A 57,671-nucleotide genomic window follows, 5' to 3' on the forward strand; every position below is an offset into this window, starting at 1 on the left:
CTGCAAATTCAGTAATGAGAGGACGTGTAAACGCAATAAGGACGTTCAAGGGCTTAGTTGCGGATTTGAGGGTTATAGAAAAGCAAGTAAAAAGGTTGAATAGTTTTCAATAGGTATTTTTCCAAATAAAATGAATAATATTAAAGCATTTATATACAAAGACATGAAAAGAAACGCCACGTTTAAAGTCCTACTGATGTTCATTGTGGGATTATTCTTGTCCGTCAACACATTTGCCCAACAAATAGTTGTCAAAGGAATTGTCAAAGATACTACAGGTGAACCAATCATCGGGGCTAATGTTATAGTAAAAGGAACGACTAATGGTACCATCACCGATTTTGATGGCAACTTCCTGTTAAACGCCAATAAAGGTGACATTATCATCATTTCGTTTATCGGATATCGGTCTCAAGAAGCACAGGCAGCCGCTTCTATGAATATTATATTAAAAGATGATACAGAACTTCTGGATGAAGTGGTTGTCATTGGATACGGTTCTGTGAAAAAAGATGACCTGAGCGGTTCTGTGGTAGCTATCAAAGCAGAAGAGATGAACAAAGGTGCTGTTACTTCTCCTCAAGAACTGATTATGGGAAAAGTTCCGGGACTTTCTGTTAGTCAAGGTGACGGTGCCCCTGGTGCCGGTTCGACAATTCGTATCCGTGGCGGTGCATCACTAAATGCCAGCAATGATCCACTTATTGTTATCGATGGAGTTCCTGTTTCAAATGATGCCGCTCCAGGCACTCCCAATGCACTTGCCACCATTAATCCCAATGATATTGAAACTTTCACTGTTTTGAAAGATGCTTCGGCGACAGCCATTTACGGTTCACGCGCTTCGAATGGAGTTATTATCATCCAAACTAAAAAAGGGACACAAGACAAAATAAAAGTTAGCTACTCAGGAACTTTCACGGCAAAAGACCCTTATAAACGTATAGAGACATTGGACGCACAATCATTCCGCGAAGTAATGCAGGCTCAATATCCGGAAGGAACCGCACAGTCGGCGGACATCCAACGGATTCTGAACGTATACCCTAACCAAAGCACCGATTGGCAAGATGCTATTTACCAGACAGGATTAAGTACAGACCAAAACATCGGAATTGCAGGAAAAGCAGGATTTATGCCTTTCCGTATCTCTTTAGGTTATAATACAGAAAAAGGTACACTAAAGACTTCTAAATATGAACGTTATACCGGTGCTGTCAATCTAAGTCCTAAATTTTTCGACAACCACCTGAGTGTAGACATCAATGTAAAAGGCACCATCAATAAAAACCGATTTGCAGATTCCGGTGCTGTAGGTGCCGCTGCTTTCTTTGACCCCACCAAACCCATTTACGATGAAGAAAATCGATATAATGGCTATTGGAACTGGGGAATAGTACAAGGAGCACAAGCCGATCTGGCGACTCAGAATCCATTGTCTTTATTATACGATAGAAACAATCACGGTACAACCAAACGTAGTTTGGGTAATATTCAATTGGACTATAAAATACATGGTCTGGAAGACTTACATGCCAACTTGAATTTAGGCTATGACGTGGCAAAAACAACCGGTCGTAATTTTGTAAATTCCAATTCGGTTCAAAGCTCACTAGATAAAACATTCACCGGTTTAGGACAAGGCAATACTTGGAACAATCTGCGTCGTAACCACCTGCTGGACTTCTACATGAACTATGCAAAAAACATAGAATCCATCAAAAGTAATTTCGATATAATGGCAGGTTATTCCTGGCAACATTTCTATTATGCCAATCATGATATCACCTATTCAAACCCTACAGAGGACTTAGGTGCAAAAGAAGGATATACCTATGACGAAAACGAACGGCATTACATCCGTGATGACCACCGTCGCATTCCGTATGAAAACTATCTTATTTCATTCTTCGGGCGTTTAAATTACAATTTCATGGACCGCTATTTGCTGACTGCCACTTTACGTCGTGACGGTTCTTCACGATTCAGTGAAAACAATCGTTGGGGACTTTTCCCTTCAGCCGCCTTAGCTTGGACCATCAGTAATGAACCCTTTATGAAAGCTACAGAAAATGTGCTTTCCAAATTAAAATTACGCTTAGGATATGGTGTGACCGGACAACAGGAAATTGGAGATTATCAATATATCACATCCTATTCATTCAGCACTAATCCTAATACAACCTATTTAGGAACTACGCTTTTGAAGCCAAACGGTTACAGTCCTGATTTAAAATGGGAACAAACAACTACATACAATGTAGCCATCGACTTCGGATTCTTAAATAACCGTATCAACGGTAGTATTGAATATTATCAGAAACATACAAAAGACTTGTTAAACACCATCAGTGCCGCAGCGGGAACGAATTTTATCAACTTGATTACCGCTAATGTAGGTAAAATGAAAAATAAAGGTGTGGAAGCCAATGTAAATGCCATAGCTATCCAAAGCAAAGACTTCACATGGGAGGTAGGCTATAATATCACTTGGAATGATAGCAAGATTACCAAGCTGACTACCACTTTCAATCCCGACTACCAAGGTATTGATGCCGGCACAAACCAAAAACACCAAGTAGGTGAAATGCCTGGAACATTCTATTTATACCAACAAGTATACGATGAAAACGGCAAGCCTATCCAAAATGCATTTGTAGACCGAAACAATGACGGACAAATTACCGAAGCCGACCGTTATCTAACCCACAAAAGTCCGATGGCTAAAGTATATATGGGTTTCAGTTCTCAGTTCAGCTACAAAAAATGGGATCTGGGCTTTAATCTCCGTGCTAACTTTGGCAATTATGTATACAATGGCGTGGCATCAGGCAATAGCACTTCCAACAATTATGGTGGAAAAGGATTTATTACAAATCTTTATAACGGTTTTCAAGATACAAGCTTTACCTTGCTGAATACCAGCGAACAAATGGCCAGCGACTATTTTCTGGAAAATGCTTCATTCTTGAAGATGGACAACCTTACATTAGGCTATTCTTTCCAAAATCTGTTTGCAGCCAAACTATCAGGACGTATCAGCGCATCTGTCCAAAATGTATTTACTATCTCAAAATATAGCGGATTAGACCCGGAATGTGGAGCGATAGATTCTAACATCTGGCCACGTCCCCGCACATACACTATAGGTTTGAATCTTAACTTTTAATGAGAATTACGTATGAAAACAAGAAAATATATCTATACAACTCTGGCAACTTGCCTGTTTGTTTTTTCAAGTTGTCTCAATGATTTGGATGTCTTACCTTTGGATCCCACAGTGGAAACAGCAGACAAAGCTTATACCGATGCGGAAAGCTACACTAAAGGACTTCATAAAATATACTCAGTTTGGGCGTTATCCGGACAAGACGGCAGCAGCAGTTCAGATATTTCAGGCCTTGATGCAGGAAATACTGCACTATTACGCTGTTGGTGGACTTTACAAGAACAGCCAACCGATGAAATGAAGAACGCATGGAATGATGCATGGTGCACAGAAGTAAACTATATGACATGGACTACCAATAAAGTGGAACCCATTGAAGGGGTTTATCAACGCTGCATGTATATAGTGGCACTGGTAAATGAGTTCTTAAAGAACATTCCCAACGCGCCCGAAAGCATTGACAAAGAAAGTTATATTGCACAAGCCCGCTTTAACCGTGCTTTTGCCTATTATATCTTGATGGATATGTTTGCATTGCCTCCATTCATCACTGAAAAGAATTATTCCATAGAACCTGCCCCGCTGTCTAGAGAAGACCTGTTCAATTGGATAGAAGCAGAACTAAACGAAATCAAACCCAATCTGCCCTCTCCACGCTCCGAATACGGAGTAGCAGATCAAGCTGTTGCCAGTTCTTTACTAGCACGCATGTATCTTAATGCAGAAGTTTACACCGGTAAGGCACGATATAGCGAATGTATTAATGCATGCAACGAAGTGATCAAAGCAGGGTATCAACTGGCAGACAACTATGCTGATTTATTCAAAGCAGACAATGGCGAGAATCCGGATACCAAAAAAGAAATAATCTATCCTATCATCTTTGATGGGGACAAGACCCAATCATGGGGTATGGCTGCCATTATCATCGGAGCCAGAGGAGCTGAAGACAAAGATGTTTTACTAGCACACAGTGGGGTAGACCAAGGCTGGGCAGGATTCCGCGCAACAAGCAATCTGGTTCATCTCTTTGATTTTCAAAATGATGAAGAACCCAAAGCTTCTGAGATTCAAGATAAACGTGGTATTTTTTATGATAAAGGACGCTCTATCGACATTACTTCCAGTGTATCCGGAACTTTTGAAACTGAAGGATGGAGTGTATTCAAATTCAGCAATTTAGACAGCAACGGACAACCGGGAAAAAATACATTATGGGTAGATACTGATTTTCCGATGTTCCGTTTGGGAGATATTTACCTGATGTATGCAGAAGCCGTAGCACGCGGTGGAGAAGGAAGTAAGGCTAGTGCTGTTGAATATATCAACGCCCTTCGCAAGCGTGCCTATGGAGATGAAAAACACAACATTTCCGAAAATTGGTTAGAGGAAAATAATTTCCGTAATTTGTTAGATGAACGCGGGCGTGAATTATATTGGGAAGGTATCCGCCGTACAGATTTAGTACGTTTCGATCTGCTTACTTCCGGCTCCTATACATGGGATTTCAAAGGAGGAATCAATACCGGAGTAGGAGTGAACAAGAGATATAACGTGTATCCTATACCTGTTACCGACCTGACCGTAAACGGTAACTTACAACAAAATGAAGGTTATTAATCAATAAGTACATCATCATGAAATTCATAAAAAGCATATCAACTTCTATTTTTACCCTATTACTTTGTACTGCTTGTGAAAGTGATTTGGAACAAGTGACATATAGTTCGGAAAATGCCATCCCGTCTACCCTGTCATCCTTGAATGACAGTTATATACTGGAATCAAAAAATGCTTCCCAAGAGGCATTCACCCTTACCTGGAGCTATCCGGATTTAGGCTATCAAGCAAGCGTTATCAATGCGTTGGAAATGGATGTTAAAGACAAAAATTTTGCCAATAAAGTAATTCTAGCCTCATCCAAAACAGATTTATCACATACTATCACTGTCAGTGACCTGAACAGCAAAATCATGACCCTGCTGAAAGTCTATGAAATGGAGACAGCGCCGATAGGAATCGAATTTCGGATATCGTCTTCTATCTCAGCAGCTGCCGATACATTGTATTCCAACATTGTCTCAACCACCATCACTCCATATGAAGGTGAGCCGGAATATCCGGCAATCACACTCCGTGGAAGTTATAATGGTTGGGATTTCACCAAAAGCCAAAAAGTATATTCGGTAAATTCTGATAATATATACACCGCTATGGTGTACTTCGACGGCAAAGCAGCCGATGGTTGGAAATTCTGCGGTACGGAAGACTGGGGTACGGACAATTGGGGAGCTCCGGAAAGTATGACACCCGAACAATCCCTCGTTACTTTAGTATCCGGTAATGGAGGGGACATTAAAGCATACAGCAAAAACAGTTATTATTTAGTCTGATTATCCGTTTATGCACCTGTTATATTCGCAATTACTAGTCTGTCAAAGAGTTTGTCTCCAAAATACCGTCTGTTTAATTTGTAAATAAACTCGTTGAGATACAACTGTAAGTATTTCCTTTTGATTTTATGGTAGTTGCCCAGCAATGTCCGTTTTGCATTACTGATTGCGATATGCACCCATTTGAGTGTTTCCTTGGTGGTTTTGGCGTCTGATTTCTCGGTGACGTGCAATTCCACCAGATCGGAGATGTCAACGTAAGAAGTGCTTTTGTCCGAAAATACGATGGCATCATCCTCCATGCAGTCCCTGACCACGCCGTTGATTCCTTCACTTTGATGGCTATCCAGTACCCTGGCCTTGAAATAACGCACATGCTTCTCCTTTTTGCCCGTTTCGATATCTTCCAACGGGGTGCTTTCGGCCATCACCGCAACGTTCTGCTTTCCCTCGGCTCCCCGGCCACGTGTACCCTTGCCTCGCTCGATTTCCTTACTGGCCACCGAAAAGTAACCCTCATCCAGTTCTATCATCCCTTCCAGTGTATACCTTGCATCCCGGTTGCCCATCGCCCTGCGGAGTTTGTGTACCATCGCCCATACCGGTTCGTAACGCTTCAATCCTAATTGCTTCTGGAGTTCGTTGGTGGAGAATCCCTTTTTTGTGCAACTCATCAGGAACATCGTTTTGTACCACACCAGAAACGGCAGCTTGGAGCTCTCCATGATCGTACCGCTGCGCAACGAGGTGCGGAAACGGCAACCTTTGCATTCATAACTCCATTTACCCTGTAACCAATAATGGGAAGTGCCCCCGCATCGCTTGCAGACAACCCCTTCCTTATCACGCTGCTCCTTGAAATGCAAACGACAATCTTCCTCCGAACCGAAATGAGCCGTAAAACTGAATATGTTCATAATCCCTGCTTTTTGAGCGCTAATATACTAAAAATATTAGGTGTGTTTGCGGAGAATCAGATTATTTAGAATTCAATAATACCACAGGAGAATTGAAAGTTTCCAAACCTCACAACTCATGGGGAATTGTAGGAGACCACAATAGCTGGGGAAGCGGTGACACAATGATGACACTGGAAACTGAAACGGATGAAAACAACAAATTTCAATATTATTTAAAAGCTACCCTAGATATGTCCGCCGGTAATAAATGGAAAATACGCCCTGAAGAGAAATGGGAAGACGATATAGCTCCCGGAGCTGTAGAAGGAGAGTTTGAAGATGCCGGTGATGGTAATTTTAAAGTTTCAGAAGCTGGTAACTATACCATCAAGTGGTATTTCAACAAGGTAACTCCCAAAATCATTGTTGTAAAAAACAAATAAAACTACTTTTAAGTTTATTCCTTTATATTGCATCGGTTAAAAGTTTTTTATAGAAAACTCTTAGCTGATGCAATATAAACTAAAGTTTTGACAAAGAATTAATATAAAAGAACCATAAATCATTCTTGTCCAAACACGAAACAGTTCACAATCATTTATATTTTTTCAGATGCAAAAAAGACACATCATTCTATAAATCAAACACTTATAAAATACAATTGATTTAAATCATTTATATTTTTATTCTTAGATAAAGAATCAATTTACAAGAAAGCTACATTTGCAACATCCAAAACAAAATAAAGTGAGGATAACCGTTAACCTAAAACTAAATACCATTAAATCATGAAAACCAAAAAGAATTTTTCCCCTATTGTATCTCATTACAAATCATTTTTTGCAGATACTTTTTTGAAATTTATTTCAATAAACAGAAATATAGAGAACTCATTCTATCTCAATAAATCTAAAAAACAAATACATGTTTCAACTCTCTCAATATCCAGTTGAACAGATCTCACAAAATTTTCAGAAAAAATTCAATGGTTTTAAAGAAAGATCAATTCCATTAGAAATATAAGGATTAAAGGAGCCATAAATAATCTGATTGTTTGGGAAAACAGTTTTCAATAGGTGTTTTTAGCTGAGAATATAAACTTGAAATAATTATTTAACTTTAAATTTAAAGACATGAAAAGAAACTTGATGTTCAAGATCCTACTCACACTGATAGTAGGATGCTTCTTGTCCATAGACGCATTTGCCCAACAAATGACTGTCAAAGGACTTGTAAAGGACACAACAGGCGAACCAATTATCGGTGCCAATGTTGTGGTAAAAGGAACAACCAATGGTACTATCACTGATTTTGACGGTAACTTCCTGTTAAACGCCAATAAAGGTGATATAATTGTTATTTCGTTTATCGGATACCTGACCCAGGAACTTCCGGCTGCTACTTCACTAAATGTGATACTGAAAGATGATACGGAAACTTTGGAAGAAGTAGTCGTTATCGGTTATGGTGTGGCTAAAAAGAATGACCTGACCGGTTCGGTAACAGCCATGAAACCGGATGGAAAGAACAAAGGCTTAGTAATAAACGCACAGGATATGATTTCTGGGAAAATAGCCGGTGTCAATGTAACAAGTAATGATGGTGCCCCAGGCAGTGGCGCCCAGATTCGTATACGTGGCGGTTCTTCACTGAACGCATCTAATGACCCTCTAATTGTTATTGATGGTATGGCTATGGACAATGAGGGAGTAAAAGGCCTCTCTAACAAACTAGCCATGATTAATCCGCAGGATATCGAATCATTCAACGTATTAAAAGACGCTTCAGCCACTGCTATCTACGGTTCACGCGGCTCAAACGGTGTTATCATCATCACTACTAAAAAGGGACGCAAAGGGCAAAAGCCTTCAGTTTCCTATTCAGGTAGTGTCACATTGAGTCAGAAAAAAGGAACAGTTGATGTACTTGACAGCAACCAATACCGTCAACTTATCACCGATTTATACGGAGAAAACAGCGATGCTTATCGTGCCATGGGTACAGCCAACACCGACTGGCAAGATCTTATTTACCGTACCGCTCTCAGTCATGACCACAATATAACCGTATCGGGTGCAGTAAAAGACCTTCCTTATCGTGTATCTGTAGGTTTCACCAATCAAGAAGGTATCTTGAAAAATTCTGATTTCAAACGTGTCACAGCTGCATTGAATCTTAATCCGTCTTTTTTTGACGATCATTTGACTATGAACCTCAATGCGAAAGGAATGTACGCACGTTCTGCATATGCCGACGGTGGAGCCGTAGGTGCTGCTGTAAAGATGGACCCTACCCAAGATCCTTATAATTTCACATCCGAATATCACAAAGCCCAATTCGGCAATGCATTGGATCAGACATTACAAAATTATGGGGGATTTTTCCAATGGTCATCGGCCGCATCATTAGGCGACTCCACATGGCCGTTCATCTATAACAGCACGGCAGAATGTGCCAACCCATTAGCCATGCTTGCTTTTAACACAGAAGTTGCCCACAGCCGCGCCTTTGTGGGAAGTGCCGATATCGACTATAAAGTACATGGTCTTGAAGACCTTCGCCTTCATTTATCTCTAGGTGCCGATGTTTCCAAAGGACGCCAAGCACAGAATAAATCTACTGCTTCCCCTAGTGCCATGTATTATGGTTCTGTTGGAGGTGAAAGTATCCTAAAACGCAACCTTTCATTGAATGCATACGCCCAATATTATAAAGACTTTAATGATAACCACCATTTTGATATTATGGGAGGTTACGAATGGCAACATTTTTGGAAAAGCACAAACAGTGACTACGTAGGTCGTTATCCGATGACGAACGATGACCCCACATTAGCCGGCACAGAGCGTCCTCACACTCCGTATCAATACAAGACCGACAGTTATTTGGTTTCCTTCTTCGGACGTGCCAACTACATACTTATGAACCGTTACTATCTTACAGCTACCGTTCGCGATGATGGAACTTCACGCTTCAAAGACCATTGGGCGTGGTTCCCGTCTGTAGCCTTAGCTTGGAAAGCAAAAGAAGAAAACTTCCTAAAAGACATATCTTGGATATCTGACTTGAAACTTCGCTTAGGCTGGGGCATGACAGGTCAACAGGCAGGAGAAAAAATTAACAATTATAACTGGATTCCCACATACTCAGTAAGCACAGGTACTAACGGTTTTTATCCACTGATAGGTAACGGAACCCTATACCGCCCGGACAACTATACTCCTGATTTAAAATGGGAAACCACTACTACCTATAATATTGGGGTTGATTTTGGTATTATGGATCAACGGCTGACAGCCAGTATTGATGCTTATTACCGTAAAACCGAAGATTTACTGAACTATGCACCATTAGCGTCCATGGCCGGCTATAGAAATCAAGCATGGCAAAATATCGGTTCGTTGGAAAATAAAGGCATCGAATTTGCCTTAGACTGGAAACCCATTGTAAACAATGACTTAATATGGACTATTAATTATAACCTTACTTATAATAAGAATGAGATTACCGATCTAAGTGGTGTATCCGATAGTGGTGCTCCTGTAGCCAATACCGATATCAAAGTAGGTCAAGGTTCGGGTTTTTATCTGCAATACAATCAAGTAGGGTATCCAGCTAATTCATTCTATGTATACCAACAAGTATATGACCCACAAGGCAACCCGATAGAAAATGCAGTAGTAGACCGGGACGGTGACGGTAAGATTACCGAAAATGACAAATACCTTTATAAAAATGCTGCTCCCGACGTAACTATGGGGCTTTCCTCCCGCCTGGAATACAAAAATTGGGACTTCGGATTCTCACTGCGTGCCAGTCTAGGTAACTATGTTTATGATGGAATCAACGCCGGATGGAGCAACATGAATCCTGGTGAAGTATGGTCCAACTCTTTGAATTACCTGTCTAACCGTCCGGTAGACGCTGTAGCCAGAAATTGGCAAACTTACGAAATTACCGCCAAAGCTTCGGACTACTGGGTGCGTAACGCCTCATTCTTGAAGTGTGACAACATCACTTTAGGATACAGCTTTTCCAATCTCTTCAAGAACGGAAGCTATCGCGGTTTGAATGGACGCGTATATGGAACCGTATCGAATGTTTTCACCATTTCAAACTATGATGGCATCGACCCCGAAATCAATAACGGATTCGATAACAATCTCTATCCGCGTCCTATCTCATTTATTATTGGTCTTAACCTGAATTTCTAATTCGCAAAATTATGCAGTATATGAAAAAATACATAAAGAATATCGTTCCTGCCACATTCATGATGTTGGCTTTGGGGGCAACCTCATGTATCGGAGACTTAGATGTAGATCCTATCGATCCGAACATCGATACCAATGTTGATTTAAACGGATTGTTCAACAAGTGCTACGCCAATATGGCATTAGCCGGAAACGGTGGTGCTAACGGTGACTGTGATATTGACGGTTTGGATGGTGGTACGACAGGCTTTATCCGCCAATTGTTCAATTCCAACGAACTGACCACTGATGAAGCTATCTGCGGCTGGGGAGATGAAGGTGTAGCCAGTTTCTGCTACAATACTTACAATGCTTCCCATCCTATGTTAAACGGGTTCTATGCCCGTCTGACTACCGGCATCACCTATTGTAACCAATATCTGGCTATGGCTGGAGATACAGATGCCACCATGTCTGCCGAAATCCGCTTTGTACGTGCCCTACACTACTTCTTACTGATGGATGGTTGGGGAAACATACCCTTTACATTGGAACCAATGACCAAACCTGAACAAAGATCCAGAGCTCAAATGTATGAATGGCTTGAACAGGAACTGATCGGAATAGAACCGGCCCTTTCCGAAGCAAAAGCAAAAAAATCGACAGATGCCGGTTATGGTCGTGTAGACAAAGCTGCCTGCTGGCTGTTGCTCTCACGCCTGTACTTGAATTCGGAAATTTATACAGGAACGGCCCAATGGCAAAAAGCAAAAGAATATGCCGACAAAGTAATAAAATCCTCCTACCGGCTCAATACTGTGGGAAAAGGCGGATGGACTGCCTATCAAATGTTATTCATGGGTGACAACGGGGAAACTGATGCTGCTTACGAAGCTCTTCTACCCTTACTTCAAGACGGTCTGACAACCACCAGTTGGGGTACTTCCCTGTTCTTGATAGCTGGTTGCTTTGATGGTGAGATGCATGCAAACCCTAATGACCTGACAGCCACCAACGGTGTTTCTGCACAAAACTGGGGCGGTAACCGCGCACGTCCTGACCTCATCCGCAAATTCTTCCCTCAGAATGATGCCCCCGAACTGCCAAGCTACGACATGTATGTAGCAGCCAAAGACGACCGTGCTTTATTCGACGGTGTGGGACGTACCTTAAACAATGAAGATGTATCTACCTTTAAAAGCGGTTATGCTATTGCAAAATTCACCAACTTCAAAACAGACGGTTCAGCCGGACATGATGCCACCTTCGCCGATACCGACTACTTCTTGCTACGTGTTGCAGAAGCCTATCTGACTTTTGCAGAAGCCGATGCTCGCTTGAATGGAGGAAACACTACATCTGAAGGTACACAAGCAGTTAACTCCATCCGAAGTCGTGCACATGCTTCTACCCGTACAAATGCATATAGCCTGGATGATATTTGCGATGAATGGAGCCGAGAATTCTATTTTGAAGGCCGCCGCCGTATGGACTTAATTAGATTCAACCGCTATGGAGGCAACAACAATTACACTTGGCAATGGAAAGGCGGATCTTATGAAGGACGTAGTTTTGATGCACATCTTAATATTTTTGCCATCCCGACCAATGAGTTGACTGCCAACTCCAATTTGACTCAGAACCCGGGATACTGAAAACTTTTTGTTTTATAAATATTAAATGAAAATACAATGAATAAAATACTTAAATCATTTTTGATTATCGGATTGGGACTGGGTATATTCACCGCATGTGATGATGATCGCGACTCCAACCCAACGCTAATCTCACCCACCGAATTTGTCCTAAACACTCCAGCTATCAGCGGTACAGTAATCGATTTGGCCAATTCTTCCTCTATCGAAATATCCTGTTCACAACCCGACTACGGCTTCCCCGCCAACGTTGGATACTATGTGCAAGTGGCATTCGATGAATCCATGACCGATTTTACAGAAATAGGTAATGTCAATGCAGGAACAAAAATCAGTATAGACGCACCTCTTTTAGCTAGTACACTTACAGATATGAAAGTAAACAAAGGTGCAACCGATGTTGATTTTCCGATGGATATAGCGGTCTATATCCGCTTGAGAGCAGTTATGATGACCAGTGATAACAAAGCAATAGAAGGAACCGAAATACTTTCCAATGTAGTGTCATTGAATAAAGTACATTTACTTTTCTCGCTTCCTCCGGTCAATACCCCCGAAAACTTATATATCGTAGGCGGATTTAACGAATGGAACTGGGATTCGGCAACCAAGATGATTCCCGTAAACGGTGCAACTCATGTATTCTGGTCTATGGTATGGATAGACGATGCCGGCATCAAATTCAATCAGAGCAAAGCTTGGGATGGAAATGAAACAGGATTTTCTGGTATAAACAGTATAAACGGCGATTTGGCAGGCAATATCAAAGACAACGGAGACAATATCGCTACTGATACTCCGGGATGGTACTTAATGGTAATCACCTCTTCCGTTTCGGGACGCAACCTCGTCTATGATATACAGTTTAACAAACCTGAAATATGGTTGATGGGACCTGTTGTAGGCAACAGCGACTGGAAAGAGCAGGCTGAAGGCTGGTTATGTACCATTCCCGATACTTTTAACGCTTCTTTTGTCTCACCTGCTTTTGCTGCCAGTGTTCCGGGTGGCGATGGTGACGGTGTGCGTGCATACGTAAAAATTCCTACCTTTGAGTGGTGGAAGAGCGAGTTCATGGTCTTCGACGGCAAAATTGAATATCGTGCCAACAATGGAGACCAAGCACGAGTAGCAGGCAAAGCGGGACAGCAGCTCTACCTGAACTTCGCTACCGGCGAAGGCGAAATCAAATAATAATCTTTTTAATTGAATCAAGATGAAAAATATATCAATCCATTCATTAATCGGTCTGACTGTTCTGTGCATGTCTTCATGCACAGATGATTACACTGATTGGGCAACTCCTCAAGCCAACGAACAAGAAGCTGCAATAACCCTTCCCGATTTCTCGGCATCCAAGGTCGATGACATCAATTTATCCAATCCGGGGAGCAGCATCAAATTGTTCACTCTATCTAATGCCACACTTCCCGAAGGATATACCTTGGGCAATGTACGGGTAGAGCTCTCTACCGAGAAAGGTAAGGCAGGAGAACTGGAATCCAATACAGACGGAATGATTGACAGCCTGACCATTCAGAAGCTGGTAGTGGAAACTTACGGGAAACGTCCTATAGCGCGTCCCTTCATTGCCCAAGTATATGCCAATGCCATAAAAGACGGACAAGCCTTATTGGTAAATGCCGGTTCGTTTGACGTAAATTTCACTCCGGCCGCACCATTTATTGACACCGGTTACTATCTTGTAGGCGACATGTTCACAATAAAGAACGACAAGGATGAAACCTCGGTAAATGGTTGGAGCGCTGACGGCATGGTGGGATTCAGCCATTCGGGAACAGACGTTTATGAAGATTCCAAATTTTCCATCGTATTCACCACAACCGCTGATAATCAATGCTGGAAAATTATTCCGAAGACCAATACCGAGGGAGAATTCTGGGGAGCTGGTGTATTGGGAACCGTAACCGATGGAGATACCGCTACCGAAGGAACACTTACAACAAACAATCCACAAGCCGGCATGATAACCCAAGCCGGCATGTATAGAATGACATTGGATATGATGGAATACACCTACACACTGGAAGAGCTGGGTTTCGCTCCTTACATCTATGAAATAGGTAATAACACCTCATGGTCAGGTACTTGCCCGCTAGCCGGAATAAACTTTGATGGCAAATACAGAGGTTTCGCCTATTTGAACGGAGAATTCAAATACAAGCCGAACCCAGAAAAAGATAACTGGACAGGCGATTGGGAAAAAGTAAGTGGTGATGCTCTGGCAGGTACACTTGATGAAAACGGTGCAGGAAATATCGACGCTCCGGAAGCAGGGTTCTACATGATGGAAGTGGATTTGACTGCCATGACTTACAAGCATACCCTCATCTCAACTCTCGGAGTGATAGGTAGCGCCACCCCATCCGGATGGGATGCCGATACCGACATGACTTACAACGAAGAAGATGGAAGTTGGAATCTGACCACCAACCTAACGGATGGTGAAATCAAAATCCGCGCCAATAATGACTGGGACATCAACTGGGGTGGTTCGATAGCCAAACCGACTTTCAATGCCGGCAACATCGCTGTTACGGCCGGAAACTATACCATCAGGTTCATCCCTCAATGCGACGGCATGAACCTGTTGACCCTAACTAAGAACTAATCAATACAAGTATAGGTACGCTTCTTGTATCCTCCCCGTACCTATACCGACAAAAGGCGGTTTACGGCTTGCGGAATTTCCGTAATACTGTACTCCGCCTTATTCTTTTACCCCTTATAAACAAAGAAACCATGAAACGAATCCATCTCTTTCTAGTAGGTATACTATTCCTGCTTTGCTTGGTACCTCTGTCACAAGCCTGTTCTGACGATTCGCCGGAAATACCGGTTCCTCCGACTTCCGAAAACCCTGATCCTCCTACCGCCACTTGGAAAAATATCACTGCCGCCCCCGACAATTGGGATGGTACCAAGCGTGCCGACATCTCCTATCAATTATTAGTTTACTCCTTTGCAGACAAAGACGGTGATAAATACGGCGACCTCAACGGACTCATTGACAAGCTGGATTACATCAACAGCCTCGGAGTGACAGCCCTCTGGCTCTCCCCCATCCATCCTGCCATGTCCTATCACGGCTATGATGTGACAGACCATACCAAAGTCAATCCCAAACTAGGTACAGAGGCCGACTTCGACCGCCTCATCACCGAAGCCCACAAGCGCAACATAAAAATATACCTGGATTATGTAATGAACCATACGGGCAAAGCCCACCCTTGGTTCAAGGAAGCCACCTCATCTACTGATAATCTTTATCGTAGCTACTATCTCTTCTCCCAATCTCCTCAAACAGAGATAGCAGAAGGAAAAATAGCCATGATACCCAAAGAAGAATATGCCGCCAATGAATGGTTCGCAACCTCCTCCGAAGATACAGAAGTAAAAGGCATCTATACATTCAGCCTCGACTGGAGCAAAGCCTCGCAACCCACCGTCACAGTAACCCGGGCCGAAAAAGCCGATGCGGACAACCCTGACCCCGGCACAAACGGAGCCAAATACCTTTATTTCGGAGAAGGCATATGTAAAAAATTCTATGACAAAGGGAACAACCATTATGAACTGACCACAGACTTCGTTTCCTCTTGGGGATTTCTAATCCGCACTAGTAACGATCCTTCTTGGCCTGCAGGAACTAAATACGGTGCTACTTCTGCTTCCCACAAAGTCACTTTGGGTACTGCATTCACTCTTGATAACAAAACAGCGGCCGATATTCTGTTCGATTCCATGAACTTATGGTATTATCATTCCCAGTTTGCCACCGACTACTTTGCCGACCTCAACTATGGTGCGGTGGAACAAGCCACTTCTTCCCCTGCGTACATAGCCATGGCAAACAGTGCCAAAGGATGGATAGACCGAGGTGTGGACGGACTGCGGCTGGATGCTGTCAAGCACATCTACCACAGTGCTACCAGCAACGAAAATCCCCGTTTTCTGAATATGTTCTACGAAGACATGAACACTTATTACAAGCAAAAAGGACACACGGACAATTTCTACATGGTGGGTGAAGTACTGTCCGAATACAACGAAGTAGCCCCCTATTATGCCGGTCTGCCCGCTTTGTTCGAGTTCTCTTTCTGGTATCGTCTGGAATGGGCTCTCAATAATGCCACCGGATGTTATTTCACCAAAGACATCCTGAACTATAGGCAAGAATATGCCGCCTATCGTCCCGGGTACATCGCAGCAACCAAACTAAGCAACCATGATGAAGATCGTGCAGCCTCCAAGCTAGGTAAATCTACCGCCAAGGAGAAATTAGCAGCCGCTGTCCTGCTCACTACTCCCGGCTCACCTTATATTTATTATGGTGAAGAACTAGGATTATACGGCACCAAAGACAAAGGAGATGAATATGTACGCGGACCTATGTTGTGGGGAGACAGTTATACCACCCACTATACCGACAAAATAGATGCCACAGTAAGCACAAACATCCCCGATGTAACCAAACAGACGGCAGACCATCAGTCAGTATTGAATACCTACTTGATCTTTACCGCATTGCGTAACACCTATCCAGCGCTGGCCCAAGGAACCATGACCCGTCATGCTCTGTTCAACGAATCGGGAGAGGGAGAAAAAAAATACAAAAGTATTGCCGCCTGGTACATGACTAAAGATAGCGAGAAACTATTGGTTATTCATAATTTTGGCAATTCTGAAATAGAGATTCCCTTGACGGACAGGACGGAGAAAGCTATCGCCGTATCCGGAAATGTACAGGAGAAGGAAGACCATGGAAACTTTTATTTAAAACTAGACGGATATGCCTCCGTTGTCTATCTTCTAAAAAACTAATATACGAAAACACATGAAAGAAATATATCATAACCTCAAGAATTATATGCTAACCGCTTTGCTGGTATTATCCTCGTCAGCTTGCGGAAGCCACGGCAACGAACAGTCCGGAACAGATAATTCCGATACACCAGCACCTTCCAAAACCAGTTTTACTCAAGGAGCCGACATCAGTTGGGTGAGTGAAATGGAAAAAAAAGGGTTGAAGTTTTACAATCATGAAGGCATAGAAACCGACTGCTTCCAACTGATGAAAGAGCTGGGCATAAATGCCATCCGCCTGCGCGTATGGGTAAATCCCAAAGACAGATGGAACGGTAAACAAGACGTTGTGAACAAAGCCCGACGAGCCAAAGAACAAGGTCTGGATGTCATGGTAGACTTCCATTACAGCGACTCATGGGCTGATCCCGGACAACAGTTCAAGCCCAAGGCATGGATCGGCAAATCAGTAGCGGAACTAAAGACGGCCATTGCCGCCCATACCATCGACATCTTGCAAGCATTAAAGGCGGAAGACATATCCCCACGATGGGTACAAGTGGGTAACGAAATCCGTCCAGGAATGTTGTGGGATGAGAATGTCGCACTCAGCGGTGCATTCTATGATATCCGAGAATGTGATGTCAAAGGCTTAAACAGTACCAATGAGCGAGTGAAATATCCACAAAACACACAAAATCTGGCCGAGTTTGTCAATACCGGCTACGATGCCGTAAAAAAAATCTTCCCCCAAAGTATCGTTATTGTTCACATAGACAATGCCTGGGACGACCTAACTTGGTGGTTCAAGCAGTTCAAAGAAGCTGGAGGAAAATTGGATATGATTGGCCTGTCACACTATCCACAAACTCATTCCACAAAATTATGGCAAGAAATGAACTTGTTAGCATTAAAACACATCAGCCAACTAGCAAAGACTTTCCAAGTAAAAGTCATGATAACCGAAATAGGGGTAAAACAAAATGATTCCGCTTCCGCCCAAGTCCTTGCCGATTTTATAAACAAAGCCCGAGACATGGAATCTTGCGCTGGTGTATGGTACTGGGAACCGGAATGTTACGAATGGAACGGATATGATATGGGAGCCTTTGACAAAAACGGAAAACCCACAGCCATTATGAATGCATTCCAATCATCTACAAAAAGAAAGTAAAGATAACTCATAATCTTCCTGTTAATAACCGATAACCTAGAAGCCTAATATATGTATATAGGCTTCTAGGACTAACCGTGCAAGAGTTAAAAAGAGTATCCTAAAGAAATCCAAAACGTATTTCTGGCAAGACATTCATGTCCCGCAAACATCCACGCAAAATCCAAATGCACACCTGCATATTCCACTCCTGCCCCGGCCGTAGCATAACTGGCATCTCCTTTATTCTTATCACCATAATGATAACCGCCACGCAACATGAGATGCTCCATCCATGCATATTCCGCCCCGGCACTTACATTTAACGCCTGTACATCATCGGGGGAAAGCCTGTAACCCAGATCAGCGGTCAAAGTCAACCTATGCATTGATGCAAAAGGCAAGTCAGCAGCACCTCCTACTTTGACCATTGCAGGAAGAGCCTCTTTAGAGGTTAGGTATTTTATTTTCGGTCCAAGATTACTCGCATGAATCCCGACCGACCAACCGGCACCTTCCCAATCCTTTATCTCACGCTTATATAATATCCCCAAATCAAAAGCCACAGAACTCGCACCGTTGCTATTTCCTATCTTACCCATATCCGAATACAGATATTTAAAAGTAGCGGAAACCGAAAGATTCTTTATGACCTCGTATGCATAACCTGCCACCACAGCTATTTCTTTGGGATGTATTCCCGAAGCATCCTCCCCTATTCCATCCATCTCCGGATAGCCGAAATAACGGAAACCTAACAGAATGGCATTGCGCTTATTAATTTTATAAAAACCGCCTAAACTATGAAGAGAGTATCCAGACTCATAGTCACGCATCCACGGGGAATAAGTATACGTAACCCCACCTTTGTGCATGGCCTCCGATAAAGTTGCCGCACCATTATGGAAAACGGCATTATTTCCCCTCGAAATCGCCACACCGGCACCTCCCATGGCTGCGCTGCGTGCATCAACCGGTATAGTCAGATAGTTTGCCGCTCCGGTATTGACAGGTCCGGAATCCTCTTGTCCATAAGCTTTAATAAAAGTTATGCCTATTATAAACAGATATAGTCCTATTCGTTTCATGTCCTATTTCATTTTATCAGGATTAGTACTTGATAAATTTCTCTCTGATCTCCATCCCGTTCGCTCGGTACACCAATGTATAATATCCGGCAGAAAGCTTGGTTATGTCCACAGAATGCAAGGAGGCGGCTTCAAGTTCCAAATGAAGACTCAGCACCTTATTGCCAATGCCATTATACAAAGTCAGTTCTCCATTACCAGCCATACTGCTGCTTACACTAAATATCAGAGTATTATCAGTTACCTGATTGGACTTCAATGTAAAAGGATGAAGATTAGAAACATCTATCTTTAAAGCAGCTGTGGCATCCACGCATCCGTGCCCCAACTGGCCGGTATACCTCGGATTATATTCATCCAAATCGTATGCGCTTTGATAGAGGATTTCCTTCAGAGTTTCCGGTGTAAACCCTTTCTTGCCTACCCCATACTTCTCTATCACCAGTGCTGCCACACCGCTGACCAGCGGACACGCCATAGATGTACCGGCCAGATATTCATAATTACCGGCCAGTTTTGTGGTCGTACTCCATATCCGCCCATCTCCGTTCAATGCTCCTCCGGGAGCAGAAATATCCATATATGTACCATAATTGGAATAAGAAGCCTTTCTATAATCGGCCTCAATGGCTGCAACCGCAACTACCTTGTCATAATCAGCCGGCGCCGCTATCCTGGGGTCAGAAGTATTCGCATTGCCTGATGCAAACAATACAATCCCTCCTTTCATTGGACTTCCGTCAAGTTGCTCTCCGTTGTTATCACATCCGGCATATTTTATAAAGTAATCAATAGCTTCCTTATGTACAGGATTAATATATGAAGAGGTATTCCTCCCCGTTCCGACAGCGTATCCCCAACTATTCTGACTGATAACAGCTCCATTATCAGCACCATATTTAATAGCGGCAGCAATAAACGGATCAGAAGCGACTTCTCCTCCAGTGGAAGTCAGACTTTTTAAAATCTGGCAACTCATGAGTTTCACCCCACTTCCGGGAGTTCCGTTCCCTCCTGCAATGCTGCTGATACCTGTTTCATTATTATTTGTCGCACCAATGGTACCCGCCACATGAGTTCCGTGACGATGAGGGACCAAAATTGCATTATCATCTACAAAATTATAACCATGTACATCATCTATATACCCATTGCCATCATCATCTATACCATTCTCTGGTATCTCACCCGGATTCGTCCATAAATTATCCAGCAAATCAGGATGCTCCTGATTAATACCGCCATCTACAACCGCTACAATAATAGCCGGATTCCCATTGTATTGTTTCCACACATCAACTAAACGGATATCCGCACCTTCCCTCTGCCAGGATTCTGTACCGGGATTATCAAAATACCATTGTTTGGATAAATCCGGATCATTGAACAACCACTCCCCCACTCTGACACCATACATATCCCATACTGTTTCCGGCCTTGCCCTGGAAACTATCTTAGGAACAGGAACAGCCATTTCAATACCATCTAGAAAAGCTACTTCAGCAGCTGCACGAGTCGCTGATGTGTCTTTGGAGAACCAAACATTGTACCATAAATGAAGCCCCTCCTTACGAGTACGTTCTTCAAATTTGCCGGCGTAGGGAAACGTACGTTCCATTCTCTCTATTTTCAAAGAAGAGGCAGCCCGGTCCAACACCTTAATTCCTGTCCTTACCGTGTTGCCAATACTCCTTACCTGCACCTCTTCTGTAGGTTCTTCTTTCAGTTTCACATAAATACAACCCTGAAGTACATCTTCATCTGATAAATCAAAAATCAGCTGATTCCCTTCCGGTTTATCGGAAACAGAAGGAATTTCTTCTTGATGGCACGAGGCTATCAATATAATCATCAGAAAAAAAAGGACAGTCTTTTTCATTATAATATTCTGTGTTGTTAGTTGAAGTAATTAATTATTTCACAAATATAGCGTATTTCCCCGGTCTTGCAATGAAAAGGGGAAACAACCTCATTGAAATAAAAAGGTAAGCCTTTTTTCTTGTATTTTTGTCCGGCTGCGTTCATTGCTTCACCTTGGTGAAGAAGCGATTTCACTTAGGTAAACAGCCGTTGTCACATGGGTGAAGCAGTTGCTTCACCCATGTGAAATATCAAACGGAACGGAGTGAAGATATGATAAGGAACATCAAAAAACGGGAATAGAGTAAACCAACCCGATAGAAATACGTTGCGTGTCCGGACTCATACCTCCCAAAGCCTGCGCACGCCGGGTCAAATGATGCCCTTTATATAAAAAATGAGCAAAAATAAGCAGTTCACTATTACGCATCGGGAAATATTCCACACAAGCCTGCGCATTCCATGTAGTACGATAAAGTCCTTTCTCAAAAGGTCCGTTTGTTTTATAGATACCCGCTGTTTCATAAGCACCTTTCAGGTAAAGATTCCAATTAGGATGGATACGATAGTCAAAATTCACCACCGTAGTAAAGTATTCTGCATTCTGCGCCGTAGATGGAGTCATTAAAACAGGACCTTGCAAATCACTGATAATACCTTTGCTATCCAGTCCTTCACGAGAATACATTAAATCAATATAAGCAATAACAGGGCCTTTCTCATAAATATTACCCGCCGTAAAACAATAAAGATTCTTGCCTTCCGCCAGCTGCCCGTATGAGGCCGCATATCGTAATTGTACCGCGTTATCAAAGAAGAACCCGTTCCAATTGACTGTTGACAGAACAGGAACTTTAGCTTTTTCCACTCCTTGTGGCAAACCGTAAAGATAGGTTTCATCATTTTCTCCACTACGGTTATTTACTACCTGAAGCACCAACTCATTGGTGGATGACAGATTGAATCTTCCCGCTACTCCTGCCTGATAGCAACTGATGTTATCATTAAACTCACTATACTCGCGGACTTTGATGGCATTAACATAATATTCATAACCACCCAAAGCAATGTCTTGTTTCCCGACGGTCAAAGTAAACCGGTCAGACATTTTCCAATTCACCAAAGCATACTCAATGGAAGAGGATAAGTTGTCCAACGAGTGAGGATTGCTGTATTTATTAAATGACTGACGGAAATGATAAGAGAATTGTTTACTGAAAGAACCTAATATCTCCAGTTTCACACGATTCAGTTTAAAAGAGGCATCCTCTAAATCTCCTTCAATAAAGTTGGCAACTCCCGAAGTGGAGAATTGCAGGTTCATGTGTGCCGAAAGATTCGGATTGCTATTAGGAAACAAACGTCCCACCAAACTACGGATAGAATCGTCCGGACTGATTAATGGCTGTTCTTGCGCCTTCAAGGTCGAAACGGCGCATAATAGAATACAGCATGACAAGAGTAGTCTTTTCATGGGGTATTTTCGTAGTATTAAATTTCGGTTAATGTAATAAATCAGGAATGATAAAAATCGAAGATGCTTAAATCATTCCTCTTTTCTTCAATTCTTCTGCCGCAACCTCCAGCTCTTTATACCATTCTTCACCAAATTTCCGCACCAACGGTTCCTTTAAGAACTTGTATACAGGAAGGTTCTCTTTTTTTCCCAATAACACTGCGGCTTTACATACATCCCAACGATGGTAATTCACCGCTTTGTAAGGGCCATAATCACCTATACGGATGGGGTAAAGATGACAAGAGATTGGCTTATAGAAATCGGTCTTACCTGCCCGGAAGGCTTTCTCAATGGCACAATAACAGTACCCTTTCTCATCATAGCAGGTAAATACACAATCTTTATGATTGACAATAGAAGTTACCAAATCACCTTCTTCATCTGTATAAACCACTCCTTGTTTATCAATTACCGCCCGGGCCCCGGGTGAAAGTTCATCCCAAATAACAGGAAGCACCTCCTCTAGCTTTTCCACTTCCTCTAGTTCCACCGGTGCGCCGGCATCCCCTTCTATGCAGCACTCACCTTTACAGGCATCGAGATTACAAAGAAATTTCTCACGAAACACATCAAAGGAGATTACAACATCATCTATCTGTATCATCTCTTATTAAATTAAAATGTCATTCCGAACAAAGTGGCGAATCCATGCTTCATTACAGATTCCTCACCTTGTTCAGAATGACAAATAAATATACTTCCTACATTATTTTATTAAATCCCGTCCGGTCATGTCAGCAGGCTGAGGCATACCCAGAATGTGCAGGATAGAGGGAGCAACATCTGCCAATACCCCATTTTCTACTTTGGCATTCTTGTTCTCTGTTACATATACAAATGGAACAGGGTTCAAAGAGTGAGCCGTATTAGGTGTACCATCTTCGTTCAGTGCATGGTCGGCATTACCGTGGTCGGCAATAATAATCACTTCATAATCATTAGCTTTGGCAGCTTCCACTGTATCTTTTACACACTCGTCAATAGCCTTCACTGCTTTTTCAATAGCTTCATAGATACCTGTATGACCTACCATATCACCATTAGCGTAATTCACAACAATGAAATCGAACTTCTGGGTCTTGATAGCTTCTACCAATTTATCCTTCACTTCATAAGCACTCATCTCAGGCTTCAAGTCGTAAGTAGCTACTTTCGGAGATGGAACCAAGATACGCTCTTCGGCATCATACGGAGTTTCACGACCACCATTGAAGAAGAAAGTTACGTGAGCATACTTTTCTGTTTCTGCGATGTGCAGTTGAGTCTTACCGTTAGCAGCCAGGTATTCACCCAATGTATTTTGAACATTCTCCTTGTCGAACAGAATATGAACACCTTTGAAAGATGCATCATACGGAGTCATGCAATAAAACTGCAAGCCCGGAATAGTATGCATACCTTGTTCCGGCATATCCTGTTGAGTCAGCACAACAGTCAATTCCTTGGCACGGTCGTTACGATAGTTGAAGAAGATAACCACATCACCTTCTTTGATGGTACCGTCTACGGTAGAGTTATTGATCGGTTTGATGAATTCGTCTGTAACACCTTCATCGTATGATTCCTGCATAGCCTGAACCATATCGGCGGCTTGCTTTCCTTTACCTTCAACCAACAGGTCGTATGCTTCTTTCACACGTTCCCAACGCTTGTCACGGTCCATAGCATAGAAGCGACCAACGATAGAAGCGATTTTACCGGCTGATTTTTCGCAGTGCGCGGTCAGTTGTTCGATAAAGCCTTTACCACTCTTCGGGTCTGTGTCACGACCATCCATAAAGCAGTGGATAAATGTATTTTCAATGCCATATTCTTTAGAGATATCGCAAAGTTTGAACAAATGATCGAATGAACTGTGTACACCACCGTTTGAAGTCAATCCCATAAAGTGAATATTCTTGCCATTTTCCTTTGCGTAAGAGAAAGCGGAAACAATCTCGGGATTCTTCATTATGCTGTTGTCGGCACATGCACGGTTAATCTTTACCAAGTCTTGGTAAACGATACGTCCTGCACCGATATTCAAGTGTCCTACTTCGGAGTTACCCATCTGTCCGTCGGGCAAACCAACGTTCTCACCGCTAGCCTGCAATTCAGAGTGCGGATAGTTTGCCAACAGAGAATCCCAGTAAGGAGTGGGAGTGTTAAAGATTACATCGTCTTTACCTTGATCGCCGATACCCCAACCATCAAGAATCATTAAAAGGGCTTTTTTACTCATAATCTTATTTTGTTTAAAGTTTATCCTTGCTTTTTCCGGGTGCAAAGGTACAAAAAAGCCCTGTCAATGAATAATGTTTCACCTATTTTTTATAAAGGAAGTTTGATGATAAAATGCAGTCCGTCTTTAAATTCCATATCCCGAGTCAATTTTGCATTCATACGCCCGGCAATCATTTCACAAACCAGCAAAACAATATCCGGCGCACCGGCAAGACACGACTATCCCCTTTTGTTCTGTAATGCGGTTAATATACTTCGGCAAATACTCTAATTATATTATTTGATTAGTACGTACTACACATTCTTCCGGAAATCGATATAGAAGCATCGATTCTTGTGTTATAAAACATACCATTTTATCTTGCTGTTTATGAATAAATTGCATTCCTTTGCATCGGGACAGTTCAGCACAGTTTGCATTGTCCGTGTAAAACCTTAAACAGTTCATGAAAGTTACCTTTGGACAGCAGACCACTAAAGTGAAACAACTGGCTGATTTACTCAGTCAGGAGATTTCCATGGGCAAATATAGATCGGACTGCACATTACCGTCCATCAACAAACTGAGCCGTGACTATCAAGTATCGCGGGATACAGTATTCAAAGCATTCATTGATTTAAAAGACCGGGGAATAATAGACTCTACTCCGGGAAAAGGTTACTACGTTACCAACAAGCTTACAAACATTCTGCTTCTGCTGGACGAGTATTCTCCCTTTAAATACTCGTTATATAATAGTTTTATCAAAAAACTATCCATCAACTACAAAGTAGATTTATTGTTTCATCAATATAATGAACGACTTTTCAATACCATTTTACGTGAATCAATAGGCAGATACAACAAATACATTGTGATGAACTTCGACAATGAGAAACTATCCCCCCATCTTTACAAAATAGATTCGTCTAAGTTACTGCTGTTGGATTTCGGGAAGTTCGATAAAAAGGATTATTCATACGTATGTCAGGATTTTGACGATTCCTTTTATCATGCATTGGCCGCATTAAAAGAACATTTGAGAAAATATCAGAGACTAGTACTTTTATTTCCCGAAGACATCAAACACCCCCGTAGCAGTTGTCAGTATTTCAATTGTTTCTGTCAGGATTATCACATTGATTCAGCCATTGTGGAAAATACAGACCGGATACAAGTCCGCAAAGGAGAAGTGTACATTGCAATCCGTCAGATAGAGGTAGTCAATATAATCAAGCAAAGCCGGACGACCGGGCTGAAATGCGGAGAAGATTTCGGACTGATAGCCTACAATGACACTCCTGCCTACGAGGTAATAGACCAAGGGATCACCGTACTAAGTATCAACTGGGAAGAGCTGGGGAGGAAAGCCGCAGAATTTGTGCTAACCGGACAGGAAATAAGAACTTATCTTCCTACCGAAGTCCATTTAAGAAATTCAATTTAATAACTAAAATCTATGTATATCATGAAAAAGTATCCTAAAATCGGGATTCGTCCCACTATCGACGGTCGCCAGGGTGGTGTCCGCGAAAGCCTTGAAGACAAGACTATGAACCTGGCAAAAGCTGTTGCCGAACTGATTTCATCTAACTTGAAAAACGGTGACGGAAGCCCCGTAGAGTGTGTAATAGCAGACAGCACCATCGGTCGTGTAGCCGAAAGCGCTGCTTGTGCCGAGAAATTCGAACGCGAAGGAGTAGGGGCCACCATTACCGTAACCAGTTGTTGGTGCTATGGCTCCGAAACAATGGATATGCACCCGCACTGGCCGAAAGCAGTCTGGGGATTCAACGGTACAGAGCGTCCGGGAGCCGTTTATCTGGCTGCCGTATTAGCCGGGCACGCACAGAAAGGGCTGCCTGCATTCGGTATTTACGGACACGATGTACAAGATTTGAATGACAACACGATTCCGGCTGATGTGGCAGAGAAACTATTGCGTTTCGCCCGTGCCGCCATGGCTGTAGCCAATATGCGCGGAAAAAGCTATCTTTCTTTCGGTAGTGTCTGCATGGGTATCGCCGGCTCTATTGTCGATCCTGACTTTTTCCAGGAATATCTGGGAATACGTAATGAAAGCGTGGACGAAACTGAGATCCTGCGCCGTATGGAAGAAGGAATCTATGACCATGAAGAATATGCCAAGGCAATGGCCTGGACTGAAAAATATTGCAAGCCCAACGAAGGGGAAGACTTTAAGAACCGTCCCGAAAAGCGCAAAACCCGTGAAGAGAAGGATGCCGACTGGGAATTTATTGTAAAAATGACTATCATCATGCGTGACTTGATGGTGGGCAACCCGAAATTGCTTGAAATGGGATTCAAAGAAGAAGCTATCGGCCATAATGCCATCGCAGCCGGCTTCCAGGGACAACGCCAATGGACTGACTGGAAACCAAACGGTGACTTCAGTGAAGCACTGCTTAACACCACTTTCGACTGGAACGGTATTCGCGAAGCATACGTTCTGGCTACCGAAAATGATGCTTGCAATGGTGTTGCCATGTTATTCGGTCACCTGCTGAGTGGTTGTGGACAGATGTTCTCCGACATCCGTACTTACTGGAGCCCCGAAGCGGTGAAACGTGTTACCGGCAAAGAACTTACCGGAATGGCTAAAAACGGTATCATCCATCTTATCAATTCTGGTGCAACCACTCTGGACGCTACCGGTGAGAGCCATAATGAAGCGGGAGAGCCCTGCATGAAACCTAACTGGGAAATGACTGAAGCCGATGTAGAAGCTTGTCTGAAAGCTACAACTTGGTATCCGGCAGATCGCGACTATTTCCGTGGAGGCGGTTTCTCTTCCAATTTCTTGTCTAAAGGCGGTATGCCTGTCACCATGATGCGTCTTAATCTGGTAAAAGGCTTAGGCCCAGTATTGCAACTGGCAGAAGGCTGGACAGTAGATATTGATCCGGAAATCCATCAGGTACTGAACATGCGTACAGACCCCACATGGCCTACTACTTGGTTTGTACCCCGCCTATGCGATAAACCTGCATTCCGTGATGTGTATTCAGTAATGAACAACTGGGGAGCCAACCACGGCGCTATCAGTTATGGACACATCGGACAGGATTTAATTACTCTGGCATCTATGCTACGTATTCCTGTTTGTATGCATAATGTAGAAGACGACAAGATTTTCCGCCCGGCATCATGGAATGCTTTCGGTATGGATAAGGAAGGTTCTGACTACAGGGCTTGCTCAACTTACGGACCTATTTATAAATAGTTAATAAATTGAGAATTGAAAATTAAAAATTGAGAAATGGTTATATGCCTATCCTTTTTTGTTTTCAATTCTCATTTCTTAATTTTTAATTCTCAATCTTTAATTTAAGAAATGAAAGATACAGATCAACCCATCCTGCACAAAGATGGAGTCAGCTACGTGCTACCATTTATATTAGTCACCTGCTGCTTCGCCCTGTGGGGATTCGCCAATGATATCACCAATCCGATGGTGAAAGCGTTCTCGAAAATCTTTCGGATGAGTGTTACCGATGGCGCATTGGTACAAGTTGCCTTTTATGGCGGATACTTCGCCATGGCTTTTCCGGCAGCAATGTTCATCCGGAAATATTCTTATAAAGCTGGCATCCTGTTAGGGTTAGGCCTCTATGCCGTAGGAGCCTTATTATTCTTCCCCGCCAAAATGACCGGCAATTATTATCCGTTTCTACTAGCCTATTTTATCCTGACTTGTGGACTTTCTTTCCTCGAAACCAGTTCTAATCCTTATATCTTGTCCATGGGAACGGAAGCTACCGCTACCCGACGCCTCAACTTGGCTCAATCATTCAATCCCATGGGGTCTTTATTGGGAATGTATGTAGCCATGAACTTTATCCAGGCAAAGCTGAATCCAATGGATACGGCAGAACGAGCTCAACTGAATCCGATGGAGTTTGCAATAGTGAGAGATGCGGATCTTTCCGTACTCATCGCTCCTTATTTAACAATCGGTATTGTCATCTTTGTGATGTTTCTCATTATCCGTTTTACTAAGATGCCTAAAAATGGTGACCAATCCCACGGCATCAATTTCGGGCCGACTTTGAAACGTATTTTCTCCATTCATCATTACCGTGAGGGAGTCGTGGCACAGTTCTTCTATGTAGGTGCGCAAATTATGTGTTGGACCTTTATCATTCAATATGGTACACATCTGTTCATGTCACAAGGTATGGAAGAAAAAGCCGCCGAAGTGCTGTCACAAGAATACAACATCATTGCGATGGTTATTTTCTGTATCAGCCGCTTTGTCTGTACCTTCATCTTACGCTACCTCAACCCAGGTAAATTATTGGCCATACTTGCCATTGCGGGTTGTTGCTTCACCGCCGGAGTCATCTTCTTCCAGGATATCTGGGGTATGTACTGCCTGGTAGCTGTTTCAGCCTGTATGTCATTAATGTTCCCCACGATCTATGGCATAGCGCTTACCGGATTGGGAGATGATGCAAAGTTTGGAGCAGCCGGCCTGATTATGGCTATTTTAGGAGGTTCCGTACTTCCTCCTTTACAAGCAAGTATTATTGATATGAATACCATTTGGAATATGCCAGCCGTAAATGTTTCATTTATCCTGCCATTTATCTGCTTTGTGGTTATTACGATTTATGGACACCGCTCTTACCAGCGAGGGAAATATTGATATGCAGCATGAGACCATTGTAAAAAAATGAAACGAAGAATCTGTTACTACCCATATGGATCAAACAGATTCTTCGCCTTATTTTCAACAACGTAAAATGAAATGCAAAGAAGTTATCCCATCCTCCTATATATTCTTTAAATTAGAAAGGAATCTCTAATTGGGGATCTGTCCCCAACAAATTAAAAGTCATCCGATGATATGGCGTTGTTCCATATTCACGAATAGCCGCACGATGCTTTTTAGTAGGATAACCTTTATTACTATTCCAATCATAAAAAGGATATTCTTTATGCAGACCATTCATATAATCATCACGATAGGTTTTCGCCAAAATAGATGCAGCAGCAATAGACAGATATTTTCCATCTCCTTTTACCACTGTAGTATGCGGTAAATCCTGATATTTTTTAAAACGATTCCCATCAATCAATAAATGTTGAGGACGAATTTTCAATTGATCCACAGCACGATGCATTGCCAGAAAAGACGCATTAAGGATATTTATCTCATCTATCTCTTCAGGAGTCACTACACCTACAGCCCATGCCAATGCTTCCCTTTCCACAATCTCTCGCAGCGCATAACGCTGATGCTCCGTCAGTTGCTTGGAATCATTCAGCAATTCATTCTTAAAATCTACAGGTAAAATAACAGCAGCTGCATATACAGATCCTGCCAGACATCCCCTACCCGCCTCATCACAACCGGCTTCTATCAGGTCTTTATTCAAATAAGGTAATAACATAGTTCATCTTTATTGTTGCTTGCAAAGATATTCTTTTAAAAGAGAAACAAGAGTGTCTTTTTACAAAGAAAATCACTATTTTTGCAAAAATACGCTTGATTATGAAAAACAACCTACCTATATATATCCTCCTTTGCCTGTTGAACCTTTCATGGGTTCATGCCCGTAATAGGCAACAAGAAGCCGAGACACTGATTAAAAAGTCGGTTGATGCCTTATACAATAATCCGAAGCAGGCTAGTTACTATGCTGCCAAGGTAATTGAATTATTTCCTGAAGAAAGGCAAAATAATCAAAAAGCTGAAGCAATGTTCTATTACAGTCAGGCAGAAAAGCTATTAGGCAATTTTGATGTGAGCATTAAAAATCTATATGACGCTTTGGAGTATGCAACTCCTACCAATAAAGAGTTGAATGGACAAATTTACGCACTGATAGGAGCACTCTATTGCAAACTGACCGACTACAACAAAGCGATCGAAATGAGTGAGAAAGCCATCTCAATTTTTAAATCCATCGGAGATTCCATTTCTATCGCACTATGCTACAATGATCGTGGCATCATCCATTATTCCATGAATGAGTTCAAAACAGCTGAACAATTCCTTAAACAAGCCCTTACAATAAACCGCAGTCAGAAAAATTTAAGAGGGATATCCGCCAATTTGAATAATTTATGCTTATATGAGGGTGATTTTAATGAAAAGCTAAGTTTAATTAATGAGGCCATTGTCATCAACAAGAACTTGAATTCTCAATGGTCATTAGGGGAAAACTATAACAATATGGGAAAGCAATACTTCTATGCAAAGCAATACAACAATGCTTTGATGGCTTTACAAAAAGCATACGAAGTCGCTTCTTCCATTAGTGCCAAAGAACTGATTTGTGATAATTACGAATATTTATCTTGGGTATACGATGCCCTTGGAGACCATAAAAACGCTTATAAATGCCTGATGCAACTATATACTCTCAGCAAAGAGTTGCAAAGTGGAAGTAAATTACGCATCGTAGAACAGGAAATTTCCCATAAACAATATCAAAACCAACAAAGGAAAGCAGAACTAAGAGAACAAGCTTATAAAATAGAACTGCTGAAACGGAATCTGTTTGTACTAGTAATCATATTCATCTCATTGATAGTACTCAGTATATTTCTATACCAATGGTATAAACGCAAAAAGAATATGCAGTTAATGGTTGCCCGCTATAATCTGGAGCAATCGGAACATGAATTGGCAGAACTTAAAGTACGACAGCAAGAACTCGAATTAAAATCTGTCCAAAGTGCATTAGACAACAGTCGTCAGGAAGCTACCAGTTTTGCTGTATTCCTGCATAGCCGTAATGAATTGCTAGAGAAAATCAGAGAAATGATAAAGCAAGGATATAAGATGGACCAACAAGCATTGATTCCTCATCTGAAGAAAGTCAATGCCTTCATCAGCCAATATCAGAATGGAGATAAAACGAACAGCACCTTGCTGATGAATGTTGAAGAAAAGAACCAGGAGTTCCTTCAACGGCTATCCGAACGGCATCCTAATTTAACACAAGGAGAAAAATATCTAGCTACTTTATTACGGGTAAATCTATCTACCAAAGAAATCTCAATGCTCACAGGAAATGTTCCCAAAACAATCAACATGAATCGATATCGTTTACGTAAATCTCTAAACTTATCTTCGGAGGATGACTTGACAGACTATCTACAAAATATTTAAAGAACCTATATTTTTATAGTTTTTATTAAACAGCATTTTGTAGATATTATCTCTTTATATAGAACACTATATATCAATATATTACATTTATATTTGTAGATTAAAAAAGAGAGTTTTTTTATTCATTGTAGTTCATTTGTAGGGTATAATAATTAGGAATTTGCACATACAACCTATTACTTAGCGATGTGAAAAACAATTATTAACCTTAAAATTTATTCACATGAGTAAAAAGAATTATTTCAAGGAAAGAATCATACTATTGATTCTACTCTTTGCTTTTATGACTCCTTTCGGTGCATTAGCACAGACGATTCAACTGACTGGTCTGGTTACTGATGCTGCCAACGAACCTATTATTGGTGCCAGTGTAGTAGAGAAGGGTACAACCAACGGGGTCATCACAGACTTTGACGGTAACTTTGCATTAAGCGTATCCCCCAAAGCCACTATTATTATTTCTTATGTGGGCTATGCAACACAAGAAGTCCCTGTAAACGGAAAGACAAACATCCGGGTGACTTTGAAAGAAGATACTGAGATGCTGGATGAAGTTGTAGTAGTGGGCTATGGTACCATGAAGAAAAGTGATATGACCGGTGCTATTTCCTCAGTAGATGTAGACGATTTGGTAAAGCGCACCACAACCAACCCTGCAGAAGCATTGCAAGGTAAGATTGCAGGTGTAAACATTATGAAGGCTGGTGGTAATGCCGGTGCAGGTGTGCAGGTTAAAATCCGTGGTGTCAAAACGTTTGGTGATAACCAACCTCTTTATATCATTGATGGTTTTCCCGGTGATATTGAAAATGTGAATCCGCAAGATATTCAGTCAATGGAAGTACTGAAGGATGGTGCAGCCGCTGCTATCTATGGTTCGGTTGCTGCAAATGGTGTCATTATCGTAACTACCAAAAACGGTAAAAAAGGTGACATGAAAATTGATTTCAGTACTTATGTAAGCTTTACAAGCGTAGCAAAAAAGCTGGAACTGCTAAATGCCGAAGAATACAAAAGTGTTCATAAACAAATGTATCAGAACTATATGAACCAGTATCCCAATGATACAGAGGTTACTATGCCTGCATTTGTAAATAAAAACACAGGAATAGATACAGACTGGCAAGATGCCATGCTAAGGAGTGGTGTTTCACAAAACTATATGTTTAGTATCCGTGGCGGTTCCGAAAACGCCCAGTATTCACTCTCCTACAATCATGCCGACGAAAAAGGAATTTTTCTAGGTAACAACTATCGCCAAGACAATGCCCGTCTGAAACTCCATATGAATAAATATATCTTTGATATAGATGCAAATATCGCTTTCAAATTTACAGATAGCAAACAACCGGAATATTCCATTAAAGAAATGTACATGATTTCTCCGCTTGTTCCTATCTATGATGATACAAGAGAGTATGGCTTCGGCTTAAGTGACTTTGATGACCTGCCCAGTAACCGTAATGTTATGGCTGACCAGCATTATGAAAAATCTACAGACAAAAAATATCATACCACAGCCAATGTTGCCTTGACTATGAACTTCACCCCATGGCTGAATTTCAAGACAAGCTATGCATACAGAGGTGAACACCAGCGTCAGACTTATCATACTCCGGCTTATGTTGCCGACCCAAAAGCCAAACGTGACTATCCTTATCATAGTGAAACCACAGGATACTGGGAAGAACATGTATGGGAAAATGTATTAAGTTTTAATAAGACATTTGGAAAACACAACGTCAATGCAATGGCAGGTACTTCCATGACTGCTCGCAAATATACATGGAATTCTGTTGGGGTAGAAGGTAAAACCACTGTTTATAAAGTAGAAGACGGAAAATTGGTAACCAGTGAAACTCCGGGCGGATTTCTTGATCCATCTTTCTCAACTGTAGGTGCAGGAGCAGGTGGCACATTTGATGGTAGCGGAACAAAATGGAAATATAACCGCGCTTCTTTCTTCGGCCGACTGAACTATAATTATAATGACCGCTATCTGGTACAGGCAACTGTACGTTATGACGGTTCATCCAAGTTTGGTAAAGACAACCGTTGGGGCTGCTTTCCGTCAGTGGCATTAGGCTGGAGAATCAGTCAGGAAGAATTCTTCCCGAAAGACATTGCACTGAACAATTTGAAATTTCGTGTCAGTTGGGGACGTTTGGGTAATGAAAATGCTTTGGGATATTATGACTTCCTTGCGCTGATTAGTACATACAATGAAATGTATCAAGGATACGTGAAAGGCAACGGTGATAACGCATGGGCAGGAAGTATCGCTCGCGGATTGGAAAACCGTTCTTTGAAATGGGAAACAACGGATACCAAAAATATTGGTTTCGACTTCGGCTTCTTTAACAGCAAATTAACCGGTACATTAAACTACTACTATAACCAAACAGAAGACCTGTTGATAACAAAAGTTTTACCTCCTTCAGCAGGTATGACTAATCCCACCCTGAATGTCGGAAAGATACGCAATACCGGTTTCGAATTTGAATTAAACTGGGGAGATGCTATAAAAGACTTTGATTACAATATCGGTTTCAATATGAGCACCACCAAAAATAAAGTGGTTGAATTGTCAGATGCAGACCAAGTTCTTCAGGGTGAAGGATTGAAATATGGAACGGAGCATTTCCCGACAGAAACCAGAGTGGGCAAACCTATCGGTGCATTCTATCTTTATAGAACAGACGGTATCTTCCAAAGTATGGATGAAGTAAATGCCCATGTAAACAAGGATGGACAATTATTACAGCCTAATGCCCAACCGGGTGATATCCGTTTTAAAGATTTAGATGGTAATGGAAGCATAGACGCCGGTGACAAAGAATACTGTGGTTCAGGTATCCCGACATTGGAAGCGAACTTAAATCTGTCATTCGGCTATAAAGGATTTGACCTTTCAATCGTACTTGGCAGCGCATGGAACTTCAAATTGTATAACGGAAACAAATATTTCTATGAAGGAATGAACTCTAAATCAAATATGCTGAAGTCTACATTGAATGCATGGACTCCTGACAATAGAAATACGGATGTTCCCCGCGCAGTATATCAAGATCCGAACGGCAACATGAAAGAATCAGACAGATTCCTTGAAAACGGTGATTTTGTCCGTCTGCGTCAGGCACAGTTAGGTTATACTTTGCCCAAATCGCTCATGCAGAAATTCTATATTGAGAAACTGCGTTTCTATGTAAGTGGTGAAAACTTGTTCACTATCACAGGCTATGATGGTATAGATCCTGAATTCTCTCGTGCCAGTGTGTTGAATACCGGTGTTGATAAATTGATTTATCCGTTTACCCGTTCATTCACCGTTGGAGCTCAACTTACATTCTAATCCTTTAAAGTAATAAGAAAATGAAGAAACTATTATACATAGCAAGTATCTGCATTGCAAGTTTATTTAGCGCTTGTGACGATTATCTCACGGTAGAATCTCCTGACCAGTTGACATCAAGCAGTTTTTGGCGCAACCAGTCTGATGCTGAAGCCGGAATTGCCGCCGCATACTCCCAACTTTACCTGATGACTTATTCGGGTGACATGTGGTCTTTCCCGGAAATCAAATGGCCGGTGGAAGCCTATCGTGAAGATATTATCCAATTAGGAAGCGATGCTCTGAATTACCCGAACTGGGTGGAATTAGGCAACTATACCTACACCAATGGTAACTCTCAGTTCAGTTATTACTGGCAATGCTACTATAAAGGCATCAGTTTTGCTAATCAGGTAATTGAAAAAACCGCAGAAATACCCGATGAGAATATAGACGCAGCAACACGCGAACAATTGGTCAATGAAGGCTACTTTATCCGCGCTTATTACCACATGCAACTTTTATTGAACTGGAAAGAAATCATAGTTCGTGATAAATATATCACTGACCCGGCTGAATTAAGCAAGCCCCTTTCTTCCCGTGAGGATGCATGGAATTTCATCATTGAAGACTTGAAACGTGCAACCAGTCTGCCTGCAACACGTGACGCTGATAATGTAGGCCGTGCCACAAGCGGTTCTGCTTATGCATATCTTGGTTTCGCCTATCTGACACGCGCCTATGAAGAGGCAACCAACAAAGACTCTTATCTGGCCAGTGCTATAGAAGCATTCAACCAAGTAAAAGGATATGAACTGGTTAATAATTTCAGCACTATGTTCAGCGGGGATAATAAGAACAGTAAAGAATCGATTTTTGAAATTCAATTCTCTATGAGTTCTGCAAACGGAGCTACTTATCGTACTCAGTTCCATCGATGGATCGGTGTTTCCGAACTTGGGGGATGGGATGAGATTCTTCCCAGTCAAACATTGATTAGTGAATTCAAAAAAGAAGGGGAAACGGCTACTACAGGACGTTATGACTCGCGTATGTATGCAACATTATTTTTTAATTGTGACTATTATAACGATGGTAACGGACGTGTCTATGGCTACGACTATAATGACTGGTTCGACAACAAAGAACGCGTAGCCTTCCGTAAATTCATGCCCTCGACCTATGAAGGTTTAAACCAAAACTATTCCGCTATCAATGTTCCTTTGATGCGTTATGCCAACGTACTGTTAATGAAGGCCGAAGCATTGAATGAGCAGGGACATCCCGAACAGGCTATTCCTTTAATCAATGAAGTAAGAAGCGTTCACGGGGATATGCCACCCATGGCAGGTACTTCTCAAGAAGCAGTCCGCGCGCAAATTGAACATGAACGCATGATTGAATTCCCTCTTGAGAACTATCGTTGGTATGATCTCCGCCGTTGGGGCAAACTATCCTCAGCCTTGCAAGCTGCCGGAAGAACAGGCTTCAATGAAGACAAAAATTCATTCTACCCCACTCCTCTTACAGAGCTGAATGCTAATGATGCCTTAAAATAAGTATTTTCTTTTTTGGTTAGATATAATTAGGCAACAGGGCGGTTTTCGCTACAGTGATACCGCCTTGTAATCTAAAAATGAAGTATCTTTGCCTATAAATAAAACGACATAGATATGTTTACAATTATTGGATTAATGCTCACGGGGATGCTCCTCGGCTTCCTGCTTCGCAAGCAGAAGCTTTCAGGAATACACAAAGTCATCACCGTTCTTATTTGGTTGCTACTCTTTTTATTGGGTATAGATGTAGGCGGTAATCAGAAAATTATCAATGGTCTGCACACTATAGGGTTGGAAGCCATTGTCATCACCTTGGCAGCAGTGCTGGGCAGTGTTACGGCAGCATGGGCTTTATGGTATGTACTTTACAAAAGAAATAAGGAGGGACAAGTATGAAAGGAAGTTTGATTATCGTCGGATTCTTTGTACTAGGAGCTCTTTGTGGGGTATATCACCTTATTCCATACGACTTTACACAAAGTAAGCTAAGTTTCTACGCATTGTGTGCGTTAATGTTCAGTGTAGGAGTCAGTGTAGGTAATGATCCACAGACCTTACGTAATTTCCGGTCATTAAATCCTCGCCTGATCTTTCTACCGGTCATGACCATATTGGGAACACTGGCAGGATGCGCAGTGGTCAGTCTGTTTCTCTCGCATCGCTCAGTAACAGATTGTATGGCAGTAGGTGCCGGTTTCGGCTATTACTCTCTATCCAGTATCTTTATTACAGAATATAAAGGTCCGGAGTTGGGAACCATTGCATTATTATCCAATATCACACGTGAGATTATCACTTTGCTTTTTGCCCCGTTGCTAGTACGTTGGTTTGGTAACCTGGCCCCTATTTCGGCTGGAGGAGCCACTACGATGGATACAACATTACCCATCATCACCCGCTATTCCGGTCAAAGCTTCGTAGTGGTTTCTATATTTCACGGCTTTGTAGTGGACTTCAGCGTACCTTTTCTTGTGACTCTTTTCTGTTCTATTTAAAATAACAATAACCATGAAACACTCTCTTAATACTTTTCTTACACTGTTGTTTGTTTGTGCTTCTGCCTGGGGTGAAAACGTGCCCTGGCAAAATCCGCAAATAAATGAAATAAATCGTGAACCTGCCCATGCCCATTTCATTCCTTATACGAATGAGGCCAATGCACTGAAACAACAAGCTTTACCTGCCGCCCAACGTTTTGCAGTAAACCCCGCCACAGAACGCCGCATTTCACTAGACGGAACCTGGAAGTTCTTATTCTCTAAAAACAATGAGGAATGCCCGACAGATTTTTATAAAATGGGGTACAACACCAAACGCTGGAAAGACATACAGGTTCCGGGAAGCTGGGAACTGCAAGGATTTGACTCCCCCATCTATACTGACGTAGCCTACCCCTTCCCTGCCAATCCGCCTCATGTTCCAACCGATTACAATCCGGTAGGTGCATATGTACGTGAATTTACCGTACCGGCCCATTGGAAAGGAATGGATATTTTCCTTGATTTTGAAGGAGTTGAGTCCGCTTTTTATTGCTGGGTTAACGGTGAATTGGCAGGATACAGTGAAGACAGCCGTCTTCCGGCTCATTTTAATATTACTCCGTTCTTAAAAACCGGGAAGAACAAACTGGCCGTTAAAGTTTTCCGTTATAGTGATGGTTCCTACCTGGAGGATCAGGATTACTGGAAATATAGCGGTATTGAACGCGATGTGTATCTCTATGCCCGTCCTCAAAGCCGTGTACAAGACTTCAAACTGGTAGCCGGTCTGACAAATGGTTATAAAGACGGAGATTTTAATCTGGATATCACACTCCACAAGCCTCATCCGGGAGGAATTGTGGAAGTGAAGATTATGGACAAAGGCAATGTAATTTATCAGCATAAAAAGGAAATAACTTCTGTTACAGATACTTTATTCGCTCAGAAACACTTGTTCCCGGCCATATTGCCTTGGAATGCCGAAACACCCAATCTCTATACATTGGTAGTCAGCACCTACGATGCTCAAGGAAAAGCATTGGAATCATTCACACAGCCTTTCGGTTTCCGTTCTGTGGAAATGCGTAACGGCATGCAACTGATAAATGGGGTAGCCGTATTGTTTAAAGGAGTAAACCGCCATGAACACGATCCGCATCATGGTCGTACCATTACCGTAGAGAGCATGATAAAAGACATTCAGTTGATGAAGCAATTCAACCTGAATGCTGTACGCACTTGCCATTACCCCAACCGCTATGAATGGTATGCATTGTGTAACGAATACGGTTTGTATCTGGTAGATGAAGCAAACATTGAAAGCCATGGTATGCAGGCGCATAAAGATGGCACACTGGCTAATAATCCCGATTGGGAAGTACCGTTTATGCAACGCATGAGCCGCATGGTGCTGCGAGACCGCAATATCACCGCCATTGTCACTTGGTCAATGGGAAATGAGTCCGGCTACGGAAAACACTTTGAAACGTTATATGACTGGACCAAGAAGTTCGATCCTACTCGCCCTGTACAATATGAGGGAGGTGGTTATGATGCCAAATCTGACATCTACTGTCCGATGTATGCACGCATCTGGTCCCTGCGCCGCCATGTAAACCAGCGTGATGCCCGCCCGATGATTCTATGTGAATATGCCCACGCTATGGGTAACAGTGTAGGTAATCTACAAGACTATTGGGATTTGATTTATAAATATGACCAGCTGCAAGGTGGCTTCATATGGGACTGGGTTGACGCCACCTTTAATATCAAAGACAAGAACGGCAATAAGATTTGGGCTTACGGAGGCGATATGGGCTTTGTAGGTGTCCCTAATGACTCCAACTTCTGTGCCAACGGACTGGTAGCGGCAGACCGTTCACTTCATCCACACATCTGGGAAGTAAAAAAAGTATATCAATACATTCATTTTGAGCCGGTTGCCTTTACCACCAAGCAAATCAAAGTGACTAACTGGCATGATTTTATCGGTTTGGAAGATTACAAACTACACTGGACTGTAGAAACAGACGGAAAAGCTGTACAAAGCGGTGAAATGGATTTCCCGACAATGACTGCCCGTTCTTCTGCCTTCATCACTATCCCGATGAACTTGATTCCTAATGATGGAAAAGAATACTTCCTGAAATTGGAAGCATTTACCAAAAAGGAAGCCCCATTAGTTCCAAAGGGACATCAGGTAGCCATGGAGCAATGGCAACTGAATCCGGAAGGAGAACGGCTGCTGAATGCTACATGGACTGCCCGGGAACTAGTAGACAAAACTGTAAATACCGAACGTACTCCGGATGCTATCACCTTGACAGGGGAGAACTTCCGTATCGCATTCTCTACTGCTGATGGTGAAATGACAGAACTCTTATACAACGGAAAGAATCTGATAAAAGAAGGATTGCAACCCAATTTCTGGCGTGCATTAACCGACAATGATGTTGCCAACAACCATCTGGAGCGTTGCGGCATCTGGAAATTTGCAGGCAAGAACGCCAAGTTACAAAGTATCGATTTAAAAGAAGATTCAAACAAGAAACTGGCAACCGTTACTGTAAATTATAAACTGGAAGCACAAGAATCAACTTTGCAGACCATCTATCAGGTACGCCCCAATGGAGCTGTCAAAGTAAGTATGCACTTTGTACCCGGCAACAAAGCCCTTCCTGAAATGCCACGTCTGGGTATGCGTATGATTCTTCCGGCAGAATATGATGTGATGACCTGGCTGGGCCGCGGGCCACAAGAAAACTATGCAGACCGCAAGACGGGTTATCCTATCGGACTCTATACCGCTACAGTATGGGAACAATTCCATCCGTATGTCCGTGCACAGGAAACCGGCAACAAAACCGATGTACGATGGGTTGCATTGCGTAATAAAGCAGGGGAAGGCCTGTTAATCACAGGTGAGGAACCGCTGAATGTCAGTGCATGGAATTTCCCGTTGGAGGATATTGACTATGTAGCATTCAATACAGAACGCCGTCATGGTGGAAGTATTATGAAGAAAGACATGGTATGGTTAAACATCGACCACCGTCACATGGGGGTAGGTGGAGATAATACTTGGGGAGCGCAAGTACATCCGGAATATACCATCACTCCGCACGAATGGCAATACAGCTTTACCATGCAACCTTTGAGCAATCAAGACGATGCTGCTGAAAAAGCGCATAAGAAATGGTTTTAAAAATTCTGATTCACTACAGATTATACAGATTCTCGCAGATTGAATTTCAATTCGTGAATGATTGCATCTGTATTAATCTGAATAATCTGTGATGAAACGATCTTCAAATAACGAAATAACATGAAACATAAATTTACCAAAATCATTCTTCTCACAGCAGTAGTTGCAGGCTTCACAGCCGCCTGTAACCCTGCCAGTGAGAACATCCCCACAGGCAAAAGATATGAATTCAATAACATACTGGATATAGCCTATACTCCCGATACACTGACACGTTGCCGGGGTTGGTTCACAGACGCCGGTTCCTGGATGGGATTTACCCTTCCGCAGAAAGATCACTGGGTGAACGGTTTCTGTGGCCCGTTCAGTCTGGATATGAACCGACGCCAATGGATGGCACAATCGGCTGTCACGGTAGGATATGCCGATCAGGCGAATGTTATATTTACTCCGGATTCCACTTGTTATTTCCCGGGAGAGTTATATCTTTCGGCAAGTTCAGAGGAAGGTAAAATCATTCAACGCCTAAATTTTTTAGATGCTTCTACCGCATTGCTCCGCATTCACTCCGATGCAGGGAAGGAACTCTCCTTAACTGCCAGCCAATGGGGAAAAGAGATACAAGTCCAAACAGACCAAAATACCGTCATCGCCCGTCATCCCTCCGGTGAGATTGTAGCATTAACTTTTACCCCGGATGTTAGCGTAAAGGGCACTGACAATAATTACCAAGCAAAAATCAATGGCAGCGAACACGACACCTACGTAGCCATTTCTTTCTATACCGGAGAAAAAGAACTTTCTGCCGGATTACAAAAAGCACAATTGGCTCTAAGCAATCCGCAGGAAGGACTCAAAGCCAACAAAGAACGCTGGGAAGGTTATCTCACCAAGATTCTGCGCAAAGATATGAAACCTGAGTATGACCGTATCGCCGTGAAAGCAGTTGTTACACTTATCAGCAACTGGCGTACCCACCGCGGCGGATTGCTCCACGAAGGAATTGTTCCGAGCCATGCCGCATACTACTTCGTAGGATTCTGGGCCTGGGACACTTGGCGTTTCTCTGCTGCTCTGGCAAAATTCGATCCGGAATTGGCCAAGGACAACATTCGTGCCATGTTTGACTACCAGCAGCCTGACGGTATGATTATAGACTGTATCTATACCGATCCTGCCGAAAATAATGCACGCGACAGCAAACCTCCTCTCGTATCATGGGCGGTAGACGAAATATTCACCCATACCAATGATACGGCGTTCATCAGTGAAATGTATCCACAATTGATGGCCTATTACAAATGGTGGTACAACAAGCGTGACCATAACCGCAACGGTATGTGTGAATACGGTTCTACCGATGGCACATTGGAAGCAGCAGCCTGGGAAAGCGGTATGGATAATGCCATCCGTTTTGATGATGCCAAGATGCTGAAAAATAACGGGGCTGAGGATGCATGGAGCATGGATCAGGAAAGTGTTGATTTAAATGCTTATCTGGCTTTGGAATGTAAACTATTAAAGAAATTTGCAAGTATTCTGGGAGTTACTTTTGACGGTCCGGATTACAGTAGCCAAGTAGCCGATTATTTCTTCGACAAAGAAAAAGGTTTCTTCTTCGATCGCCGTTTAAAGGACGGAAGCTTTATACAGGAACCGGGATGCGAAGCATATACTCCGTTATGGACAGAAGTAGCTACTGCCGATCAGGTAAAAGCCATGTTGCCCCTGCTGACCGATACAGCCAAGTTCTCTACCTACATTCCCTTCCCCACAGTAGCAGCAGACAACCCGAAGTATAACCCACGTGGCTATTGGCGTGGCCCTATCTGGTTGGATCAGACTTATTTCGCTATCCGCGGTCTGCGCAACTATGGATATAACAAGATGGCGGATGAATATACCCTCCAGGTATTCGACCGTCTGCAAGGCTTGAAAGAAGGAGCACCGATACATGAAAACTATGGCACACACACCGGTGAATTGTTAAAAGCTCCCCATTTCAGTTGGAGTTCATCACATTTGCTGATGTTATATGATGATTATGGCAAATAAACTCTCTCTTTTTACCTTAATATAAATAATACCAAAAGGGGGGCCGCACTCGTGATGAATGTAGCCCCCTGCTTTTATATCGTATTACCTGTTACCCCCCAATACACTCTTTTCAGAAGTGATAAAAATTCTCCAATGAATAAGTAGAATGTTACAGGTGTAAGATTATATATCTTCCGGCTGAAACATGATATATCTTTCAGCCTATACATCAGTATATGTTCACACTTCACAACAGGAAACTTCAAAACATCTGCCCCTTTTTTAAAAACAACAGGACATATTAAAAAAACATCAAGAGCTTTTATTAATACGTCCTGTTGTTTCTCCTGTTTCTTTATATACACATAGCAAAACACTTATTTTTTCCTTCAGAGGTTTCAGCCTCTCCACAAACGCTTTGTTCATCGGCATTCTGGCTGAAGAATTGATACCTCGAAATCTTTCAGCCTGGAAAAAATCCTTCAGCCGGAAAGCGCATGAACAGGGAGTTTACGAAAAGGCTGAAACTTTTGAAGGATTTTTGGGGCAATTCTTCGGGAGGAGCATATTTTCCACCGGAAGAGGAATATGCCCACAAAAAAGAACATAAAAAGACGCAAGAAACTAGGATGCCTGATATCTTGTTACAAGATGAGGCAAATCTTGTGAGAAGTTTCTCCTAATCTTGTGTGAAGTCACGCTGATTCTTGTTATACAAAAAAGCCTGCCATTAATATAATGTTTATCAATGACAGGCGACTTATTTCGTTTGGAGAAATCAAAACATCCTGCTGACACGCTCAATACCGGCAGTCAGCACATCTATCTCTTCTTTAGTATTATACAAACCAAAAGAAGCACGTACAGTTCCCTCAATCCCCATACGAAGCATCAAAGGCTGTGCGCAATGATGCCCGGTACGCACAGCAATGCCCAAGCGGTCAAGCAACGTACCCATATCCAAATGATGAATATTTCCTACCAAGAAAGAAATGACACTGCTCTTGTTACCGGCCTCTCCGAAGATACGCATCCCGTCTATTTCTTTCAGACGCTGCATAGCATATTGTGTCAGTTCATGCTCATGGGTGGCAACATTTTCCACGCCGAGAGCAGATACATAATCCAACGCTTTTGCCAAGGCAGTAGTGCCGATATAATCGGGAGTTCCTGCTTCAAACTTAAACGGTAATTCATTAAAAGTCGTTTTCTCGAAGCTGACACTTTGTATCATCTCGCCTCCCCCTTGGTAAGGTGGAAGTTTATCCAGCCACTCTTCTTTTCCATAAAGCACTCCCACACCGGTAGGTCCATATATTTTATGTCCGCTGAAAGCAAAAAAGTCAGCATCCAAATCCTGAACATCCACTTTCATGTGAGGAACACTCTGCGCCCCGTCAATCAAAACGGGAACACTGTGTGTATGGGCAGTCGCAATCATCTCTTTCGCCGGATTGACAGTGCCCAACACATTACTTACATGAGCGAAACTCACCAGCTTGGTCCGTTCCGAAAAGAGTTTCTCATATTCATCCAACAACAGTTCTCCCCTGTCATTCATGGGAATCACTTTCAGCACGATTCCTTTACGCGCAGCCTGTAACTGCCAAGGTACAATATTGCTATGATGCTCCATGACAGAAACAATCACTTCATCACCTTCCTTCATCTGACTGTCGGCAAAAGAAGAAGCCAACAGGTTGATACTCTCCGTCGTGCCCCGTGTAAACACGATTTCATTGCTACTGCGTGCATTGATAAAACGACGTACAGTCTCACGAGAAGCTTCATGCAACTCGGTAGCCTGCTGAGACAAGAAATGCACACCACGATGCACATTGGCATTGACCGAATAATATTCATCGGTTATGGCTTCAACCACTTGGCGCGGTTTCTGAGTGGTAGCCCCATTATCCAGATAAATAAGCGGCTTTCCATACACCTCCCGATCTAATATCGGAAAATCTTCTCTTACTTTTTGTATATCGTACATGACGTCCTATTTACATATCGCACATCCCTGACATTTATTCAACTCACCACGGAAGCGTTTTTCCACCAACAAATGCAAACGGTCTTTCAATGCATCCAGGCGGATCGTATCTATTACTTCATTGACAAAAGCAAACATAAGCAATAAACGTGCTTCCTTCAGACTGATACCACGCTGTTGCATATAGAACAACGCATTTTCATCTAGCTGACCGACAGTAGCTCCGTGAGAGCACTTTACGTCATCCGCATAAATTTCCAGTTGCGGCTGAGTGTACATATGGGCATCACGAGTAGCACAGAGGTTGCGGTTGGTTTGTTGGGAATTAGTATGTTGTGCTCCTTCACGTACCAATACTTTTCCGGCAAACGCACCTGTCGCCTGATCATCCAATACATATTTAAACAGCTCATTACTAGTGCAATCAGCAACCTTGTGGTCAATGAAAGTATGATTGTCCACCTGTTCATTCTTATCGGCAATGACCATACCACACAAATTGATCTCAGCTCCACGTCCGGCCAAAGTTACTTCAGTTGTATTACGCGTAGTACCGTTATGCAAAGTCATACCATTCAAAAGCACATTACTGTCTGCCTCCTGGTTCACATAGAGGTTACTGAAACGCACTGTGCTGGTATGGGTTTCTTCCAGTTCATAAAGATCGAAAGTAGCATTTTCTTTTGCAAAGACCTCAATAACCTGAGTAGAAAGGAAATTTACATTATCCATGGCATGATCACAAATCAACAGACGAGCCTGCGCACTTTCTTCCAGCACAACCAGCACACGGCGGTTCACCATAAAATTAACATCAGCACGCAATATATTCACCAGTTGAATGGGTTTGTCCACCACCACGCCTTTCGGCACATACAGCATAAAGCCATCCTGGGCAAAAGTAGTATTGAAGGCGGTCACACCATCCTTGGAAGTATCTGCCAACTTGCCATAATACTGCTTGACCAAAGCCGGATATTGTTCAGACAGCTCTTTCAAGCTGCCAAGCAACACTCCTTCCGGCAATTGCGCCTTCGGCAAAACTTTACGATAAAAAGCATCATTTACTACAAAATAAAGAGCGGTACTCATATTAGGTACATCGCACTTGAACACTTCATACGGATTCACCGGAATGTCGAGTCTGTTCAAATTCAAACCATAATCCGGCTCGAACAATTTGCTCACATCCGTGTATTTATACTTTTCCTGCTTGCGGGTAGGGAAACCTAATTTTTCGAAATCTGCGAAAGCTTGCGCACGGGGAGCGTTCAGCACCTCGGCACTATGCTGGCAAATCATCGCCTCACATTGAGAAAAGAGATCAATATATTGTTGTTCTGCTCTCATAATCACTTTCTTCTTTAGGCATCCAATATTATTCTCCCAACTCGGCTTTTATCCAGTCGTAACCACGCTCTTCCAGTTCCAAAGCCAATTCGGGACCCGCAGTTTTTACAATACGTCCTTTATACAATACATGTACAATATCCGGTTTGATATAATCCAGCAACCGTTGATAGTGTGTAATGACGATACAACTTGTTTCGGGAGTCTTCAGTTTATTCACACCCTCGGCTACAATACGCAACGCATCAATATCAAGACCGGAATCCGTTTCATCCAAAATACTCAACTTAGGCTCCAGCATAGCCATCTGGAAGATCTCATTGCGCTTCTTCTCACCACCGCTGAATCCCTCGTTTACCGAACGGTTTGCCAATTTATTATCCAATTCTACCACAGCCCGTTTCTCGCGCATCAGCTTCAAGAACTCACTGGCTGTTAATGCAGGAAGGCCTTTATATTTACGCTGCTCGTTTACCGCCGCACGCATAAAGTTCACCATACTGACTCCGGGAATCTCCACCGGATATTGGAAAGACAAAAACAGACCCTCATGGCTGCGATCCTCAGGATTCAAAGCCAACAAATCTTTTCCTTCAAAGGTCACCGAACCTTTCGTTACCTCAAAAGCCGGATTGCCTACCAACACAGACGAAAGGGTACTCTTTCCGGAACCGTTGGGTCCCATAATAGCATGAACTTCACCTTTCTTTATGCTTAGATTAATACCTTTCAATATTTCTTTGCCATTGACACTGGCATGTAAGTCTTTTATCTCTAACATAATTCTATTAAATTCTTAGTTCTTCATTTATCCTACACTTCCCTCTAAAGAAATAGCCAGCAGCTTCTGTGCCTCTACCGCAAACTCCATTGGAAGTTTATTCAGTACTTCTTTTGCATATCCATTGACAATCAACCCAATAGCGTCTTCCGTAGGAATACCGCGCTGATTGCAATAAAACAACTGGTCTTCGCTGATCTTGCTGGTTGTCGCCTCATGTTCCACCACAGCAGTCTCATTATGAATATCCATATATGGGAATGTATGAGCACCGCACTGGCTCCCCAGCAACAAAGAGTCACACTGACTGTAATTACGGGCATTGTCTGCTTTCTGAGCCACACGTACCAGACCACGATAAGAGTTCTGGCTCTTTCCGGCACTGATTCCTTTACTAACAATGGTACTACGGGTATTTCTACCTAAATGAATCATTTTAGTCCCCGTATCAGCCTGCTGATAGTTATTCGTTACTGCCACCGAATAGAATTCAGCAGTAGAATTATCTCCACTCAAGATGCAACTGGGATATTTCCAAGTAATGGCCGATCCGGTTTCCACCTGTGTCCAGCTCAATTTGCTATCCACTCCTTTGCAATGGCCACGTTTTGTCACAAAGTTATATACTCCTCCTTTGCCTTCGGCATCTCCCGGATACCAGTTCTGTACGGTAGAATATTTCACTTCCGCACGGTCATGCACCACAATCTCCACTATGGCCGCATGTAATTGGTTCTCATCCCGCATAGGGGCCGTACATCCTTCCAGATAAGAAACATAACTATCATCATCCGCAACAATCAGTGTACGTTCAAACTGACCGGTATTAGCCGCATTGATACGGAAATAGGTGGAGAGTTCCATAGGACAACGCACTCCTTTCGGAATATATACAAACGATCCGTCACTGAACACTGCCGAGTTCAAGGCTGCAAAAAAATTATCCCGCGGTCCAACCACCGAACCCAGATATTTCTTCACCAAATCGGGATGTTCACGCACCGCTTCACTGAACGAACAAAAAATAATCCCTTTTTCCAACAAGGTTTCTTTAAATGTAGTCTTGACGGATACAGAGTCCATGACAGCATCTACTGCCATACCACTCAACGCCATTTGTTCCTCCAAGGGAATACCTAATTTATTGAAAGTTTTAATCAACTCAGGATCTACCTCATCCATACTTTTCGGTCCTTCTTTTTTCTTTGTAGGATCCGCATAATAGGATATAGCCTGATAATCTATTTCAGGGATAGTGAGGTGTGCCCATGCAGGCATCTCCATTGTCAGCCAGTAGCGGTATGCTTTCAGGCGAAACTCCAGTAACCACTCCGGCTCGTTTTTCTTTGCAGAAATCAAGCGGATAACATCCTCATTCAATCCCCTTTCTATAATATCTGTGTGAACTTCTGTGGTGAAGCCATATTTGTACTTCTCCTGCGTCAGTTCTTTCACATATTTATTGGGTTCTTCTTGCATATCTATCTTATATTTCTATTAATTGTTCTGTTACATTCTTAAATACCGGAAAAAAGATACCGGACAAGTCCCTCATAGGATAATATAACACTGATTCCTTCTTTTTTGTTGCACTAATCAGCTCATTGTTCGGGTCTATATATTCTATCACATGAATAGCTAACCCTATCAGTATCATATACTTCAATGCTCCCAATCCGCTGCCTAACCAACGGTTCAGCCATCCCAGGTGCACAGCATCCAATGCTTTTGTCAACAAAGAGGCGACGAACGCAAAACCTAAAGGTACAGCTACCCAGATCAATATAAAAGCTAAGACCTGTGCTACAGTCGTCGAAGTACCTAAAACCGGTGCCAACCTTTCAGCAACAATGCCAAACAAGGCACGAGCCATCAGCAATCCGGCTATCAACCCTACAATAGACGCCATCTGCTTCACAAATCCCTTCATTAATCCCATAATGACACCCACACCAATCATAGCCAATATAATAATATCTATTGTCGCCATCTTTATCGTTATTACAAAAAGCAGTAATGCCATTCTGAACAAAGCGAAGAATCTGCCAGCCCACGCGCTGGGCGAGGTGCCAGATCCTTCGCTATGCTCAGGATGACATTACCATCTATATTCTCAGACTTCAGTATATTACAAAGTCTGTTTAACCTCTACTTCTTCGTAAGCTTCAATAATATCACCGACCTTGATATCGTTACAGTTTGTCAGACTGATACCACATTCAAAGTTAGTACCTACTTCTTTCACATCATCCTTGAAACGCTTCAAAGCATTGATAGCACCGGTAAAGACTACAATACCATCACGAATCAAGCGTGCCTTATCAGAACGTTTCACCTTACCTGTCTTCACCATAGCACCGGCAACCAAACCGACCTTGGTAATATTGAAGACTTCACGCACCTCGATGGTTGCAGTAATCTGTTCCTTCAAAGTAGGTGCCAGCATACCTTCCATAGCAGCCTTCACTTCTTCAATCGCATCATAGATAACAGAATATTTGCGGATATCCACACCCTCCTGCTCAGCCAGTTTGCCGGCAGAACTTGAAGGACGAACCTGGAAACCTACAATAATCGCATCTGATGCAGCAGCCAAAGTCACATCCGACTCGGAAATCTGACCGACACCTTTGTGGATCACATTAACCTGTACCTGTTCTGTAGACAGTTTTATCAATGAATCGCTCAACGCTTCGACAGAACCGTCCACGTCACCTTTAACAATCACATTCAGCTCATGGAAATCACCCAAAGCCAAACGACGGCCCACTTCATCCAATGTCAGCAGTTTCTGAGTACGCAAGCCCTGCTCACGCTGCAACTGTTCACGTTTGTTGGCAATGTCACGAGCCTCTTGTTCCGTATCAATCACATGGAAAGTATCACCTGCCGCAGGAGCACCGTTCAGCCCCAGAATCAATACCGGTTCGGAAGGACCGGCCTCCTTGATGCGCTGGTTACGTTCATTAAACATAGCTTTCACCTTACCATAACTAGTACCAGCCAAGACTATATCGCCCATTTTCAGCGTACCGTTTGCCACCAACATAGTAGCCACATAACCGCGTCCCTTGTCCAACGACGATTCAATGATAGAACCGGTTGCCTTGCGGTCGGGATTAGCCTTCAAATCCAACATTTCAGCTTCCAGCAATACTTTTTCCAACAAATCATGTACACCTGTACCTTTCTTTGCCGAAATATCTTGCGACTGATACTTACCACCCCACTCTTCCACCAGGAAGTTCATGGCAGCCAGTTCTTCCTTAATCTTATCCGGATTGGCGTGCGGCTTATCCACCTTATTAATAGCAAATACGATAGGCACACCGGCAGCCATAGCATGATTAATCGCCTCTTTGGTCTGCGGCATCACATTATCATCGGCAGCTACAATAATAATAGCAATATCCGTCACTTTCGCACCACGGGCACGCATAGCGGTAAATGCCTCGTGACCCGGAGTATCCAAGAATGTAATATGACGTCCGTCTTCCAATTTCACATTGTAAGCACCGATATGCTGGGTGATACCCCCTGCCTCACCGGCAATTACATTTGCTTTACGAATATAGTCCAGTAATGAAGTCTTACCATGGTCAACATGTCCCATTACTGTCACAATCGGAGCACGCGGCTGCAAATCTTCTTCGTTATCTTCCTCTTCTGTAATAGCCTGTGCTACCTCAGCACTTACATATTCTGTCTTGTATCCGAATTCTTCTGCTACCAAGTTAATTGTCTCGGCATCCAGACGCTGATTGATAGAAACCATGATACCGATACTCATACAAGTAGCAATAACCTGAGTAACAGGGATATCCATCATACTTGCCAATTCGTTCGCAGTAACGAACTCGGTCAGTTTCAATATTTTGCTATCTTCCTGTTCCATCTCCTCCTGTTCCATCAGGCGGTTCTGAACATTTTCACGTTTCTCCTTACGATACTTGGCAGCCTTGTTCTTAGTCTTGTTAGTCAGACGTGCCAATGTTTCCTTAACCTGCTTTGCCACATCTTCATCACTAACTTCCGCTTTTACAACAGGTTTCTTGAAACGGTCTTTATTAAATTTGCCTCCACCCTGATTGTTATTACTATTAGGTTTGGAGTTATTGTTCCTATTCGGTCTGTTAGCGTTATCGTTACGTTGGTTATTATTAGATGCTCCTCCAACATTCGTTGTACCGGCAGCATTTATATCCACACGTTCCTTATTTATTCTATTGCGCTTTTTCTTCTTTGCGGCATCATCGTTAACCAAGTTTTTAGAAATCTTATCGTCTCCCTTACGGATCTCTTTGATAATAGCATCCTTCATCAGTTTACGCTGTTCCTGACGCTGCTTATCTTTCTCTTCTCTCTCTTTCCGTTTTTCTTCCTTCGATTTCTTTTTCGGACGGGTAGACTGATTCAATGCAGCCAGATCAATCTGACCTACTACATTAATTTTCGATTTAAATTCAGTAGGACGAATTTTAAATACATCGTCTTCTTCTTTTTCCTGAACGGGTGCTGCTTCGGGTGTTTCTTTTTCCATCTCTTTCACCTGGGGTGTCTTTTCTTCCGTCTTTTCAATTTTAGGCTCTTTCTTCTCTTCCAAAACTGGAGCAGGAGCAGGTTGAGGAGTCGATTCCGGTTTCTTTTCCTCTACCACCACAGGCTTCGGCGTTTCCTTCTGGGGCTGGGGAGTTTCCTTCCTCTCAACCACCTTTTCCACCACGGGTTCTGCTTTCGGAGTTTGTTCAATAACTTTCGCAGCTGGTTCTACAACCTTTGACGCAGTTTTCTTGTTCAAATTGTCCAGATCTATTTTACCCACTTGCTTCAGTTTGGGGCGTGCCTCTTCAGGAATAACAGTTTTCACCACCTCTTCTTTCTCTTTCTTAGATTCAAAACCTTCGATAGAGATAGAAGCTTTGTTGCGATCCTTATTCTGTCTTTCCTGACTAAATTTTTCAGACTCTATTTTTAAATTTTTATCTGTGCTGAACTCTTTCACAAGTACAGCATATTGTTCTTCGGTAATTTTCGCATTAGGACTAGCCTCAATGGTATAGCCCTTCTTCTGCAAGAATTCAACTACCGTCGTTATTCCTACATTTAAATCTCTTGTTACTTTGTTCAGTCTAATCGTCATACTCGTTTTTTAATTATTAACTACGAGCCGGGACTGAAGAGTTACTCTTCAAATTCAGCTCTTAAAACTCTCAACACGTCATCAACCGTGTTTTCTTCCAGGTCCGCTTTTTCTATCAACATCTCGCGCGGAGCATTCAGTACAGCCTTAGCTGTATCCAATCCAATATTCTTGATGGCTGTGATAACCCACTCATCAATTTCATCCTTGAATTCATCAAGGTAGATATCCTCATCCATCGCGCTCTCATCCAATTCGCGGTACACATCAATCGTATATTCGGTAAGCATACTAGCGAGTTTGATATTCATTCCCCCCTTACCGATTGCCAAAGACACTTCTTCCGGTTTCAGATATACTTCTGCTTTTTTCTCCTCTTCGTGCAGCACAATAGAAGAAATCTTAGCCGGACTCAACGCACGCTGAATGAACAACTGAATGTTAGAAGTATAGTTGATCACGTCGATATTTTCATTACGCAACTCGCGCACAATACCGTGAATACGTGATCCTTTTACACCTACGCAGGCACCTACCGGGTCTATACGGTCGTCATACGACTCAACAGCTATCTTAGCACGTTCTCCGGGAATGCGCGCAATCTTCTTGATAGTGATCAACCCGTCATTGATTTCGGGTACTTCCATTTCAAACAGACGTTGCAAGAACACAGGTGAAGTACGGCTCAGAATAATCTTCGGATTATTATTTTTATTATCTACGCGGGCCACTACGGCACGGGCAGTTTCGCCTTTACGGTAGAAATCACTCGGAATCTGTTCAGTCTTGGGCAAAAGCAGTTCGTTACCTTCATCATCCAGCAACAACATTTCTTTCTTCCATATCTGATAAACTTCCGCACTGATTACAGTACCCACCCTATCAATATATTTATTATACAAGCTATCTTTCTCCAGTTCTAAAATCTTCGATGCCAGTGTCTGACGCAAGTTCAGAATGGCACGGCGGCCAAACTTGGCAAAGATTACTTCATCGGTCACTTCCTCACCCACCTCATAAGAAGCATCAATTTTCTGTGCCTCGGTCAATGAGATCTGCATATTGGGATTCGTCAAATCCTCATCTGCTACAACTTCACGGTTACGCCATATTTCGAAATCTCCCTTGTCAGGATTCACAATAACGTCGTAATTTTCATCAGTGCCAAACATTTTCGCGATCACACTACGGAAAGACTCTTCGAGTACACTCACCATAGTTGTTCTATCAATATTCTTTAATTCCTTAAATTCCGAAAATGTATCAATCAAGCTGATTGTTTCTTCTTTTTTGGCCATAATTATTTAAAACTAATTAAGTATTTAGTGTATTTTATCTCATCATACGCAAAAGTAATATCCTCCTCTACCAGTTTGGGGCGTTTGGCTCCTTCCGGTTTCACTTTCTTTTCAATGGTTACGGTAAAGTTCTCTTCATTTGCATCCTTCAATACACCTTCCAGCTTCTTTCCCTCTTTAGTCAGGATTTCCACCTCCTTACCAATGTGTATCAAGTACTGTTGCAATACCTTGAAAGGTTGTCCTATACCGGCCGAACCCACTTCCAGTTCATAATCCTCTTCTTCACGGTCCAGTTTAGACTCAATATAGCGGCTAAGTTCTACACAATCGTCAATCCATACTCCCTCGGCATGGTCAATTTCTACCACAATTTTGTCATCCGGGCTCACCGTGACATCTACCAAAAAGTAATCTTTACCTTCCAGCCACTCGTCAACAATCCGGGTTACTACATTTTTATCTATCATTTATTCACTATTAAGAACAAAAAAAGGGCTTAATCAAGCCCCACCATTCATCCATTTCGGTGCAAAGATACAAATTATCTACCAGTGCTACAAAATATTCTATTAAAAAATTGTAGTTTTGCAGAAACTTATAACACTATGGATAAAAACAGTTTAAATACGAACAAGCAATTCATGATAGGTAACGGTATGCTGGCTTTTGGAGTCTTTGCCGTTATTATCATTTTTTTGTATATGTCCTTCCGTTTCCAACGCAAGGCTGACAAAGTACAGACTTATGAAGGAGTCTACAACATAGAACTAACTAATAGTTTTGCCGGAGATAGTATAGCGGTATATCTAAATGACAGTCTGCTGCTGGACCAAACCATGCCCGACGCCAACCTGAAAGTGGAAATAAAGCGCTTTGCCGAAGATAATGTACTGATGGTCGTAGATAACAAAACAGACAAGACCACACCTTTCAACCTGAATCCGGAAGGTAGCCGGGTAGAGGTTAAAAAGAGTGGAGATGTGATTTATATCTTGGAAAGAGAAGCCGATTCCCTTTTGGAATAAAGGGAAACAGCGACAAAGCCGGTCAATACGATAAAAACTCCTACCAAAGCCGGATACCGATAACCCAATCCGGCATCTATGGGTAGCCCACCGGCATAGGCACCAATGGCATTGCCCAAATTAAAAGCGACTTGCACACAGGCCGCTCCCATCATTTCTCCTCCGCGTGAATTTTGGAGTAACAATAATTGTTGTGGAGCCGAAACAGCAAATAATCCTGCCGTACATACACACATCAATATCACTGCCAGCCAAGAGATAGAAGCTGCAAAGAAAATGGCAAGCAAACCGGAGGCCATAATAATCTGTGTATATTTCACCACACGGGCTGCTCCATACTGATCAGAAAACTTTCCACCCATCAAGTTTCCTACAGTCATGCTAAGACCTGCCAGCACCATAATGAAAGTCATACTGTTCTCACTGAAACCTGCCACATGTGTCATCAAAGGAGTAACATAACTATACCAACAAAAGATACCTCCATTCCCAAACATAGTCGTAAATATCAACAACCATGGAGCTAGATTCTTCAAAAAACGGAACTGTCCTTTCAAACCTGTATCCGGCAAAGCAGGCAGTGAAGGAACCCATTTCCAAATATAGAACAAGGTAATCAGTCCCCATACTCCATTAAAGAGAAAAGGAATACGCCAGGACATTATATTACTCATGAACGTACCCAAAGGTACACCAAAAAGATTGGCAATCGTCATACCCGACACCATCAATGCCACTGCCTGCGAACTTTTTCCTTTATCAGCCACTCTTTCCGCCACAATGGAACCAACCCCAAAGAAGGCGCCATGAGGCAATCCGGAAATAAAACGCATCATCAACATCATCCAATAATTCACTGAAACGGCAGCACACAAATTACCACAAATATAAATAACCATCAAGCCTAACAGAATATGTTTCAGCGGACGGGTACGAGCCACCAAAACCATCCCCGGTGCTCCTACGCACACACCTAGTGCATAAGCCGAAATAAAATGTCCTGCTTGCGGAATACTTATATGCAAGTCCTTCGCTACATCGGGCAAAATGCCCATCATTACAAACTCGGCAATGCCCAATCCTAATGTGCCGAACGCCAAAGCCGTCAAACTCTTCTTCATACCTGAATAAAAACAATCCATTAATTAAAAAACGTACAAAAATAATTGTTATGTTTTCAGATATAAGTGTTTTTAGCACACTTTTATAAGAAAAGGAATGATTACTTGCTTTATGTCAATTTATTGTTGCCACATGCAAAAGAGGTCAAACATTTTAGCTTCATGTTCAGAAGTTAAAAAGACAAACAAACTTCTCTACAAAGCCATGCTTACTAATCAACATTCACACTAAACAAACCTTTGCTTCCTGCTCCATTATCAACATCCCGTAAACTCTGATTGATTTTACATTCAGCACTTTTCAGCTTAGTACTTTTATACGAAAACAAGCCTTTGCTTCCTGCTCCGCTAGCGACAGCATTTGAACTTTTCGTTATTATACACTTATCACTCAATTCATAACCGTGATCCGGCTGAGTGCTTTCACCCACCCGAACATCTACAAATTCTTGTGTTTTCATAATTATAAACATTTAGTATATTGAGATAATTCTTTGTCTAAATAACACAAAATAAATTCGTTTCTCGCTTGCAATATTTCTGCAAAACTGTTTTTTACTATATTCACGTTCGGTAAAGCGATCTTATCAAGATACTTATAATGAATATCATCTGCACAGGATATAATGTAACCATCATGAGTAACGACCAATTCATTAAGGAATGGAATGCTGAGTAAAGGATAACTAAACTCCAACACCTTATTCCCCCTCTGATATTTCATTTTATTGCCTCTGTATATATATTCCTCTATTTTTCCGGTTAATATATTTTCTTTCAAAAACAGTTCATACGCCATTGCTTTCGTCATACAAATCCTTATATCAATAGCATCCGAACTGTTATCATTATTCATAAAATCAAGACAGAGCGAAACAAAACCAAGCAAGGATTCACACGACAAACTTTTCAATGGTTTCATTTCAAATGGTGAATAATACATGATAGGAGCAAAATTAAATTTATCAACTCCTAATTTCCAATATGCAAGCAACATGGATAATAAATCAGCTCCATTATCATCAAAAATAGTAGAAGTAATGTTTATTTTATCTCGATGCTCCACATTTTCAATCAACTCATAAACCGTATTGTATCCGTTCTCACCCCTTATCAAATCATTGTATTTTCCAGAGCCCTCAAGACTAATTTCAAGGTATGAAATGTTGGTTGCAAGAACTTCGTCATACCCCTGAATATCCATACTCATTCCATTTGAAACAACTCCATAAAATATTTTCCTATCTTCTTTATACTCTGCTAAAAGATTCAGGATATCAAAGATTCTATTATCCAAAAAAGATTCTTTACCCGAAAAATGAAAATGTTTCATACCCATTCCAATAGCTTCATCAAGAAAACTTCTCCATCTTGCCAAAGAAACCGACTCTGATATGGGCCGGGCATCTCCAAAATAACAATGTCTACATTTCAGATTACATTTATTACTGACGAATGAATCTATAATCATAGGTTCATTCTGCCGCAGCTTGGCATCTATATGTTCCATAAAAGATACCTTATCTATATATTTTTTCAGATTTCCAATCATCTGGCAACTTCGTAATACAATATATAAGTAGAATTCATTAACGGATTATCTTCTTCATAAGATATCGTATCTGTGATTTCGGACATATCAACGTCCAAAATCAACCGGGCCTTATCCATACCGACTTTATATTTATATATACTTGCCGATTTAAAATCTATATCTTCTTTACATTCCAAAGACATTTTCAGAT

General features: G+C 42.2%; 40 protein-coding genes (1 of these 40 running past the window's edge). 21 read left to right on the forward strand and 19 right to left on the reverse strand.

Translation table 11 applies throughout. The features are described 5' to 3' along the window. The first annotated feature begins 163 nt into the window (after positions 1–163). From AB5935_RS10195 to AB5935_RS10205, 3 genes are read left to right on the forward strand one after another with little or no spacing between them, the layout of a single operon-like run. Positions 164–3,169 (forward strand): SusC/RagA family TonB-linked outer membrane protein, encoded by a 3,006-nt coding sequence (locus tag AB5935_RS10195; protein WP_120053432.1) that lies wholly within the window; start codon positions 164–166, stop codon positions 3,167–3,169. 12 nt (positions 3,170–3,181) lie between these two features. Next, on the forward strand, positions 3,182–4,789 hold the full coding sequence (locus tag AB5935_RS10200) for a RagB/SusD family nutrient uptake outer membrane protein (protein ID WP_007841981.1): 1,608 nt from the start codon (positions 3,182–3,184) through the stop codon (positions 4,787–4,789). A gap of 17 nt (positions 4,790–4,806) precedes the next feature. Continuing rightward, complete coding sequence (locus AB5935_RS10205) at positions 4,807–5,562, forward strand: SusE domain-containing protein (protein ID WP_368327417.1); 756 nt, start codon at positions 4,807–4,809, stop codon at positions 5,560–5,562. Between the two features lie 8 nt (positions 5,563–5,570). On the opposite strand, the gene AB5935_RS10210 is transcribed toward AB5935_RS10205, so the two are convergent. Beyond that, the gene (locus AB5935_RS10210) at positions 5,571–6,479 is read right to left on the reverse strand and encodes an IS1595-like element ISBbi1 family transposase (protein WP_005807145.1); all 909 of its coding nucleotides are present in this window, start codon (positions 6,477–6,479) and stop codon (positions 5,571–5,573) included. 92 nt (positions 6,480–6,571) lie between these two features. On the opposite strand from AB5935_RS10210, the gene AB5935_RS10215 reads away from it, so the two are divergent. The 7 genes from AB5935_RS10215 to AB5935_RS10245 all read left to right on the forward strand — a co-directional run bounded on the left by AB5935_RS10215 (position 6,572) and on the right by AB5935_RS10245 (position 18,310). Beyond that, the gene (locus tag AB5935_RS10215; protein ID WP_368327418.1) at positions 6,572–6,904 is read left to right on the forward strand and encodes a hypothetical protein; all 333 of its coding nucleotides are present in this window, start codon (positions 6,572–6,574) and stop codon (positions 6,902–6,904) included. Positions 6,905–7,594: 690 nt separating this feature from the next. Beyond that, entirely contained in the window at positions 7,595–10,675 is a 3,081-nt protein-coding gene (locus AB5935_RS10220; protein ID WP_007841979.1) for a SusC/RagA family TonB-linked outer membrane protein, read from the forward strand. Positions 10,676–10,686: 11 nt separating this feature from the next. Further along, on the forward strand, positions 10,687–12,309 hold the full coding sequence (locus AB5935_RS10225; protein WP_005838915.1) for a RagB/SusD family nutrient uptake outer membrane protein: 1,623 nt from the start codon (positions 10,687–10,689) through the stop codon (positions 12,307–12,309). Between the two features lie 36 nt (positions 12,310–12,345). Continuing rightward, entirely contained in the window at positions 12,346–13,503 is a 1,158-nt protein-coding gene (locus AB5935_RS10230; protein ID WP_007834681.1) for a SusF/SusE family outer membrane protein, read from the forward strand. Between the two features lie 22 nt (positions 13,504–13,525). Then, positions 13,526–14,941 carry a DUF5115 domain-containing protein gene (locus AB5935_RS10235; protein WP_038608518.1) on the forward strand — a complete coding sequence of 472 codons (1,416 nt, stop codon included), beginning with the start codon at positions 13,526–13,528 and terminating at the stop codon, positions 14,939–14,941. 131 nt (positions 14,942–15,072) lie between these two features. Further along, positions 15,073–17,154, forward strand: coding sequence for an alpha-amylase family glycosyl hydrolase (locus AB5935_RS10240; RefSeq protein ID WP_007841978.1), 2,082 nt, complete (start codon positions 15,073–15,075; stop codon positions 17,152–17,154). Between the two features lie 13 nt (positions 17,155–17,167). Continuing rightward, entirely contained in the window at positions 17,168–18,310 is a 1,143-nt protein-coding gene (locus AB5935_RS10245) for a glycosyl hydrolase 53 family protein (protein WP_007834676.1), read from the forward strand. An 86-nt stretch (positions 18,311–18,396) separates the two neighbouring features. Here AB5935_RS10245 and AB5935_RS10250 read toward each other — a convergent pair whose 3' ends face one another. The 5 genes from AB5935_RS10250 to gpmI form a co-directional block, all read right to left on the reverse strand. Continuing rightward, positions 18,397–19,377: a PorV/PorQ family protein gene (locus tag AB5935_RS10250; RefSeq protein WP_007841977.1), complete on the reverse strand. Its 981-nt coding sequence runs from the start codon at positions 19,375–19,377 to the stop codon at positions 18,397–18,399. A 22-nt stretch (positions 19,378–19,399) separates the two neighbouring features. Further along, the gene (locus AB5935_RS10255) at positions 19,400–21,256 is read right to left on the reverse strand and encodes a S8 family serine peptidase (RefSeq protein WP_007841976.1); all 1,857 of its coding nucleotides are present in this window, start codon (positions 21,254–21,256) and stop codon (positions 19,400–19,402) included. A 267-nt stretch (positions 21,257–21,523) separates the two neighbouring features. After that, positions 21,524–22,711: a porin gene (locus tag AB5935_RS10260; RefSeq protein WP_007841974.1), complete on the reverse strand. Its 1,188-nt coding sequence runs from the start codon at positions 22,709–22,711 to the stop codon at positions 21,524–21,526. A 67-nt stretch (positions 22,712–22,778) separates the two neighbouring features. Then, positions 22,779–23,360, reverse strand: coding sequence for a DUF3109 family protein (locus tag AB5935_RS10265; protein WP_007841972.1), 582 nt, complete (start codon positions 23,358–23,360; stop codon positions 22,779–22,781). Between the two features lie 102 nt (positions 23,361–23,462). Further along, on the reverse strand, positions 23,463–24,977 hold the full coding sequence (gpmI, locus tag AB5935_RS10270; protein WP_007841970.1) for a 2,3-bisphosphoglycerate-independent phosphoglycerate mutase: 1,515 nt from the start codon (positions 24,975–24,977) through the stop codon (positions 23,463–23,465). A gap of 448 nt (positions 24,978–25,425) precedes the next feature. On the opposite strand from gpmI, the gene AB5935_RS10275 reads away from it, so the two are divergent. The 3 genes from AB5935_RS10275 to fucP all read left to right on the forward strand — a co-directional run bounded on the left by AB5935_RS10275 (position 25,426) and on the right by fucP (position 29,628). After that, positions 25,426–26,406 carry a GntR family transcriptional regulator gene (locus tag AB5935_RS10275; protein WP_007834660.1) on the forward strand — a complete coding sequence of 327 codons (981 nt, stop codon included), beginning with the start codon at positions 25,426–25,428 and terminating at the stop codon, positions 26,404–26,406. Positions 26,407–26,427: 21 nt separating this feature from the next. Continuing rightward, a complete protein-coding gene (gene fucI / locus AB5935_RS10280; RefSeq protein WP_368327419.1) occupies positions 26,428–28,203 on the forward strand; it encodes an L-fucose isomerase in 1,776 nt (591 codons plus the stop codon). A gap of 111 nt (positions 28,204–28,314) precedes the next feature. After that, positions 28,315–29,628: an L-fucose:H+ symporter permease gene (gene fucP, locus AB5935_RS10285; RefSeq protein ID WP_007834659.1), complete on the forward strand. Its 1,314-nt coding sequence runs from the start codon at positions 28,315–28,317 to the stop codon at positions 29,626–29,628. 142 nt (positions 29,629–29,770) lie between these two features. Here fucP and AB5935_RS10290 read toward each other — a convergent pair whose 3' ends face one another. Then, complete coding sequence (locus AB5935_RS10290; protein WP_007834657.1) at positions 29,771–30,376, reverse strand: ribonuclease HII; 606 nt, start codon at positions 30,374–30,376, stop codon at positions 29,771–29,773. Positions 30,377–30,477: 101 nt separating this feature from the next. Between AB5935_RS10290 and AB5935_RS10295 the strand changes: the two genes are divergently transcribed. The 7 genes from AB5935_RS10295 (at position 30,478) to AB5935_RS10325 (ending at position 43,233) form a co-directional block, all read left to right on the forward strand. Next, complete coding sequence (locus AB5935_RS10295) at positions 30,478–32,103, forward strand: tetratricopeptide repeat protein (RefSeq protein WP_007841965.1); 1,626 nt, start codon at positions 30,478–30,480, stop codon at positions 32,101–32,103. Between the two features lie 223 nt (positions 32,104–32,326). Then, positions 32,327–35,455, forward strand: coding sequence for a SusC/RagA family TonB-linked outer membrane protein (locus AB5935_RS10300; protein WP_007841963.1), 3,129 nt, complete (start codon positions 32,327–32,329; stop codon positions 35,453–35,455). A 20-nt stretch (positions 35,456–35,475) separates the two neighbouring features. Continuing rightward, positions 35,476–36,993 (forward strand): RagB/SusD family nutrient uptake outer membrane protein, encoded by a 1,518-nt coding sequence (locus AB5935_RS10305; RefSeq protein ID WP_007841961.1) that lies wholly within the window; start codon positions 35,476–35,478, stop codon positions 36,991–36,993. Positions 36,994–37,107: 114 nt separating this feature from the next. Then, complete coding sequence (locus AB5935_RS10310) at positions 37,108–37,389, forward strand: LysO family transporter (RefSeq protein WP_005838878.1); 282 nt, start codon at positions 37,108–37,110, stop codon at positions 37,387–37,389. Next, positions 37,386–37,988, forward strand: coding sequence for a lysine exporter LysO family protein (locus tag AB5935_RS10315; RefSeq protein WP_005838876.1), 603 nt, complete (start codon positions 37,386–37,388; stop codon positions 37,986–37,988). Before AB5935_RS10310 ends, AB5935_RS10315 begins: the two co-directional genes overlap by 4 nt. A 13-nt stretch (positions 37,989–38,001) precedes the next feature. Further along, the gene (locus AB5935_RS10320; RefSeq protein ID WP_368327420.1) at positions 38,002–41,178 is read left to right on the forward strand and encodes a glycoside hydrolase family 2 TIM barrel-domain containing protein; all 3,177 of its coding nucleotides are present in this window, start codon (positions 38,002–38,004) and stop codon (positions 41,176–41,178) included. A gap of 120 nt (positions 41,179–41,298) precedes the next feature. Then, positions 41,299–43,233 (forward strand): MGH1-like glycoside hydrolase domain-containing protein, encoded by a 1,935-nt coding sequence (locus AB5935_RS10325; RefSeq protein ID WP_007834647.1) that lies wholly within the window; start codon positions 41,299–41,301, stop codon positions 43,231–43,233. A 760-nt stretch (positions 43,234–43,993) separates the two neighbouring features. Here the strand turns inward: AB5935_RS10325 and AB5935_RS10330 are convergent. The 8 genes from AB5935_RS10330 to rimP all read right to left on the reverse strand — a co-directional run bounded on the left by AB5935_RS10330 (position 43,994) and on the right by rimP (position 54,247). Continuing rightward, a complete protein-coding gene (locus AB5935_RS10330) occupies positions 43,994–45,208 on the reverse strand; it encodes an aminotransferase class V-fold PLP-dependent enzyme (RefSeq protein ID WP_038608534.1) in 1,215 nt (404 codons plus the stop codon). A gap of 6 nt (positions 45,209–45,214) precedes the next feature. Continuing rightward, positions 45,215–46,558 (reverse strand): Fe-S cluster assembly protein SufD, encoded by a 1,344-nt coding sequence (sufD, locus tag AB5935_RS10335; RefSeq protein ID WP_007847256.1) that lies wholly within the window; start codon positions 46,556–46,558, stop codon positions 45,215–45,217. Positions 46,559–46,586: 28 nt separating this feature from the next. Beyond that, complete coding sequence (sufC, locus tag AB5935_RS10340) at positions 46,587–47,339, reverse strand: Fe-S cluster assembly ATPase SufC (protein WP_007834640.1); 753 nt, start codon at positions 47,337–47,339, stop codon at positions 46,587–46,589. A 27-nt stretch (positions 47,340–47,366) separates the two neighbouring features. Continuing rightward, complete coding sequence (sufB, locus tag AB5935_RS10345) at positions 47,367–48,818, reverse strand: Fe-S cluster assembly protein SufB (RefSeq protein WP_005838858.1); 1,452 nt, start codon at positions 48,816–48,818, stop codon at positions 47,367–47,369. Between the two features lie 7 nt (positions 48,819–48,825). Further along, positions 48,826–49,329: a CvpA family protein gene (locus AB5935_RS10350; protein ID WP_007841951.1), complete on the reverse strand. Its 504-nt coding sequence runs from the start codon at positions 49,327–49,329 to the stop codon at positions 48,826–48,828. A gap of 138 nt (positions 49,330–49,467) precedes the next feature. Then, entirely contained in the window at positions 49,468–52,479 is a 3,012-nt protein-coding gene (gene infB, locus AB5935_RS10355; protein ID WP_007834638.1) for a translation initiation factor IF-2, read from the reverse strand. A 41-nt stretch (positions 52,480–52,520) separates the two neighbouring features. Beyond that, positions 52,521–53,777: a transcription termination factor NusA gene (gene nusA / locus AB5935_RS10360; protein WP_005838852.1), complete on the reverse strand. Its 1,257-nt coding sequence runs from the start codon at positions 53,775–53,777 to the stop codon at positions 52,521–52,523. A gap of 2 nt (positions 53,778–53,779) precedes the next feature. Continuing rightward, positions 53,780–54,247, reverse strand: a complete 468-nt coding sequence (gene rimP, locus AB5935_RS10365) for a ribosome assembly cofactor RimP (protein WP_005838850.1) — start codon at positions 54,245–54,247, stop codon at positions 53,780–53,782. Positions 54,248–54,385: 138 nt separating this feature from the next. On the opposite strand from rimP, the gene AB5935_RS10370 reads away from it, so the two are divergent. Further along, complete coding sequence (locus AB5935_RS10370; protein ID WP_005838848.1) at positions 54,386–54,805, forward strand: hypothetical protein; 420 nt, start codon at positions 54,386–54,388, stop codon at positions 54,803–54,805. Here AB5935_RS10370 and araJ read toward each other — a convergent pair. The 4 genes from araJ to AB5935_RS10390 form a co-directional block, all read right to left on the reverse strand. Further along, positions 54,766–55,926 (reverse strand): MFS transporter AraJ, encoded by a 1,161-nt coding sequence (gene araJ, locus AB5935_RS10375; protein ID WP_008655497.1) that lies wholly within the window; start codon positions 55,924–55,926, stop codon positions 54,766–54,768. The genes AB5935_RS10370 and araJ overlap by 40 nt on opposite strands. A 212-nt stretch (positions 55,927–56,138) precedes the next feature. Beyond that, positions 56,139–56,387 (reverse strand): hypothetical protein, encoded by a 249-nt coding sequence (locus AB5935_RS10380; RefSeq protein ID WP_007841950.1) that lies wholly within the window; start codon positions 56,385–56,387, stop codon positions 56,139–56,141. Between the two features lie 2 nt (positions 56,388–56,389). Continuing rightward, complete coding sequence (locus AB5935_RS10385) at positions 56,390–57,478, reverse strand: radical SAM protein (RefSeq protein ID WP_032940974.1); 1,089 nt, start codon at positions 57,476–57,478, stop codon at positions 56,390–56,392. Beyond that, a protein-coding gene (locus AB5935_RS10390; RefSeq protein ID WP_038608536.1) for a hypothetical protein crosses the window boundary here: on the reverse strand, positions 57,475–57,671 show its final stretch. It continues 760 nt past the right edge of the window; only the last 197 of its 957 coding nucleotides appear in the window; its start codon lies beyond the right edge, outside the window; the stop codon is at positions 57,475–57,477. Before AB5935_RS10390 ends, AB5935_RS10385 begins: the two co-directional genes overlap by 4 nt.

The sequence above is a fragment of the Phocaeicola sp. RTP21198st1_B8_RTP21198_201120 genome, assembly GCF_040929485.1.
GTDB lineage: Bacteria > Bacteroidota > Bacteroidia > Bacteroidales > Bacteroidaceae > Phocaeicola > Phocaeicola dorei.

What these genes read in the sequence shown, in the direction of transcription:
- AB5935_RS10195 (WP_120053432.1), top strand. Translation starts at nt 164, where the DNA reads ATGAAAAGAAACGCCACGTTTAAAGTCCTACTGATGTTCATTGTGGGA.
- AB5935_RS10200 (WP_007841981.1), top strand. Translation starts at nt 3,182, where the DNA reads ATGAAAACAAGAAAATATATCTATACAACTCTGGCAACTTGCCTGTTT.
- AB5935_RS10205 (WP_368327417.1), top strand. Translation starts at nt 4,807, where the DNA reads ATGAAATTCATAAAAAGCATATCAACTTCTATTTTTACCCTATTACTT.
- AB5935_RS10210 (WP_005807145.1), bottom strand. Translation starts at nt 6,479, where the DNA reads ATGAACATATTCAGTTTTACGGCTCATTTCGGTTCGGAGGAAGATTGT.
- AB5935_RS10220 (WP_007841979.1), top strand. Translation starts at nt 7,595, where the DNA reads ATGAAAAGAAACTTGATGTTCAAGATCCTACTCACACTGATAGTAGGA.
- AB5935_RS10225 (WP_005838915.1), top strand. Translation starts at nt 10,687, where the DNA reads ATGCAGTATATGAAAAAATACATAAAGAATATCGTTCCTGCCACATTC.
- AB5935_RS10230 (WP_007834681.1), top strand. Translation starts at nt 12,346, where the DNA reads ATGAATAAAATACTTAAATCATTTTTGATTATCGGATTGGGACTGGGT.
- AB5935_RS10235 (WP_038608518.1), top strand. Translation starts at nt 13,526, where the DNA reads ATGAAAAATATATCAATCCATTCATTAATCGGTCTGACTGTTCTGTGC.
- AB5935_RS10240 (WP_007841978.1), top strand. Translation starts at nt 15,073, where the DNA reads ATGAAACGAATCCATCTCTTTCTAGTAGGTATACTATTCCTGCTTTGC.
- AB5935_RS10245 (WP_007834676.1), top strand. Translation starts at nt 17,168, where the DNA reads ATGAAAGAAATATATCATAACCTCAAGAATTATATGCTAACCGCTTTG.
- AB5935_RS10250 (WP_007841977.1), bottom strand. Translation starts at nt 19,377, where the DNA reads ATGAAACGAATAGGACTATATCTGTTTATAATAGGCATAACTTTTATT.
- AB5935_RS10255 (WP_007841976.1), bottom strand. Translation starts at nt 21,256, where the DNA reads ATGAAAAAGACTGTCCTTTTTTTTCTGATGATTATATTGATAGCCTCG.
- AB5935_RS10260 (WP_007841974.1), bottom strand. Translation starts at nt 22,711, where the DNA reads ATGAAAAGACTACTCTTGTCATGCTGTATTCTATTATGCGCCGTTTCG.
- AB5935_RS10265 (WP_007841972.1), bottom strand. Translation starts at nt 23,360, where the DNA reads ATGATACAGATAGATGATGTTGTAATCTCCTTTGATGTGTTTCGTGAG.
- gpmI (WP_007841970.1), bottom strand. Translation starts at nt 24,977, where the DNA reads ATGAGTAAAAAAGCCCTTTTAATGATTCTTGATGGTTGGGGTATCGGC.
- AB5935_RS10275 (WP_007834660.1), top strand. Translation starts at nt 25,426, where the DNA reads ATGAAAGTTACCTTTGGACAGCAGACCACTAAAGTGAAACAACTGGCT.
- fucI (WP_368327419.1), top strand. Translation starts at nt 26,428, where the DNA reads ATGAAAAAGTATCCTAAAATCGGGATTCGTCCCACTATCGACGGTCGC.
- fucP (WP_007834659.1), top strand. Translation starts at nt 28,315, where the DNA reads ATGAAAGATACAGATCAACCCATCCTGCACAAAGATGGAGTCAGCTAC.
- AB5935_RS10290 (WP_007834657.1), bottom strand. Translation starts at nt 30,376, where the DNA reads ATGTTATTACCTTATTTGAATAAAGACCTGATAGAAGCCGGTTGTGAT.
- AB5935_RS10295 (WP_007841965.1), top strand. Translation starts at nt 30,478, where the DNA reads ATGAAAAACAACCTACCTATATATATCCTCCTTTGCCTGTTGAACCTT.
- AB5935_RS10300 (WP_007841963.1), top strand. Translation starts at nt 32,327, where the DNA reads ATGAGTAAAAAGAATTATTTCAAGGAAAGAATCATACTATTGATTCTA.
- AB5935_RS10305 (WP_007841961.1), top strand. Translation starts at nt 35,476, where the DNA reads ATGAAGAAACTATTATACATAGCAAGTATCTGCATTGCAAGTTTATTT.
- AB5935_RS10310 (WP_005838878.1), top strand. Translation starts at nt 37,108, where the DNA reads ATGTTTACAATTATTGGATTAATGCTCACGGGGATGCTCCTCGGCTTC.
- AB5935_RS10315 (WP_005838876.1), top strand. Translation starts at nt 37,386, where the DNA reads ATGAAAGGAAGTTTGATTATCGTCGGATTCTTTGTACTAGGAGCTCTT.
- AB5935_RS10320 (WP_368327420.1), top strand. Translation starts at nt 38,002, where the DNA reads ATGAAACACTCTCTTAATACTTTTCTTACACTGTTGTTTGTTTGTGCT.
- AB5935_RS10325 (WP_007834647.1), top strand. Translation starts at nt 41,299, where the DNA reads ATGAAACATAAATTTACCAAAATCATTCTTCTCACAGCAGTAGTTGCA.
- AB5935_RS10330 (WP_038608534.1), bottom strand. Translation starts at nt 45,208, where the DNA reads ATGTACGATATACAAAAAGTAAGAGAAGATTTTCCGATATTAGATCGG.
- sufD (WP_007847256.1), bottom strand. Translation starts at nt 46,558, where the DNA reads ATGAGAGCAGAACAACAATATATTGATCTCTTTTCTCAATGTGAGGCG.
- sufC (WP_007834640.1), bottom strand. Translation starts at nt 47,339, where the DNA reads ATGTTAGAGATAAAAGACTTACATGCCAGTGTCAATGGCAAAGAAATA.
- sufB (WP_005838858.1), bottom strand. Translation starts at nt 48,818, where the DNA reads ATGCAAGAAGAACCCAATAAATATGTGAAAGAACTGACGCAGGAGAAG.
- AB5935_RS10350 (WP_007841951.1), bottom strand. Translation starts at nt 49,329, where the DNA reads ATGGCGACAATAGATATTATTATATTGGCTATGATTGGTGTGGGTGTC.
- infB (WP_007834638.1), bottom strand. Translation starts at nt 52,479, where the DNA reads ATGACGATTAGACTGAACAAAGTAACAAGAGATTTAAATGTAGGAATA.
- nusA (WP_005838852.1), bottom strand. Translation starts at nt 53,777, where the DNA reads ATGGCCAAAAAAGAAGAAACAATCAGCTTGATTGATACATTTTCGGAA.
- rimP (WP_005838850.1), bottom strand. Translation starts at nt 54,247, where the DNA reads ATGATAGATAAAAATGTAGTAACCCGGATTGTTGACGAGTGGCTGGAA.
- AB5935_RS10370 (WP_005838848.1), top strand. Translation starts at nt 54,386, where the DNA reads ATGGATAAAAACAGTTTAAATACGAACAAGCAATTCATGATAGGTAAC.
- araJ (WP_008655497.1), bottom strand. Translation starts at nt 55,926, where the DNA reads ATGAAGAAGAGTTTGACGGCTTTGGCGTTCGGCACATTAGGATTGGGC.
- AB5935_RS10380 (WP_007841950.1), bottom strand. Translation starts at nt 56,387, where the DNA reads ATGAAAACACAAGAATTTGTAGATGTTCGGGTGGGTGAAAGCACTCAG.
- AB5935_RS10385 (WP_032940974.1), bottom strand. Translation starts at nt 57,478, where the DNA reads ATGATTGGAAATCTGAAAAAATATATAGATAAGGTATCTTTTATGGAA.